Source organism: Herbaspirillum sp. alder98, from assembly GCF_020179755.1.
Lineage (GTDB): Bacteria > Pseudomonadota > Gammaproteobacteria > Burkholderiales > Burkholderiaceae_D > Herbaspirillum.
The window spans coordinates 286,467-344,137 of record NZ_JAIUCY010000004.1 but is presented as its reverse complement, the minus strand read 5'-3'; the positions used below and the strand labels follow the sequence as shown (position 1 = coordinate 344,137).

Genomic DNA, 57,671 nt, shown 5'->3' with positions numbered 1-57,671 from the left:
TGGCCCCGGGTTTGCCGGGGAGCGCATCTGCACGCTGCAGCAGGCGCTGGATTTCTGTACTGCCAACGGCATCTGGATGAACGTCGAGATCAAGCCCGGCGCGCCGGCCCAGGCGCGGCGCACGGGCGAGCTCACCGCGCTGGCCGTGGCGCGGCACGTGGCGACGACGATCAAAGAACCCGATCGCGCGGCGCAACTGCCGGTGCTCTCATCGTTCTCGTTCGAGGCGCTGCTGGCGGCCAGGGACGCGGCACCAGAACTGCCGCGTGGTTTCCTGGTGGACGTGATTCCTGCCGACTGGGAGTCGCGGCTGGCGCAATTGGGCGCGGTGGCGCTGCATACCAATCACAAGCACCTGAGCCAGGCGCAGGCGCAAGCGGTCAAGGCGGCCGGCTTCGGATTGTTTTGTTATACCGTCAATGATCCCGGGCGGGCGGTCGAGATCGCCGGCTGGGGCGTCGATGGCTTTTGCACCGATCGCATCGATCTTGTTAGTGCCGCCGACTGGGCGCGCGGATAAGTCGAATTACGTGTCAACGCCCCGGCGCGAGCTGGCGTTAAGGAAGCACAAGGTCGGGGATTTGCCAAGGGGGGGCGCCGACAGACTTGTGAAGCACATAACATGTACCGTATTAGTTAGTGAGGAAAATGATGAAGATCAACAAACTGCTGGCCGCCGTGCTCGTCGCCGCTTTCGCCCTGCCGGTCATGGCTCAGCCTGCCCCGGCGCCTGGTGCACCTGCCGCTGCCTCCAAGCCAGCTGCCAAGCACAAGCACGTCAAGAAGCATAAAAAGCACAAGAAGCACGCTCACCGCAAGGCCAAGCCGGCACTGCCCATCAACAAGGGCGCCTGATTGCGCTGACCCGGTCGCTTGCCCGCAAGGGCGAATGATGCAGGCGTCTGAACGCACGGCCGTGCCAAGGCCCGCAACCCGTCCGGAGCGATCCCGACGGGTTTTTTCTTGCCTGCAAGCGGGGCGTCAAGGCGCTTGGGGGCGGGCTTGCGATCCCATATGGCTTCGCGCGCGGATCACGTATAATCGCTGATTCGCAATCACTTTTGCACCGTCTTTTACCAGCCTTCGAACATGAACTCAGCCGAAATTCGCGATAAGTTTCTGAAATTCTTTGAATCCAAAGGACACACCATCGTCCGGTCATCCAGCCTGGTCCCGGGTAACGACCCGACCCTGCTGTTTACCAATTCCGGGATGGTTCAGTTCAAGGATGTGTTCCTCGGAACCGACAAGCGCAACTATGTGCGCGCCACCTCGGTGCAGCGCTGCCTGCGCGCCGGCGGCAAGCACAACGACCTGGAGAACGTCGGCTACACGGCGCGTCACCATACTTTCTTCGAAATGCTGGGCAACTGGTCCTTCGGCGACTACTTCAAGCGCGATTCGCTGAAGTGGGCCTGGGAACTGCTGACCAATGTCTATGGCCTGCCGGCCGACAAGCTGTGGGCCACGGTCTACCAGACCGACGACGAGGCCTATGACATCTGGACCAAGGAAATCGGCTTGCCGCCGGAGCGCGTGGTGCGCATCGGCGACAACAAGGGCGCGCCTTATGCCTCCGACAACTTCTGGCAGATGGCCGAAACCGGCCCGTGCGGCCCCTGTTCCGAGATCTTCTTCGATCACGGCCCTGACGTCTTCGGCGGTCCTCCGGGCAGCCCCGACCAGGACGGCGACCGCTACATCGAGATCTGGAACAACGTGTTCATGCAGTTTGATCGCCAGCTCGACGCCAAGACCGGCGAATACACGCTCACGCCACTGCCGGCGCCTTGCGTCGATACCGGTATGGGCCTGGAGCGCCTGGCTGCGATCCTGCAACACGTGCACAGCAATTATGAAATCGACCTGTTCCAGCACCTGATCAAGGCCGCCGCGCGCGAAACCAACACCGCTGACCTGGGCAATGCCTCGCTGCGCGTGATCGCCGACCATATCCGCGCGACTTCCTTCCTGATCGTCGATGGCGTCATCCCGGGCAACGAAGGTCGCGGTTACGTCCTGCGTCGCATCATCCGCCGCGCGCTGCGTCATGGTCACAAGCTGGGTCAGACCAAGCCTTTCTTCTACAAGCTGGTGGCCGACCTGGTGACCCAGATGGGCGCGGCCTATCCCGAGTTGCCGGAAGCCGCAGCGCGGGTCGAGATGGTCTTGAAGCAGGAAGAAGAACGTTTCGGCGAGACCCTTGAACACGGCATGAAGATTCTCGAAGCGGCGCTGGCAGGCAACACCGGCAAGCTCGACGGCGAGACCGCCTTCACCCTCTATGACACCTACGGCTTCCCGCTCGACCTGACGGCCGACATCTGCCGCGAGCGCAATGTCGAACTGGACGAGGCTGGCTTCGACGCCGCCATGGAACGCCAGAAGACCACCGCGCGTGCCGGCGGCAAGTTCAAGATGGCCGCCGCCATTTCTTATACCGGCGACAAGACCCGTTTCGTCGGCTACGAGTCGCTGGCGCAGGCGGCCAAGGTCGTGGCGCTGTACGTGGGCGGTAGCCCGGTGCAGAAGATCGATGCCGGCCAGGATGCCATCGTGGTGCTCGACACCACGCCGTTCTATGCCGAATCGGGTGGCCAGAGCGGGGACGCCGGCGTGCTCGAAGCCGCCGGTGGCCTGTTTGCGGTCTCCGATACCCTCAAGATCCAGGCCGATGTGCCGGGTCATCACGGCCAGTTGATCAATGGCAGCCTGGCGGTGGGCGATGCCGTGCAGGCCAAGGTCGATGCCGACCAGCGCGGCCGCACCGTGCGCAACCACTCGGCGACTCACCTGATGCACAAGGCCTTGCGCGAAGTGCTGGGCTCGCACGTGTCGCAGAAGGGGTCGCTGGTCGATGCCGACAAGACCCGTTTCGACTTCAGTCACAATGCGCCGCTGAGCGCCGACGAGATCCGTCGGGTCGAAGAGATCGTCAACCGTGAAATCCTGGCCAACGTCGCCACCGGCGCCAAGTTGATGGGCTATGACGATGCCATCGCCGCGGGCGCCATGGCGCTGTTCGGCGAGAAGTACGGCGACGAGGTACGCGTGCTGTCGATCGGCACCTCGACCGAATTGTGCGGCGGTACGCACGTCACGCGCACCGGCGACATCGGTCTGTTCAAGATCGTCTCCGAAGGTGGCGTTGCCGCCGGTATTCGCCGGGTCGAGGCAGTGACCGGCGAAGGCGCGCTGGCGCTGGTGCAGTCGCTGTCGAACCGGGTGGCCGAAGCGGCCGCCGCGCTCAAGGTCCAGCCCGAAGAGCTGACCCAGCGCATCGGCCAGGTGCAGGACCAGGTCAAGGCGCTCGAGAAGGAGCTGGCCGGACTGAAGTCCAAGCTGGCCTCCAGCCAGGGTGACGAGCTGGTCAACCAGGCGCTCGATATCAAGGGCGTCAAGGTGTTGGCGGCAACCCTGGAAGGCGCCGACGTGGCGACCCTGCGCGAGACCATGGACAAGTTGAAGGACAAGCTCAAGAGCGCCGCCATCGTGCTGGCGGCGGTCAACGATGGCAAGGTCAGCCTGATCGCCGGCGTCACCGCTGACGCTACCGGCCGCGTCAAGGCCGGCGAACTGGTCAATTTCGTGGCGCAGCAGGTCGGCGGCAAGGGGGGCGGTCGTCCCGACATGGCCCAGGCGGGCGGTACCGATCCGTCGGGCTTGCCGGGTGCGTTGCAAGGTGTGGCCGAGTGGGTCGGCGCCAAGCTGTGATTTGAACGGGTCCCGATGAGCGACTTCAAATTCTGTCCGGTGTGCGCTGCCTCGCTGGTGCTGCGCACCGACGAGGACGAAGGCGGCAAGGTCCGCCTGGCTTGCCCTGACGGGCACTGGACCCATTGGGATAACCCGTTGCCGGTGCTGGCCGCCCTGGTCGAGATCGACGGCAAGTTGCTGACGGCCCGCAATGCGGCCTGGGCCGAGGGGCGCTTCGCGTTGATCACCGGCTTCATGGAGCGCGGCGAGACGCCTGAAGAGGGCATCGCCCGCGAGATCAAGGAAGAAACCGATCTCGACGCGCAGCAGATCAGCCTCATCGGGGTCTATGAATTCATTCGCAAGAATGAGTTGATCATCGCTTACCACGTGCGGGCGACCGGCGTCATCCGGCTGTCACCCGAGTTGCTGGAGTATCGCCTGAGCGATCCGGCCGACATGCGACCCTGGCCGGCCGGGACCGGTCATGCCGTCGCCGACTGGATGCGCGCCCGCGACTTGCCGGTGCAATATGTCGAATTCGCCGGCTCCAGCACGCCGTTGGCAGAGTTGCCGGCGGCCTTGAACAGCTTTCCCAGGATCGCTCCCTGAACCGTTCCGAGTTGCTGATGCACAAGCTTAGTGCGTCGAAAACAACAATTCTTGTGCAATGCATCAACTCGGCGCATCTTTGCAGTAAAATCGATTTCGTTGTATTCCATTTAGAGTCGCAGTATGACCATTGAATTTCACCGGGAATTGGATGCGCGCGGGTTGAACTGTCCGTTGCCGATCCTCAAGACCAAGAAGGCGCTGGCCGACATGAGCAGCGGGCAGGTATTGAGGGTAACGGCCACCGATACGGGTTCCGTGCGCGATTTCCAGGCGTTCGCCAAGCAGACTGGCAATGACCTGCTGTCGCAATGCAAGAACGATGACCAGGAGTTCATCTTCTTCATGAAGCGCAAATAAGCTGTCGCCAAAACGAAAAAGCCCGCATCGCGGGCTTTTTTCATTGGTGCACCAGAACGGTTCTCAGAAGCTGGGATGAAAGCTCTCGGCCCGTGCGATGGGCCAGAACTGTTCATAGACCTGGTAGCGGTAATTGCCATCCAGCAAATCGTTCGGTTGCAGGTATTTCAGTACGGTCGACATCAGCTGGATCTCGTTGTCGTTGATGCGCCTGACGATGTGGTGCGGCCGCAGCGCCGACGTATGCGGCAGCCCGGCCGCCTGCACCAGTTCCTGCAGCGCATGCAGCGTGCTCTGGTGGAAACGGTATACCCGTTCGGCCTTGTCAGGCACCACCAGCGCCCGCGCCCGGCTCTGGTTCTGGGTGGCGACCCCGGTCGGGCAGCGGTCGGTATGGCAGCTCTGCGACTGGATGCAGCCCAGTGCAAACATGAAGCCACGCGCCGAATTGCACCAGTCGGCACCCAGCGCCAGCGTGCGCGCCAGGTCGAAGGCGGTGATGATCTTGCCGCTGGCGCCGATCTTGACCTGGTCGCGCAGGCCGATGCCGACCAGTGTGTTGTGCACCATCAGCAAGCCTTCCTGCAGCGGCATGCCGACGTGGTCGACGAATTCCAGGGGCGCCGCGCCGGTGCCGCCTTCGGCACCATCGACGGTAATGAAGTCGGGCACGATCCCGGTCTTGAGCATGGCCTTGGCGATGCCGAAGAATTCCCATGGATGGCCCACGCACAGCTTGATGCCGACCGGTTTGCCCCCCGACAGCAAGCGCAGCTTCTCGATGAATTCGAGCAGGCCGACGGGTGTCGAGAACGATGAATGCACCGCCGGCGAGATGCAGTCGACTCCCATCGGGATGCCGCGCGTGGCCGCAATCTCGGGCGTGATCTTGGCTGCCGGCAGCACGCCGCCGTGGCCCGGCTTGGCGCCCTGCGACAGCTTGACCTCGATCATCTTGATTTGCGGCGCCTGTGCCTGCAGGCTGAACTTGTCGTCGTCGAAACTGCCGTCGGCATGGCGGCAGCCGAAATAGCCGGAGGCGATCTGCCACACCAGGTCGCCATCGAATTCACGGTGATAGGCCGATACCGAGCCTTCGCCCGTGTCATGCGCAAAATTCCCCTTCTTGGCGCCATGATTGAGCGCACGGATGGCATTGGCCGACAGCGAGCCAAAGCTCATGGCCGAGACGTTGAAGACCGACATCGAATAAGGCTGGGCGCGCCCGGCCCCGACCGTGACCCGAAAGTCGTGGCTGGCGATGCGGGTCGGCGAGAGCGAATGCCCGATCCACTCGTGGCCATGCTGCTGCACGTCGAGCTCGGTGCCGAACGGGCGGCTGTCGACTTCGCCCTTGGCGCGCTGGTAGACGATGCTGCGCTTCTTGCGCGAGAAGGGAGTGCCATCCATCTCGCCTTCGAAGAAATACTGGCGCAGTTCCGGGCGCACCGACTCGAACAGGAAGCGGAAGTGGCCGATCAGCGGGTAATTGCGCAGCACGGCATGCCGGCGCTGGACCACGTCGCGTACCCCGAGGGCGCATAACGCCAACGGCACCAGCACCCATCCCCAACTGATGAATTGCCCGCCGGCCAGCAGCGCCAGGGTCACGGTCAGGAGCGTGACCAGCCAGAACGCCAGATATCGATTTGCCCACATATGAGATTTGCTTGTCGTTGTGATTGTAAGAGTCAGCATGTGCTGCCAGCGCCGATGATTCTACCGCTCCCACTGCCCGGCTGAGTGAGCCGAACTGAGGGGTATTTCTTGTCGATTTGCATTCATCTGGCCAGACCGGGTGGCTGCGATACGTAGCGGATCGACTTGGTGCGTGGCATCGTTATTGCTTGGCAACAGCAAAGCAGACTGCTATCGATGGCGGCGATCTCAACCACACCATATCCGCATCAGGGCGGGGGACACGCGATGGTTTTATGAAAACAGCGGCTTTGAGTATTTCTCCGGAGGAATTATTTCATCCGGGGGCGATTCCGCGTTCTCCGCGGTTGTTGGAAACCCTGCTGGCCAACCTGGATGGCATGGTGTATCGCTGTCGCGATGACGCGCAGCGCACCATGGAATTTGTCAGCGAAGGCTGCCTGCCGCTGACGGGACATCTGCCCGAGGACCTGCTGCTGAACCAGCAACTCTCATTCGAGCAGCTGATCCACGAGGACGACCGCGAACTGGTGCGTTGGCACATCGGTGAATGCCTGCGCCAGCGGCGCCGTTTCGATGTCGAATGCCGTATCGTCTGCGCCGACGGCTCGGTGCGCTGGGTATGGGATCGGGGTGTGGCGATCTACAACGCGGCCGGCGAAGTGGAGGCGGTCGAGGGGTTCATGCAGGATGTCACCGAGCGCAAGGAAGCCGCGCAAGCCCTGCAGGAAGCCGAGCGGCGCTACCGCAGCATCTTCGAAAATGCCATCGAAGGGGTGTTCCAGACGACGCCCGACGGCACCTATATTGCGGTCAACCCGGCGCTGGCCCGGATCTACGGCTACCGCTCACCGGAAGACCTGATCGTCAGCCTGCGCGACATCCGTCACCAGTTGTATGTGGAATCCGAACGCCGCAGCGAATTCATGCGCATGATGGCGCAGCACGGATCGGTGTCGAACTTCGAGTCGCGCGTCTACCGGCGCGACGGCGACATCATCTGGATTTCGGAAAATGCCCGCGCGGTCCACGACGAAGCCGGCACGCTGATGTTCTACGAGGGCACGGTCGAGGCGATTACCGAGCGCAAGCTCTATGAGGCCGAAATTCGCCACCAGGCGACCCATGATGCGCTCACCGGATTGCCCAATCGCAACATGCTGCATGATCACTTGCAGCGTGCGATCCAGGGGCGCCAGAAGGGCAGCATGACGGCGGTCGCCTTCGTCGACCTCGACCAGTTCAAGTACATCAACGATAGCCTGGGGCACCAGGTGGGCGATGAATTGCTCAAGACGGTGGCGCAGCGGCTGATGTCCTGCCTGCGCGATTCCGACATGGTGGCGCGCCAGGGCGGCGACGAATTCGTGCTGGTGTTGCAGAACCAGAGTGGCGAGGCCGCCATTGCCGAGGTGATGCAGCGGATCCTGGCGGCGGTGGCCAAGCCTTGGCCGGTGGGCGAGCGCGAGTTTCACATCACGTCCAGTATCGGGGTGAGTCGCTATCCGGACGACGGCAAGGATGTCGAAACCTTGCTCAAGAAGGCCGATTCCGCGATGTACAAGGCCAAGGAGCAGGGGCGCAACAACTTCCAGTTCTTCGCACCCTGGATGGATACCCAGGTCAGCAATCGCCTGGATATGCTGATCAGCCTGCGCCGCGCGCTGGATCACGACGAATTCCGCCTGTTCTATCAGCCCAAGTTGAGTCTGAGCAATGGCCGCATCATCGGCGCCGAGGCGCTGATCCGGTGGCAGTCGCCGGAGCAGGGCATGGTGGCGCCGGACCGCTTCATCCCGTTTGCCGAGGAGGCTGGCCTGATCGTGCCGATCGGCGAATGGGTGTTGCGTACGGCCTGCCGCCAGAACCGGGCATGGCAGGACGCCGGATTGCTGCCGATTCCGGTGGCGGTGAACATTTCGCCGCGGCAGATGAATCAGTCGCTGATCGAGTTCGTGGCCAATGTGCTGGCCGAGAGCGGGCTGGACGCCTCCTGGCTGGAGCTCGAGATCACCGAGAACGTGGTCATGAAGGATGCCGAAAAGACGGTGGCGACGCTGCATGCCCTGAAGAACCTGGGCCTGAAGATATCGGTGGACGACTTTGGCACTGGCTATTCGAGCCTGTCCTACCTGCGGCGTTTTCCGGTCGATGCGCTCAAGATCGACAAGTCTTTCGTGCGCGACATCGCGCGCGATGCCGACAGCGCGGCCATCGTGAAGGCGGTCATTTCCCTGGCCCACATCCTGAACCTGCGGGTCATCGCCGAAGGGGTCGAAGATGAGCAACAGCATGATTTTCTGCGCGAAAACGGCTGTGACGAGGTGCAGGGGTACTATTTTGGCAAGCCGATGAGTGTCGAGGACTTCACGCTGCGCCTGCGCGATGAGGCAATTCGGGGTGCTGAAGGCAAATAGTTGTGTAGGGCGCGCAACAGCACCCAAGTAGCGAAATCTTTGTGCTACACTTTCGCGCAGTACATTTTACTCTGCGCCCGACCGCCGCGACCTGCGCGGCATCATGGCTCCATGGCGCAGAGCGATGGTTGAAATGGCACAGCACAAGCCAGTTGTCAGCATCCTGCCGCTACCAAGGCGTTTGCAGTGGCGTGATATCCAGCAATGCCTGCTCGGACCAAGTCTTGCCAAGTCTTGATTTTCCAGCTCAGTCTATCTCCTAAAAATCGGGCACCGGAAAGCAGTACCTACAGCATCTCGCGTACGCGGTAATTTTGTGACCGATATCCTCATGGGCGCTGCCGTCAGCGGCACAGTCGTCTGGCCGGGCCTAGTACAAACCAACGTTTGTTTAATCAACAAGACGCACAAGAGTCGTACATGAATATTGCAGAGGCGAAGAAAGTCCTCGAAACAGCACTGCTATGCACGCATGAACCGTTATCGATCAACGACCTGAAGAAGCTGTACGCCGATCCAGAACACGACCAGCCGAGCGAGATCACTGCCGAACACATCAAGCAGATGATCGAAGAGCTGCGTGCCGATTGGGAGGGGCGCGGGGTGGAAGTGGTGCACCTGTCGACCGGGTGGCGCTTCCAGAGTCGTCCCGAGATGAAGGTTTATCTGGAGCGCCTGAATCCGGAAAAGCCGCCGAAATATACGCGCGCCACGCTCGAAACGCTGGCCATCATCGCGTACCGGCAGCCGGTGACACGGGGGGATATTGAAGAAATTCGGGGTGTTGCAGTCAATTCGCAGACGATCAGGATGCTGGAGGACCGTGGTTGGATAGAATCCATCGGTCACCGTGACGTACCTGGCCGGCCGGCATTGTTTGCCACCACGCGCAAGTTCCTTGATGACCTGGGTCTGACCTCGCTCGAACAATTGCCGGCGTTGCAGAACGTGGGTGGCGACGCTGCCGTACAGGGCGCATTGCTCGAACTGCAGGCGCTCGAAGGCGCCGCCGAGATGTTGGGCGCTGAAGAGCCGGCGCAGGATGCTGATCAGCTGGATCTGGAAGTCGCTGGGCAGCAAGCGCTGCCGGTGGCCTCCGAAGACCAGGCAATGACGGTAGAGGCAAGTGAAGTGCAGGACGATACGGCAGTCGATGCCGGTTCGGATGTTGAACAGGGTGTTGATGTCGATGCGCCGCAGGTGGAAGCGCCTGCGACCGATGTGACGCCGGATCCGACCGAACCATCGAATGACGAAGAGCAAGAACCTTTTGGGCAGGCAGTTGCCGTAACAGGCGACGAGGCCCGCGCGACCGACGAGGATACGGACGGCGCAGAGATCGATTCCCATGACCAGGCCGACGAGCGCGACAATCAAGCCGAGCCGGGCCCGCATACTCAAGATTTGAAGAATGAAACCAACTAGTTCCCAAGACGAGCAAGCCGTCGACGCTGCTGCCAACGCAGCCGATAAGCCGATCAAGAAGCGCACCCGCAAGGTGACTGCCGCTGCCGACGCCGCACCTGTGGTCGCCGAGAGCGTTGCCGAGGCTGCGCCCAAAAAGCGCGCCCCGCGTGCCAAGAAGGCAGATGATCAGGCTGCGCCCCAGCCCGAGGCAGTCGAGGCGACTGCTGCGCCGGAGAAGAAGGCGCGCGTGACCAAGCCTCGCGTCAAGAAGGCCGAGTCGGCGGAGCCCGTCGCCAGCGCCGAGCAGTCCGCGCCGGTGGTCGATGATGCTGCCAAGCCTGCCCGCGCGCCGCGCGGCAAGCCGCGTGCATCGCGTTCGCAGGAAGACAATGCAGGGCAATCCGCTGCTTCGGCGGGCGCCGACCAGCTCAGCTTCGACATGGCGCCTCCGCTACGCGTGACGGTGGCTGCTGTCGCGCCCCCTGAATCGCACAAGGTGACCGTTACCGTTGGCGACGAAGTGTCGGCGCCGCCGGTGCTGCTGGATGCGCCGGTCGATCCCAATCGCGCCAAGCCGGCGCGCCGTGGTGTGCGCGGTCCGCGCGCGCTGCGCAACAACCGTGCCGCGCAGCGTGCCGCTACCGGTGCCGAAGGTGGCGTGCAGCAACAGCGTCCGGCCGCCGTCGAAGGTGGTGCGCCGCAAGAACAGCAGCCGCGCCAGCAGTTCAACAAGAACCAGCAGCCCGGCAAGAAGCCATTCGACAAGGGGCACAAGAAGCCCAAGGCCCCTCAGTTGGGACTGCGTTCCGGCGAGCAGGGCGACGACATCTTCTCGTTCGTCACGTCCGAAGCCTACGACCGCGAGGACAAGGGCGGCCGTGGCCAGCAACAGCATCAGATGCGCGGCAAGAACGGTCGCCGCGACCTGACCGCTGAGGACGATGCGCCCAAGCTGCACAAGGTGCTGGCCGATGTCGGCCTGGGTTCGCGCCGCGACATGGAAGAGCTGATCGTTGCCGGCCGCGTGTCGGTCAACGGCGAGCCTGCCCACATCGGTCAGCGCATTCTGCCGACCGACCAGGTCCGGATCAACGGCAAGCTGTTGCAGCGCAAGGTGACCAAGCGTCCGCCGCGCGTGCTGGTGTATCACAAGCCGGCCGGCGAAATCGTCAGTCATGCCGACCCCGAGGGCCGCAATTCGGTGTTTGATCGTTTGCCGACCATGAAGGCGGGCAAGTGGCTTGCTGTCGGTCGTCTCGACTTCAATACCGAGGGTTTGCTGTTGTTCACCACCTCCGGTGACCTGGCCAATCGCCTGATGCATCCGCGCTACAACATCGAGCGTGAGTATGCAGTGCGTACCCTGGGTGAGCTCGAGGAAGGCATGCGTCAGCGCCTGCTCAACGGCGTTGAGCTCGATGATGGTACGGCGCAGTTTTCGCGCATCGCCGATGGCGGTGGCGAAGGCGTCAACAAATGGTATCGCGTGACCATCGGCGAAGGCCGCAATCGTGAAGTGCGTCGCATGTTCGAAGCGGTCGGCCTGACTGTTTCGCGTCTGATTCGTACGCGTTACGGCGCCATGGCACTGCCGCAGACGCTGCGCCGCGGCCGCTGGGAAGAGCTCGAGGAAAATGCCGTGCGTGGTTTGCTGGCAGCCTGCGGCATGGAAAAAGCCGGTGGCGAGCAACAGAAGTCGGCCGGTGGCAATGGCCGTCCTGGCCAGGGGCAGGGCGCACAAGGTGGGCAGAACAATGGTCCGCGTGGCCCCCGTGGCAATCAGGCACAGGGAAATGGCGGTCCATCGCAGCGTGGTCGTGGCGGTAATGGTGGTGGTTACGGCAACGGCGGTGGCAATGGCGGCGGTTACGGTAATGGTAACGGCGGTGGTGGTGGTTATGGAAATGGCAACGGCGGCGGCAACAAGGGTGGCCAGCAGAAGAGCCGGCAACCGGATCCGCTGCAGACTGCACTGGGCTTCCCGGATGCCGGTCAGCGCCGTCACAACCGCCCGCAGCGTGGCGGCCAGGCTGCCTCGTTCGGCTTGCCGGGTCTGCCAAACATCGTTCGCCGCGGCGGCGGTGGTGGCGGTGGCGGGCGCGGTCGTTAAGTCCCCGGGTATCGGCGTCTGCACCGCCTGGCGTGGCGCAGACGCACGTTGATCCAATCTCGAATTGCTGCTCATACCGTAATCGAGTATAATGCGCAAGTTAAACGCAACCCGTCGCGAATCGCATATGTGAAAAATCACCGTAGATCCGCCTGCACCATGCTCCGAGTAGGAAATGAGTGGCAAGTGGATTGGTTCGCGAGCTCTCTGAAGGTTGCGTGAGAGATAACAAAAGATGGGCGGATGCCCATTTTTTTTTTGCTGATGGATTTCGATGCAGGCGTGTCACGCCGGCGTCTATACGGAGAAATAGTCTTGCAATTGCTGGAGCTGATTGAGTCCACCCTGTCGGGTATGGGCTACGAACTGGTCGAAATGGAGAAGGCCTCGCGAGGTCTGGTGCGCGTCTTCATCGATTTCCCGTTCGATCCCGCGGCCGAAGAGGAGCGCTCGATCACTGTCGAGGATTGCGAGAAGGTGACGCATCAGTTGCTCCACGTGTTCACGGTTGAAAACGTGGCGTATGAGCGTCTCGAGGTTTCTTCGCCCGGTCTGGACCGGCCTCTCAGGAAGTTTGCCCATTTCGTGCGTTTCGTCGATTGCGAAGCGCTGATCAAGCTGAGAGTGCCGCTGCCCGATACGGCCAATCGCAAGACCTATCAAGGCATCTTGCGTGAGGCGGAGGGTGAGAACCTGGTATTGGAATTTGAAGCAAACGATGGGTCGTCGGCGGTACTGAGTTTTACCCCGGCTGACGTGGAGAAGGCACAACTGGTGCCGCAGGTCGATTTTAGGAGTCGCAAAGCATGAGTCGCGAAGTTTTGTTGTTGGTCGATGCGCTGGCGCGCGAAAAGAACGTCGATAAGGATGTGGTCTTCGGGGCGCTCGAACATGCCCTGGCGCAAGCCACGAAGAAGCGCTATGAAGGCGAAGTCGACATTCGCGTCTCGATCGACCGTGAAAGTGGTGAGTTCGAGTCGTTCCGCCGCTGGCACGTGGTGCCCGACGAGGCCGGCCTGCAATTGCCCGATCAGGAAATCCTGCTGTTCGAAGCCAAGGAACAGTATCCCGACATGGAAGTCGACGAGTACATCGAAGAAGCCATCGAGTCGGTCGAATTCGGTCGTCGCTTTGCCCAGGACACCAAGCAGGTCGTGCTGCAGCGCATCCGTGATGCCGAGCGCGAACAGATCCTGGCGGACTTCCTGGCGCGTGGTGATGCACTGGTCACCGGCACCATCAAGCGCATGGAGCGTGGCGACGCCATCATCGAATCGGGCAAGATCGAAGCGCGCCTGCCGCGCGACCAGATGATCCCGAAGGAAAACCTGCGTATCGGCGATCGCGTGCGTGCGTTCATCCTGCGTATCGACCGCGGTGCACGCGGTCCGCAAGTGATCCTGTCGCGTACTGCGCCTGAATTCATCATGAAGCTGTTCGAACTCGAAGTGCCTGAGATCGAACAAGGTTCGCTGGAAATCAAGTCGGCTGCCCGTGACTCGGGTGTGCGCGCCAAGATCGCCGTGTTTACCGCCGACAAGCGTATCGATCCTATCGGTACCTGCGTGGGCATGCGCGGTTCGCGCGTGCAGGCAGTCACCGGTGAACTGGGTGGCGAACGTGTCGATATCGTGCTGTGGTCCGAAGACCCGGCGCAATTCGTCATCGGCGCGCTGGCACCGGCCAACGTCAGCTCGATCGTGGTGGACGAAGAAAAGCATGCCATGGACGTGGTGGTCGATGAAGAGAACCTGGCCATCGCCATCGGTCGCGGCGGCCAGAACGTGCGCCTGGCGGCTGAACTGACCGGTTGGCAGATCAACATCATGACCGCCGAGGAATCGGCCGACAAGTCGGCGCTCGAAACCGCGGCGATCCGTACGTTGTTCATGGAAAAGCTGGATGTGGACCAGGAAGTGGCCGACATCCTGGTGGAAGAAGGTTTCTCGACGCTGGAAGAGATCGCCTACGTGCCGATCACTGAAATGCTCGAGATCGAGTCGTTCGATGAAGAAACCGTCAACGAGCTGCGCAACCGCGCACGCGATGCGCTGGTGACCGAGGCGATTGCGTCCGAAGAAGGCCTGGAAGGCATGGAAGATGATCTGATCAACTTCGAAGGCCTCGACCGCGTACTGGCGGGCAAGCTGGGTCTGGCGGGCGTGAAGACGCTGGCCGGTTTTGCCGGCCTGGCCTATGACGAGTTCGGCGCGATCCTGGCACTGCCTTCCGAACGCGCACGTGAACTGATTGAAAATGCATTTGAAAATGTGACCGACGATGAAATGAAGCTCATCGACGCCAAATACGATGAACGCGCCAAGGCATTGCAAGCCCGCGCATGGAGTGCGACCGAAGCCGTCAAGGGCTGAGCGCATCTCCACATCATCTGTCGAGCCACATAGAAAAGAGGACTGAATGGCGAGTACCAACGTTGCCCAATTTGCCACCGAGCTGAAAATGCCGGCTGATCTGCTGCTTACCCAGTTGCGTTCGGCTGGCGTCGAAAAAAGCTCTGCATCCGATTCCCTGTCGAAAGAAGACAAGGATCGCCTGCTCGAACACCTGCGTCGTTCGCGTGGCGCCGCGCCTGAAGGCGAGAAGAAGAAGATCACGCTGACCCGCAAGGAAACGACCGAGATCAAGCAGGCCGATGCGACCGGCAAATCGCGCACGATCCAGGTGGAAGTGCGCAAGAAGCGCACCTTCATCAAGCGTGACGAACCGACTGCCGATGAAGCCGCTCCGCGTGCTGCAGTGGTTGAGAACGACCCCGCTGAAGAGCAGGCTCGTCACGAGGAAGAAGCTCGTCGTCAGGCTGAATTGAAGGCCCAGGAAGAACGCCTGGCGCAACTGGAAGCTGAACGTGCTGCCCAGGCGCAGGCTGCCGAGCTGGAGCAGAAGCGTGCTCGCGAAGCCGCTGAAGCCGAAGCCGCGCGTGCTGCTGCCGAAGCGGCCGAGGCCGAAAAGGCCAAGGCCAAGGCGGGTGCCCAGGCGGCACCGGTTGCCGCTGATCCGGCGGAAGAAGAAAAGAAGCGCGCAGTCGCCGAGGAAGCCAAGAAGAAGGCAGCCGAAGCGGCCAAGGAAGCAGCCGATCGTGCTGCTGCCAACGACCGTGCGCGCAAGGCGGTGGAAGACGAAGTGGCCCAGATCAAGGCCATGATGAATGCTCCGCGTCGTGTGATCAAGGCGCCCGAGCCGGCGCCTGCCGCCAAGGCACCTGAAGGTACGCTGCACAAGCCTGCCGACAAGAAGCCGGGCGAGAAGAAGGACGACAAGAAGCCGGCGGTGGCCACTGCCGACAAGAAGTCGATCAAGTCGGCCAATGTGTCGTCGACCTGGCAAGACGAAGCCAAGAAGCGTCCGGGCGGCCTCAAGTCGCGCGGCGCCACTGGCGGCGGCGGTCGCGATGGCGGCTGGCGTGCAGGTGGTAAGGGCGGTCGTCGTCATTCCAATAGCGACGATTCGCGCGAAAGCAACTTCCAGGTGCCGACCGAAGCCGTGGTGCATGACGTCTATGTGCCTGAAACCATCACCGTGTCCGAAGTGGCGCACAAGATGGCGGTCAAGGCTTCTGAAGTCATCAAGCACATGATGAAGCTGGGCCAGATGGTCACCATCAACCAGGTGCTGGATCAAGAGACCGCGATGATCGTGGTCGAGGAAATGGGCCATCGCGCCCATCCGGCCAAGGAAGACGATCCGGAAGCGCTGCTGGTCGAAGGCGAAGAACACGCCGACGCCGAATTGCTGCCGCGCGCACCGGTGGTCACCGTCATGGGTCACGTCGACCACGGCAAGACCTCGCTGCTGGATTACATCCGTCGCGCCAAGGTTGCTTCCGGCGAAGCCGGTGGCATTACCCAGCACATCGGTGCTTACCACGTGGAAACCCCGCGCGGCATGATCACCTTCCTGGATACCCCGGGTCACGAGGCGTTCACCGCCATGCGTGCCCGTGGTGCCAAGGCGACCGACATCGTGATTCTGGTGGTGGCAGCCGACGACGGCGTGATGCCGCAGACCAAGGAAGCGATTGCCCACGCCAAGGCCGGCGGCGTGCCGCTGGTGGTGGCGATCAACAAGATCGACAAGCCGGGCGCCAATCCTGATCGCGTCAAGCAGGAACTGATCGCTGAACAGGTCGTGCCTGAAGAATACGGCGGCGATTCGCCGTTCATCGAAGTATCGGCCAAGACCGGCGCCGGTATCGACTCGCTGCTGGAAAACGTCCTGCTGCAAGCCGAAGTGCTGGAACTGACTGCCCCGATCAACGTCCCGGCCCGAGGCCTGGTGATCGAAGCCAAGCTGGACAAGGGCCGCGGCCCGGTGGCAACGATCCTGGTGCAATCCGGTACCTTGAAGCGCGGCGACGTGGTGCTGGCCGGTTCGTCCTACGGTCGTGTGCGTGCCATGGTCGACGAGACCGGCAAGAGCATCACCGAAGCGGGTCCATCGATTCCGGTCGAAATCCAGGGTCTGACGGAAGTGCCGTCGGCCGGCGAAGAAACACTGGTCATGACCGACGAACGCAAGGCCCGCGAAATCGGCCTGTTCCGTCAGGGCAAGTTCCGCGACGTCAAGCTGGCCAAGCAACAGGCCGCGAAGCTGGAAAACATGTTCGAACAGATGGGCGAGGGCGAGGTCAAGAACCTGCCGCTGATCATCAAGACCGACGTGCAGGGTTCGCAGGAAGCACTGGTGCATTCGCTGCAGAAGTTGTCCACAGGCGAAGTGCGCGTGCAGGTCGTGCATGCTGCCGTGGGCGGCATCAGCGAATCCGACGTCAACCTGGCGGTGGCGTCGAAGGCTGTCATCATCGGCTTCAACACCCGTGCCGACGCGTCGGCGCGCAAGCTGGCCGAGAGCTCGGGCGTGGATATCCGTTACTACAACATCATCTATGATGCGGTGGATGACGTGAAGGCTGCGATGTCGGGCATGCTGGCGCCGGAAAAGCGCGAGCAGTCGCTGGGCCTGGTCGAGATTCGCCAGGTGTTCCTGGTCAGCAAGGTTGGCGCCATCGCCGGCTGTTACGTGCTCGAAGGTCTGGTCAAGCGTGGTTCTTCGGTACGCCTGCTGCGCAACAACGTGGTGGTGTGGACCGGCGAACTCGACTCGCTCAAGCGCTTCAAGGACGACGCCAAGGAAGTCAAGTCGGGCTTCGAGTGCGGTCTCTCGCTCAAGGGCTACAACGACATCCAGGTGGGCGACCACCTCGAGATCTTCGAAGTCCAGGAAGTGGCGCGGTCACTGTAAGCGGACGACGACCGGTGGCGCATTGCCTCCGGTCGTCGCTGCTTGCGACGGCGTCGTAACGGCATCAGGCAGGTTTCGTCGCGGGAATGGTCCCGCGATTGTTTTTTTAGAGTAATGGCAAAACATAGCAAATCCATTCCCGGACGCGGCTTGCGCGTCGCCGACCAGATCCAGCGCGACCTGGCGGAACTGATCGCCTTCGAAGTGAAGGATCCGCGCGTGGGAATGGTTACCCTGACAGAAGTGCAGATCACCCCCGATTACGCGCACGCCAAGGTCTTCTTCACGACCCTGGTCGATAGCGAGGACGCGGTGCGCGATACCCTCACCGGTCTGCGCAAGGCATCGGGTTACCTGCGCAGCCAGTTGGGTCGTCGCTTGAGCATCCATACGTTGCCGGAACTGCATTTCGTGCACGATAACTCGACGGTGCGCGGTATCGAAATGTCGCGCCTGATCGACGAAGCCAACGCGACCCGCGCCAAGGATGCCGACGACGACGCCTGAGTCGCCGTCCACGGGGCCGGGCCGCATGACATGGCCGCCGGCGCCTCATCTTTCGATTGTTCAGCACTACAGATAAGCATTGACCTGCGCGGCGCCCGTCGTCGCAATCGGTCGTTGTCACCCATGACGGATATTCAGACGGCAGCCCAGTTGCCCCCTATCGACGACGCTGCGCCGCAAGGCGCCAAGCGACGCCATGCCGGCGCCCAGCGGCCGGCCCGCCCGCCGCGCGTGCCGGTACACGGCGTGCTGCTGCTGGACAAGCCGGTCGGTTTGTCCAGCAACGATGCGCTGGTACGCGCCAAGCGCATGCTCAATGCGCCCAAGGCGGGTCACACCGGCACGCTCGATCCCTTCGCGACCGGCTTGTTGCCGTTGTGTTTTGGTGAGGCGACCAAGTTTTCGCAAGACCTGCTCGAAGCCGACAAGACCTACGAAGCCGTGGTCCACCTGGGCATCACGACCGACACCGGCGACACCGAAGGCCAGGTCACGGCGCAGCAGCCCGTGCAGTGCACGGTGGAGCAGATCGAACAGGTGCTGGCGCAGTTTCGCGGCCCCATCAGCCAGGTGCCGCCGATGCACTCGGCGCTCAAGCGCGACGGTCGGCCGCTGTACGAATATGCGCGCGCCGGCATTACGCTGGAGCGCGAAGCGCGCGACGTCACCATCCATCACCTGGAGTTGCTGGCGTTTGCGCCACCGATGCTGAGTATTCGCGTCACCTGCAGCAAGGGCACCTACATCCGCGTGCTGGGTGAAGACATCGGCGCCGCGCTCGGTTGCGGCGCGCACCTCAATGCCTTGCGTCGCACCGGCGCCGGGAGCTTGACGCTGCAGGGGGCGGTGACGCTCGAGCAGCTGGAGCAGGCCGGCGAAGTCGCCGATCGTCGTGCGTTGTTGTTGCCAGTAGACGGCCTGTTGCAGAGTTTCGCGGCGGTCCATCTCACCGATGAACTGGCGCGCCGTTTCCTGCAGGGGCAACGACTGGCGCTTGGCAAGGAATCGGTGGCATTGCCGCCAGAACCCGGACGGGTGCGGGTGTATCGCGCTTCCGACCTGGCCTTGCTGGGTACCGCCCTGCTGCAACCGTATGACGTACTCGCGCCCGAGCGACTGGTGTCGACTGCCTGAGCGAGGGTACGAAAAGAATCAACCAGTGTGTTCAACGCAATCGTTAATGGATAGCAAGCCGTTGAAAACACAGGGTTTTTAAAGTTAATGCGGCGCTGCATGGTATAATGCGCGCCTTCTCGAAGGCCTCCACCTACATTCAACATGTCAAACAATATCCGCGCAATCCGCAACATCGCCATCATTGCTCACGTTGACCACGGCAAGACCACCCTGGTCGACCAGCTGCTGCGTCAGTCGGGCACCTTCCGCGAAAACCAGCAAGTCGATAACCGCGTGATGGACTCCAACGACATCGAAAAGGAACGTGGCATCACGATCCTGTCGAAGAACTGTGCGGTGGAGTACAAGGGTACTCACATCAACATCGTCGATACCCCGGGCCACGCCGACTTCGGCGGTGAAGTCGAGCGCGTGCTGTCGATGGTCGACAGCGTGCTGCTGCTGGTCGATGCGCAGGAAGGCCCGATGCCACAGACGCGCTTCGTGACCCGCAAGGCACTGGCGCTGGGCCTGAAGCCGATCGTCGTGCTCAACAAGGTCGATCGTCCTGGTGCACGCGTGGAGTGGGCCATCAACGCCACTTTCGAATTGTTCGACAAGCTGGGCGCCACCGAAGAGCAACTGGACTTCCCGGTGATCTACGCGTCGGGCCTGAACGGCTATGCCGGCAAGAGCCCTGACGTGCGCGAAGGCAACATGGAGCCGCTGTTCGACGCGATCCTCGAATACGTGCCTGCCCGTGAAGATGACCCGGACGCACCGCTGCAACTGCAAATCACCTCGCTGGAATACTCGTCCTACGTCGGCAAGATCGGCGTTGGCCGTATCCTGGCTGGCCGCATCAAGGGCGGTCAGGACGTGGTCTGGATGAACGGTCCCGATGACAAGCCGACCAAGGCGCGCATCAATCAGGTGCTGACCTTCAAGGGCCTGGAGCGTGTGCTGGCCGAAGAGGCACTGGCAGGCGACATCGTGCTGATCAACGGTATCGAAGAAATCGGTATCGGCTCCACCATCTGTGCACCGGATGCGCCAAACGGCCTGCCGATGCTGAAGGTCGATGAACCGACCCTGACCATGAACTTCATGGTCAACACATCGCCGCTGGCTGGCCGCGAAGGCAAGTTCGTCACCACCCGTCAGATCCGTGACCGCCTGGAGCGCGAACTGAAGTCGAACATGGCGCTGCGCGTGGTGCAAAAGGAAGACGACGACTCGACCTACGAAGTGTCGGGCCGTGGCGAGTTGCACCTGACCATCCTGATCGAAAACATGCGTCGCGAAGGTTTCGAGTTGGCCGTGTCGCGTCCGCGCGTGGTGTTCAAGATGGTCGATGGCGTGCGCCAGGAGCCGTATGAAAACCTGACCGTCGATGTCGAAGAAGGTCACCAGGGCGGCGTGATGGAAGAACTGGGCCGTCGTCGTGGCGACCTGCAGAACATGGAACCGGACGGCAAGGGTCGTGTTCGCCTCGAGTACCACATCCCGGCCCGTGGCCTGATCGGCTTCCAGGGTGAATTCATGACCCTGACCCGCGGCACCGGCCTGATGAGCCACGTGTTCGACGACTACAAGACGATCGACACCTCCAAGGGCGAAATGGCCGGCCGTCGCAACGGCGTGCTGATTTCGCAGGATGACGGCGCCGCCGTGGCCTACGCACTGTGGAAGCTGCAGGATCGCGGCCGCATGTTCGTCAGCCACAACGATCCGGTCTACGAAGGCATGATCATCGGTATCCACTCGCGCGACAACGACTTGGTGGTCAACCCGATCAAGGGCAAGCAGCTGACCAACGTGCGCGCTTCCGGTACCGACGAAGCAGTGCGCCTGGTGCCACCAATCGAATTGTCGCTGGAATACGCGGTTGAATTCATCGAGGACGACGAGCTGGTCGAAGTCACCCCGAAGAGCATCCGCCTGCGCAAGCGTTACCTGAAGGAACATGAGCGCAAGAAGGCATCGCGCGGCGAGTAATCTGGTTCAGTGCAGGAAAACGGCGGCCAGCAGTATGAAGGTCGTCGGGAGGGCTGCTGCAAAAGGTTGATATCTGATTCGTGAATATCAGATATCAGCACAATAAAGCAGACAGTCATGATGCGGTGCCATATAGTTACACCTGTCTCCTCCAATTTCCTCCTAAAGAATTGGATTCAAACCCACAACCAAGGTTGTGGGTTTTTTTTTGCCTTTTCCGACGTGGCTGATGTGCCGGGAATTCCGGTGCAGGGAGGGTGGCCTGGAAAATAGAAAATCCCAATCAGTTTTGCCAATCGCATTGAAGGCACCTTTTTTGTGCAATGCGAAATGACGTTTGCCGGTTTGTGGTGCAGAATCGTGTCCGTAGTATAAAAATCCTATCTCACAGAGGATAGAGGGGACACCAGCCCGCAATGCGCAAGCTTTGCGGGCTTTCTATTTGCCGGTTGGCGGCCTGGCGGGGTTCTGCGGCGTCTGCGATGAGGTGCCGAGCGCGTATAATGCGCAGACCCTGAAATCTCGGCCTGCGCCTGCGTGGCAGCCTGCCGCCGGGCCTGTTCATGGAAGCACAGCATCGAATTGCCCGCTCGGCGGGACCACCTTTTCTCGCAGGCTGCTTGGCCGATGCGATGAAGTTGCCACGGCGATGATCTCCAGTGGCCAACGACAACCAATGATTGATAGAACTACCGTGAAGTCAGACATGCCCACCACCGCCGGTCACGGCTTGTCCAACGGCGCCAAGCCGGCTGGATTGCCGCCGCGTACCTTGAGCGTCGCCCCCATGATGGACTGGACCGACCGCCACTGCCGGCTGTTTCACCGCCAGATCACCCGCCATACCTGGCTCTACACCGAGATGGTCACCACCGGTGCGCTGTTGCATGGCGATGTGCCACGGCATCTCGACTTCAATGAAGAAGAGCACCCTGTCGCGCTGCAGTTGGGGGGCAGCGAGCCATCCGACCTGGCGCAGGCGGCGCGGCTGGGCGAGCAGTGGGGCTATGACGAGATCAACCTGAATTGCGGCTGCCCCTCCGAACGGGTGCAGAAGGGCGCTTTTGGCGCCTGCCTGATGGGCGAGCCCGATCTGGTCGCCGATTGCGTCAAGGCCATGCGCGATGCCGTCAGCATCGATGTGACGGTTAAGCACCGCATCGGCATCGATAGCGTCGAGTCGTATGACTTCGTGCGCGATTTCGTCGGGCGCATCGCCGATGCCGGTTGCCATACCTTCATCGTGCATGCGCGCAACGCCATCCTTAAAGGCCTGAGCCCGAAGGAAAACCGCGAAATCCCGCCGCTCAAGTATGACTACGCCTACCAGCTCAAGCGCGACTTCCCGCAGCTCGAAATACTGATCAACGGCGGCATCAAGACCGTCGCCGAGATCGATCTCCACCTGCAGCATGTGGATGGCGTCATGCTGGGGCGCGAGGCCTATCACAATCCGTTCCTGATGGCCGGGTTCGACGCCCGTTATTACGGCGACCTGCCGGATGGGCGCGACGCCACCCGCGAGCAGGTCATTGCCGCGATGCTGCCCTACATCCGTCGCCAGCTGGAGTTGCATGGCGACAACGGTCGCGGCGGCGGCCTGCGCCTCAACAGCATCACCCGCCATATGCTGGGCCTGCTGGCGGGCATGCCGGGGGCGCGCAGTTTCCGGCAGACCCTGTCGGACTCCAAGCGGCTGGCCGAGGGCGATCCGGAACTGCTGCGTGAAGCGCTGGCGCGTACCCAGCGGGTGGCGCATCAATAAGGCCGCAATTAGTCTGGCCGCACACGGCAGCACATGCCGGGAGCACCCGCAAATCCTTTAGAATAGCGGGTCCAACAGGGAACATAGAAAAAGCCATGCCACTCGCAACAACCGAAGAAATCGTCGCCGAATTGCGCGCCGGCCGGATGGTCATTCTGGTCGACGAAGAAGATCGCGAAAACGAAGGCGATCTGATCCTGGCGACCGATTTCGTCACGCCCGAAGCCATCAATTTCATGGTCACGCACGCGCGCGGCCTGGTCTGCCTGACGCTGACCGAAGAGCATTGCGACCAGCTCGACCTGCCCATGATGGCGTCGCGCAACGGTACCGCCTTCGGTACCAATTTCACGGTGTCGATCGAAGCCGCCGAAGGCGTCACCACCGGCATTTCGGCCGCCGACCGCGCGCGCACCATCCAGGTGGCCTCGGCGCGCAACGCCAAGCCGTCGGACCTGGTCAATCCCGGTCACATCTTTCCGCTGCGGGCCCAGAAGGGGGGCGTGCTGATGCGTGCCGGCCATACCGAAGCCGGATGCGACCTGACCGAGATGGCTGGCCTGACACCGGCTGCCGTGATCTGCGAAATCCTCAAGGAAGACGGCACCATGGCGCGCCTGCCCGACTTGATGGAGTTTGCCGAGAAGCACACGCTCAAGATCGGCACCATCGCCGACCTGATCCATTACCGCAGCCGCAACGAAAGCATCATCGAGCGTCTGGCCGAGCGCGAGATGCAGACCGTGCACGGGACCTTCAAGGCGGTCGCCTATCGCGATACCCCCAGCGGCGGCGCCCACCTGGCGCTGGTGCACGGTGACATCCAGCCGGGCAGCGAAACCCTGGTGCGGGTGCACCAGCCGGTATCGATCCTCGACCTGCTGGAGTCCGAGGTGACCACCCACTCGTGGAACCTGGCGGCGGCAATGAAAGCCATCAAGGCATCGCCCGGCGGCGTGGTGGTATTGCTCAATTGCGAAGAGTCTGCGCAGCAGATGTTCGACCAGTTCGGCGCGCTCAACCAGGTCGGCAGCCCCGCGGCGACCAAGCCCGCGCGCGCCGACCGGATGGACCTGCGCACCTACGGGATCGGCGCCCAGATCCTCAAGGATCTCGGCGTATGCAAGATGAAATTGCTGGCCAGCCCGCGCAAGATGCCATCGATGACCGGTTTCAAGCTCGAAGTCACAGGCTACCAGGCGCGTGAGGTGCTGTAGGCACACCCCGTATTGCCCGTACTACCCGTACCGACCAAGACGGATCAACAACATACCAAAGGAAACTTCATGACCATCGGAACCTACGACCCCAATCTGGACGGCGAAGACCTGCGCATCGGCATCGTCCAGGCGCGCTTCAACGAAGACGTCTGCCACGGATTGCTGGCCGCTTGCCTGGCCGAGCTGAAGCACCTCAACGTGGCCGATGAAGACATCCTGCACGTGACCGTGCCGGGCGCGCTCGAAATCCCGCTGGCGCTGCAGAAGATGGCCGAGACCGAACAGTTCGATGCGTTGATCGCATTGGGCGCGGTGATTCGTGGCGAGACCTATCACTTCGAGCTGGTCTCCAACGAGTCCGGCGCCGGCATCAGCCAGGTCGCTCTCGATTTCGGCGTGCCCATCGCCAATGCGGTGCTGACCACCGAGAACGACGAGCAAGCCGAGGCACGCATGGCCGAAAAGGGCGCCGACGCGGCTCGCGTGGCCGTCGAGATGGCCAACCTGGCCATCGTCCTGGAAGAACTCGGCCAGGCCACCGAAGAAGAGTAAGTCAGGTGCCGGCGCGCCGCCCGGGTGGTGCGCCGACGCTGCTGTTTAAGTCATTCCCGCTAGCAATCATGGCTCTGAGCCGAAATCATCATGTCCAACAAATCTGAACACGCCAATTCGAACAAGAACCGTACTCCGCGTCACCGCGCACGCGAGTTCGCGTTGCAGGGCTTGTACCAGTGGCTGCTCAATTTCGAGTACACCGGTGTCATCGAAGCCAACATCCGTGAAGCCCACGGTTTCGACAAGGCCGATGCAGAGCATTTCGACACCCTGCTGACGGGCGCCATCCGCGATGCGGACCTCCTGCGCGCCGACCTCGCGCCACTGATCGATCGCCCCATCAAGGAGCTCTCGCCCGTCGAGCACGCAGCCCTGCTGATCGGCGCCTTCGAGCTGAAGAACCAGCCCGAGATCCCGTACAAGGTGGTGATCAACGAAGCCGTCGAATTGACCAAGTCCTTCGGCGGCGTCGATGGTCACAAGTACGTCAACGGCGTGCTGGACCGTTTTGCCGCGCAGGTGCGCCCCACTGAAGTAGGCGCCGGTCGCCGTTGATGGTCCTGACGGGGCGAGCGCTGCCGCTCGCCGCCGTTGCCTTTCCTGTTGTGCCTGTCGTGCCTCCCACGTCCTACCGAGCTGCCTCATGAACTTGAATCAAGTCGCCTCGCGCGTGCATAACATCGCGCCCTTCCACGTCATGGAGCTTTCGAAGAAAGCTGCGCTGTTGGAGCAACAGGGCCGCGACATCATCCACATGGGCATCGGCGAGCCCGATTTCACGGCGCCGCCGGCGGTGGTGGCCGCCGCCACCCGCGCCATGACCGAGGGCCAGATGCAATACACCTCGGCGGTCGGATTGCCGGCATTGCGCCAGGCTATCTCCAGCCACTACCGTGATGTCTACGACCTCGATGTCGGCCCCGAGCGCATCGTCATTACTGCCGGCGCCTCGGCGGCGTTGTTGCTGGCCTGTGCGGCGCTGGTCGAGAAGGGCGCGCAGGTGTTGATGCCGGATCCCTGCTATCCGTGCAATCGGCATTTTGTCGCCGCCTTCGAGGGCCAGGCGCAATTGGTGCAAAGCGGTCCGGAGCAGCGTTTTCAGCTGACCGCGCAGGCAGTGCGCGAGCATTGGGCCGAGTCTACCCGCGGTGTCTTGCTGGCGTCGCCGTCGAACCCGACCGGGACCTCGATCCTGCCCGACGAATTGCGCGCCATCGTCGGCGAGGTGCGGGCACGCGGCGGGTTCACCATCGTCGACGAGATCTATCAGGGACTGTCGTATGAAGGCGCGCCATTTTCAGCGCTTTCGCTGGGCGAAGACGTAGTGGTGATCAACAGTTTTTCCAAGTATTTCAATATGACCGGCTGGCGCCTGGGATGGCTTGTGTTGCCGCCGTCACTGGTGCCGCAGGTCGAGAAGCTGGCGCAGAACCTGTTCATCTGCGCCTCGTCGATTGCCCAGCACGCAGGCGTGGCCTGTTTCTCGCCCGAATCGATCGCCATCTATGAAGAGCGCAAGGCCGAGTTCAAGCGGCGTCGCGACTACATCGTGCCGGCGCTGGAGAGCCTGGGTTTCAAGGTGCCGGTGGTGCCGGACGGCGCCTTCTATGTCTATGCCGATTGCAGCGCGCTGTCTGACGATGCCGACCAGTTGAGCCTGGAGATGTTGAACGAGGCCGGCGTGGTGCTGGTGCCGGGCCTCGATTTCGGGCCATTCACGGCGCGTCGTTATATTCGTCTGTCGTATGCGACGTCGATGGAAAACCTGCAGCGGGCCGTGGCGCGACTGCGCGAATTCTTCGATCGTCGCAAGCTCGCCTGATCCATCCGGAAGGTGCAAAAAAAAAAGGAGCCCGAGGGCTCCTTTTTTGCGTGTTGAATACCGGTAATATTCAATCGCAACACGCTCATAACGCAGCGAGTTGTTCTTCTGCCTTGGGCTTGTCTGCCGCCACTGCGGCAGCGATCTTGCCCATCGGCGGCTTGACTGGGACGGCCACCGGCAAGGGGTCGGCGCTGGCCGACACGCTAGGCGTCGCCGGTGGCAACTTGACGGTAGCGGTGGTGTAGATGGACACGTTCTTGCCCATCGCCACCTGTTTCAGGTTCTGGTATTCCGACAGCACCTTGATGCCATAACCGCCATCGTTGGCCATCTCGGCCGCACCCACATACGTCTTCAGGCCGGCTTCGATGGAGCCGCCACGGGTGACGTACTCTTTCAGGATCTGCGAACCCACGCGGATGTTGGCCACCGGGTTGAGCGCCGCCTTGATACCGCCGAGCTCCTGGAACTTGTCATGGTGCACCTTGGACATCACCTGCATCAGCCCCTGCGCGCCCATCGGGCTTTCGGCAAACGGATTGAAGCGCGACTCGATGGCGATCACCGACAGGATCAGCAAAGGATCGAGCTTGATGTCGCGTGCGGTCAGATATGTGGCCGAGACCAGCATGTCTGCTGCATCGCTGGCCACGCGGTAGCGTTTTGCCAGCCAGTTGGTCACCAGTTTCTGCTGGCGCGGATTGCCCAGGAACTGGTGGTCTTCGGGCGACACTGCCGGCTTCACCGCAGCCGATGCATTGGCGGAGGCCGCTGCGCTGGCAATGGCGCTCACAGTGGCCACCGGTGTTGCTGGCGCCATCAATTCGGCCAACGGCGGCGTCACCGGTGTTTCGGCAGTTTGCACCTCGTCGGCATCATCCGAAAAGGGCGACATGCTGATCAACCGGTCTGCCAGGTCTGGATTGAAGAACATCAGACCCAGAACAAACAGGGCGGCCACGCCGAGTATCGTGACTACTCGGTGGGCGGCGCTGAAAAACTGGCCGATACGCGCACTCAGGGATGAATGTGCGAAACCGGCGCGCTGAACCATCTGCGGGGTGCCTGCTAAAGGCGCCTCGGTAGCTTGGTTGGACATTGAACCTCCTGCGTTATTGCGGCAAATACAGGGCTCCCCGGCCAAGAAGTGGAGACCGGACAACTGAACTGGACATGCTGCAATCTAATTACGTTACCGTCGCAAGGCGTTACGGCAAGTCGCCATCCGCGAGGCCTGCTGGCCATGCCGTCGGATGACGTGTTTCGGGGAGTAAGGCTGACGCCTTGGATGACACTTCTTAGTTGCTGGGACCCCGGTCCCTGAATACCTTGCAGCTTGTTATGGTTATTTCAAGCCTCGTTTTTGAGCTTCAAGCTCTTACCCTTCGGTGTAGGGTGCGCGCATTGTAGAAGCCACTTTATATCGAGTCAATACTATGGGATCGTTTCTTTATAACTTTTGAATCTCATATTGCGCGTGGCCTTCCTTCAAAAATCAATAGAATCAAGCGTTTGCCGGCGAAACCTGCTCTGGCTGTTATGACAAAAGAAATTTGTGAAAAAGTATGAAATACATTGATTTGCGCGATTTTATTTCTAAGTTGCAACAAATTGGCGAGCTCAAACGCATTTCAACCCCGGTTTCCTCCCATCTGGAGATGACCGAGATCTGTGACCGCACGCTGCGAGCCGAGGGCCCAGCGCTCCTTTTTGAGCATGTCGATGGAAAAAATATCCCGGTTCTAGCGAATCTTTTTGGTACCCCCCGTCGGGTTGCGCTGGGCATGGGGGCGGACGACACCAGTGAATTGCGCCGTATCGGTCACCTGCTGGCGCGCCTGAAGGAGCCAGAGCCGCCCAAGGGCCTCAAGGATGTATTGGGCCTGGGCACGCTGGTCAAGTCGCTGTGGGACATGGCGCCGAAGGAGCGTTCGTCGGCGCCTTGCCAGGAAGTGGTGTGGGAAGGGGCGGATGTTGATCTTGCGCGGCTTCCGATCCAGCATTGCTGGCCGGGCGATATTGCCCCGTTGATCACCTGGGGCCTGGTGGTGACCAAGGGTCCCAACAAGAAGCGGCAGAACCTGGGCATCTATCGCCAGCAGGTGCTCGGTCCCAACAAGGTGATCATGCGCTGGCTGGCGCATCGCGGCGGCGCGCTGGATTTTCGCGAGCACTGCATTGCCAATCCGGGCAAACCCTATCCTGTCGCGGTGGCGCTGGGTGCCGACCCGGCTACTATATTAGGTGCGGTCACGCCGGTGCCGGACAGCTTGTCCGAATATCAGTTTGCAGGCCTGCTGCGCGGCAGCCGTACCGAACTGGTCAAGGCCATCGGCAGCGAATTGCGGGTGCCGGCGTCGGCCGAGATCGTGCTGGAAGGGCATATCTATCCCGATGCCAGCCATGGTTCGGGCTACGAGCATGCGCTGGAAGGTCCTTATGGCGACCACACTGGTTATTACAACGAGCAGGACTGGTTTCCAGTCTTCACCATCGATCGCATCACCATGCGCCGCGAGCCGATCTATCACTCGACCTATACCGGCAAGCCGCCTGACGAGCCGGCCGTGCTGGGCGTGGCACTGAACGAGGTATTCGTGCCGCTGCTGCAGAAGCAGTTTTCCGAGATCACCGATTTCTACCTGCCGCCCGAGGGCTGCAGCTATCGGATGGCGGTGGTGCAGATGCGTAAATCCTATGCCGGGCACTCCAAGCGGGTGATGTTCGGGGTGTGGAGTTTCCTGCGGCAGTTCATGTACACCAAATTCATCGTGGTGGTAGACGAGGATGTCGATATCCGCGACTGGAAGGAAGTGATCTGGGCCATCACCACCCGGGTCGACCCGGTGCGCGATACGGTGCTGGTCGATAACACGCCGATCGATTACCTCGATTTCGCCTCGCCCATCAGCGGCCTCGGCAGCAAGATGGGCATCGACGCCACCAACAAGTGGCCCGGTGAAACCAACCGCGAATGGGGCACGCCTATCGTCATGAGCGATGACGTCAAGAAGCGCGTCGATGACATCTGGCAGACGTTGGGTATCTAACAAAATCAGGCAGGCCCGCCGGCAATGCATCAATTCGCTGGCGGGATGTTGTCAAAATGAAGTACAATTCGACCTGGCGGGCCCCTGCGCATTGTGGCATGGTCAACCTGGTCAGGTCGGGAACGAAGCAGCCACAGCCATTTCCTGCAAGTGCCGCAGACAAGGCTCGCCTCTTATTACTCTCCCGCAGTTTTTGCAAATCCCTTTGCAAGTCTCCCGGCAAGTTCTTCGCACTGCCTCCACGCTACATTCCACTTACTGCTGTTTTCAGTTTTCGCGCGTCCGCGTGCCTGCGTGCGCCAGCTTGTCGGCGAGGATCGCCGAGACGCCGACGAAGGCCGGATATTCTGCCGTGATGACGTAGGTCGGAATGGCGGCGGTATAGGCCGAAAAACGTCCCTTGTTCTCGAAGCGCGCACGAAACGGCGACTGCGCAAAATACTGGCCCATATGTGGCACGACGCCGCCGCCGATATAGATGCCGCCCAGCGAGCCGAGCGTGACCGCCAGGTTGGCGGCCACGGTGCCGAGCATGCCGCAGAACAGATCGACGGTTTCGCGCGCCAGTGCGTCGTGCTGCTGCAGTGCGCGCTTGACGATGTCGCCTGCCTTCAGTTCTTCCGGCGCATGCTGGTCGATCGAGCGCAATGCCCGATAGATCAGTTCCAGCCCCGGACCCGAGACCAGGCGCTCGGCCGAGACATGCTCGAAGTCGTTCCAGCAATAGGCCAGGATCGCCGCCTCGCGCGGCGTGAATGGCGAGAATGCGACATGCCCGCCTTCGCTGGCCAGCGGCATCCAGCGATGCTCGCCACGCACCAGCCCACCCACGCCCAGGCCGGTGCCGGCACCGACCACGCCGATCGGCAATCCGGCCTTGGCCTGACCGCCGCCGATCTGCCACAGGTCGGCAGGCTGCAGTTGGGGCACGGCCATCGACAGTGCCGTGAAATCATTGACCACCAACAGCGTGTCCAGGCCCAGCGACTGACGCGCCGCTTCGATCGAAAATGCCCAGTCGTGGTTGGTCATCTTGATCTGGTCGCCATGGACCGGGTTGGCAATGGCCACCACGGCATGCCGCACCGGCGCATTGCCGCACTGCTGCAGATAAGCTTTTACGGCATCGGTGAATTCGCGGTAATCGGCCGCCGGCAGGGTGGCGATCTGCTCGGTCTGTCCGGGGGCGGGCTCCAGCGCGAAGCGCGCATTGGTGCCGCCGATATCGGCCAGCAGGCGTGGGCCGTCGGCATATTGATGAGGTTTGGAGGTGAGCACGCTCTGCATGGCCGTTTCCTTGTGGGGCCCCGGCAGTGGCGTGCCGCAGGCAATCATGATCGGATGACGGGCCAGCGTGCGCTGCGCCCGTCACTCCTAAGAGGCGCCCGCGGCCATCAGGTTCCAGCATGGCCGTCGGGGCAGGGTCTTGCGGGGGGGAGATCAGCGCTCGGACATATGTTGCGCCAGCGCTTCACGCATCTGCTCGATCACGTCGCTCCAGTCGCCACGGGCGGTCTGGCGGAAAATGGTGAAGTTCTGGTACCAGGGCGTGTCGGTACGATCCATCTGCCAGCGCCAGCAGGTGTTGGTGCGATTAAGCAGCCAGACCGGCTTGCCCAGCGCGCCGGCCAGGTGGCAGGCTGCGGTGTCGACAGAAATGATCAGGTCGAGGTTGGACACGAGCGCGGCGGTATCGCCGAAGTCGTGCAATTCAGACGAAAAATCCTTGACCAGATCGGCCAGCGGGTGCGCCTTCAATTGAACGACGGCGGCTCGGTCGACCTGTAGCGAATAGAATTCCAGTCCGGCATATTCACGGGCCAGTTCCACGATGGGTGCCAGCGTATCGAACGGCACTGAGCGCAGGTTGTCGATGCGAACGGCCGACGGGTTGGTGGTGGCCGAGCTGCCGAACCAGACCAGTCCCACCCGCAGGGCACGGGTTTGCGGCAGGCGCTGGTACCACGCGGCCCACTTGCGGGGATCGGCTGTGAGGTAGGGCGCACGGGGAATATCGTCATCGGACTGCATGCCGCAGGCCAGCGGCAGGCTCATCAGCGGGCAGTGGAAGTCGAACGGTCGCTTTGGTTTTTCGGCGCTGCTGAGCACTTCGACCACGCCCGGCAGGTTGGCCAGCAGATTGCGTAGCGGTCCTTGTACTTGCAGGATCACCGACGCACCGCGTGCTGCGACTTGCGTTACATAACGGGAGAATTGCAATGTGTCGCCGTAACCCTGCTCCGCGTGCAGCAGGATGGTCTTGCCCCGCAAGGATTCTTCACCCAGCCACAGCGGAACGTCCAACTCGAGCTGGCGCTGGCTCATTTGCTCCGTGCGCCAGCGCCATTCATATTTTTTCCAGCCGGATGAATAGTCGCCCTGCAGCAGCCGTACCAGGCTCTCGTTCCAGTGCGCCGATGCGCCTTCGGGATCAAGCGATTGCGCACGCTGATAGCTGCCCAGCGCTTCGTCGTAGCGGCGCAGGTCTTCCATCGTGGCGCCACGGTTGAACCACAACTCGGGCAGGGTATCGTCGATTTCGGCGGCGCGCTCGTAACTCTCGAGCGCTTCTTCAGTGCGGTCCAGCAAGGACAGGACATATCCCCGGTTGACCAGCGCAATGGCAAATTCGGGGGCTGCCTTGATGGCGCGATCATAGGTCTGCAGCGCCGTCTCCAGTTGTGCCGTGTCTTTCTGGGTATTGGCCAGGTTGAACAGCGCCTCGACGAAATCGGGTCGCAATTCGACGGCGCGCTCATAACTCTGCGCCGCGTCACGCAGGCGCTTCAGATCGTACTGCGCATTGCCCCGCTGGAACCAGGCGTCGGCGTTATCGTTGTCGCCTTTCAATACGCGCTCAAAAGCATCAAGGGCCGCTCTGGCGCGACCGCTCTGACGCAGGCTGTCACCTTGAGACAGGCGCGCCTCGGTGAAATCGGGATTGAGCGCGAGTGCATGATCGAGTGACTTCAGGGCTTCATCATGTCGATCCAGATGCTGCAGGGCGGTGGCGTGATCAAGATAGGTGCCCACATGCGCCGGATTGAGATTAATGGCCAGGGCCAACTGTTGCTGCGCACCTTCCCAATCCTGCTGGTGCAGCTTCAGCATGCCGTACAGGTAATTCGCCTCGAAGTGACGGGGCGCTTTCTTGAGCACCTTCTTGTACAGTTCTTCGGCAGCGCGATACTGTTGCTTCTGGTGCAGGGCCAGCGCTTGTTGCAACTCAGGCGTGGCGGCGTTTGCTGGCTGGGGCATAGGGTCGATCGGTAAGGTTTATTCGGTCGAAAAACGAGTGTTGCGACAAGCAGTCGCAGGCAATCTCGCCAGTGTCCCAAATTAACGTCGAATTTTCCAGTGAATTGAGGTGGTAATTTGTCGATGTGCCTGCGCGTCGCGGGACGGTGGCGCACGCCTGCAGAGTCGCCGGATTTCTCTTACACTTGCCGACTGCATCGAACAATAAAAGGGCCGGGCGACCGGCATCATCCACCTCGGAGTTTTCCTGATGAGTTTCGCCATTCCTGCGCCAGCCACGACCACCATCCCCGTATTGGGCGGTGACCCGTTCCCGGTCCGCCGTATTTACTGCGTGGGTCGCAACTACGCTGCCCACGCCCGCGAGATGGGCCACGATCCCGACCGCGAGCCGCCATTCTTCTTCATGAAGCCGTCCGACGCGATCGTGCCGACCGACTCGGTAGTGCCGTATCCGGCAGCCACCGCCGACTATCACCACGAAATCGAAATGGTGGTGGCATTGGGCCAGGGTGGGCGTGATATCCCGGTCGAAAAGGCATTGGATCTGGTGTTCGGCTATGCCGTGGGCCTGGACATGACCCGTCGCGACATCCAGGCCGTCGCCAAGAAAATGGGCCGTCCCTGGGATATGGCAAAGGGCTTCGACCAGTCGGCGCCGTGCGGCCCGCTGTTGCCGGTGTCCCAGGTCGGGCATCCGGCCAAGGGCGCTGTCTGGCTCAGGGTCAATGGCGAAGTGCGCCAGCAGGGCGATCTGTCGGACCTGATCTGGAGCGTGGCCGAAACCATTTCGTATCTGTCGGGCCTGGTCGAGCTGGCGCCGGGCGACCTGATCTTCAGCGGCACGCCCGAGGGCGTCGGCGCAGTGGTCAAGGGTGACCGCCTGCAGGGCCATGTCGATGGACTGCCGGACATCAATATCACCATCGGCTGATATTTTTAAAATGACAACTCTATTGTCATTTTTGCCACTCCCGGGGCCCATGCAAGCAAACTGTCATGAAGCTCCGGGCGATGCGGCGTATAATAGCGGTCTTCCAGGCGCTGGCTGCAGCTGGCCTGGTCGGGGTCCAAGGACTTCTTGCAGCATCCGCAGCGAGCGATCGGCGATCGGTCCGGTCTCGCGTAATACTTCAACACTGAAAGCAATCGAACCCGTGCGCATGCACTCCATGCATCGGAGCCGGAGCCTGATGACCGGCTGCCGCGGCGCTGTCGCACCGTTCGCAAATCACCATGTCCGACACTACGTCCGCGTCCGCAGCACCGGCTGCACCAGCAGTCCGCTTTGAAGATTTCGGCCTTTCGCCAGATATCCTGAGGGCTCTCACCGAGCAAGGCTACGTCCATCCCACCCCGATCCAGGCCCAGGCCATTCCGGTGGTGTTGCAGGGGCGTGATGTCATGGGCGCCGCCCAGACGGGTACCGGCAAGACGGCCGGTTTCTCGTTGCCGATCATCCAGCTGCTGCTGGCGCATGCCAGCACCAGCGCTTCGCCGGCACGTCATCCGGTGCGCGCACTGATCCTGACGCCTACCCGTGAGCTGGCCGACCAGGTCGCCGACAACGTCAAGGCCTATTCCCGCTTTACGCCCTTGCGCTCGACGGTGGTCTTCGGTGGCGTCGACATGGCGCCGCAAACGGCGACGCTGCGTGCTGGCGTCGAGATCGTCATTGCCACGCCGGGCCGCCTGCTGGACCACGTACAGCAGAAGACGGTCAATCTCTCGCAGACCCAGATCCTGGTGATGGACGAGGCTGATCGCATGCTCGACATGGGCTTCCTGCCGGACCTGCAGCGCATCATCAACCTGCTGCCCAAGAAGCGCCAGAACCTGATGTTCTCGGCCACTTTCTCGCCAGAGATCAAGAAGCTGGCCGGCAGCTTCCAGAACAACCCGGTGACCATCGAAGTGGCGCGCAGCAACGCCACGGCCGAAAAGGTCACCCAGACCATCTACCGCGTCGACGAAAGCGCCAAGGCCGATGCGGTCTCGTTCATCATTCGCGAGCGCAACCTGAAGCAGGTGATCGTTTTCTCGAACACCAAGATCGGCGCCTCGCGCCTGTCGCGCCAGCTTGAGAACGAAGGCGTCAAGGCTTCGGCCATCCACGGCGACAAGACCCAGAACGAGCGCATGGCCGCGCTCGAAGCCTTCAAGCAGGGGCAGATCGAAGTGCTGGTGGCCACCGACGTGGCCGCCCGTGGGCTGGACATTACCGATCTCCCCTGTGTGATCAATTACGACATGCCCTACAACGCCGAAGACTACGTGCACCGCATCGGTCGTACCGGTCGCGCTGGCGCATCGGGCGATGCCATCTCGCTGTTCTGCGACAAGGACGAGCGCCTGCTCACCGACATCGAGAAGCTGATCAAGAAGAAGTTCGAACGCGCCGAGCTGGTCGGATTTGCACCGCGTGCGCGCCACGAGCGCGCCGAGCGTAGCGAGCGGGGTGAACGTGCCGAGCGTGGCGAGCGCCATGAACGCAGCGAACGTCCGGTTCGCGCCGAGCGTAGCGACCGTCATCGCGAAGGCGGCGCGCCGTCGGGACGTCGCGAGAAAACCGATCCATGGTTCCTGAAGCCTTATGAGCCTGCGGCCGAAGAGGTCGTCTCGACCAAGCCCGACCTGGCCAAGTCCAATCGTCCCAAGCCCAAGGTGGCGGCGTTGCTGGGCGGGATGCCCAAGCGCTGATCACAGTCGGTCTGCTGCACCTGAAATGCCGCCCGGATAGCGATATCCGCGCGGCATTTTTCATGGTAGCGCTCAGCGTGGCCCGAAGCGCGCAGCCCACGCGGACAAGGCCAGGCTCCAGAAGTGTTCGCGGGTCGTGGCCGCCGCGGTATCGAGGCCAAGAAAGCCCGCTGCGCGTTGCAGCTCCTGCAGCGGGCGCGACAGGTCCAGCGCCTGGGCGCCATTCTGCTTGGAAAACTTCTCGCCTTGCGCATTGGCCAGCAAGGGAACGTGCAGGTAGCTTGGCGTCGGATAGCCGAGCAGGCCTTGCAGGTAGATCTGGCGTGCGGTCGAATCGAGCAGGTCGGCGCCGCGCACCACGTCGGTGACGCCTTGTTCGGCGTCGTCCACCACCACCGCCAGCTGATAGGCCCAGAAACCATCGGCGCGTTGCAGCACGAAGTCACCCACCTCACTGGCCAGATGCTGTTGCTGTGCACCTAGCCAACGATCGTCGAAGCGCACCAGTTCGCCCGGCGCCCCCACGTCCGGCACACGCAGGCGTTGCGTGCGGGCGAGCTTGCCTGGTGCCAGCCCGGCGCGGCAAGTACCGGGGTAGATGGCGGCGCCATCACTGGCCAGGCCCAGGCGCGAATCGGCAATCTCCTTGCGGCTGCAACCGCAGGGGTAGACGGCTGCCCCCAGTCGCTCACGCGCGGCGGCATAACGCGCGCGCCGCTGGCTTTGCACCAGCACCGGGCCATCGGCGTGCATATCCAGCGCCGACAGCGTGGCCACGATGTCTTCTGCCGCTCCCGCTACCGTGCGCGTCTCATCGATATCTTCGATGCGCAATAACCATATTCCATCATGCACCCGCGCATCGAGCAGGCTGGCCAACGCCGCCACCAGCGAGCCGGCGTGCAGCGGGCCCGAAGGCGAGGGGGCAAAGCGTCCGATATAGCGGCCGCTCATGCGCCGCCTCGCGCAGCAACCGGCCCCAATAAGGATTCGCGTACTTCCGGGCGGGCCAGGTGGTTGATGAACCACTTCAACGATTTACCCTGTTCGGTCTTGGGCCAGGCCACCATGAAATTGTCGTTCGGCTTGGCGGCCTGGGTCTGTTTTTCGACCAGGGCGCCACTGGCCAGGTAGGGCGCGGCCCAGATGCGTGGCAGGTGGCCGCAGCCCAGGCCGGCCAGTTGGGCTTCCAGCTTGTCTGCCACGCTGGCCACGGTCAGGGTTTCCTGGCCCGACAGCAGGCCCATGGTCAGGGTCGGCAATGACTGGCTGTTGTCGCCCACGGCAATGGCCCGGTGACTGCGGACCAGTTCGGCCGACAGCGGTTCGGCCGCCGTGGCCAGCGGATGATCGGGGGCGACCGCAAAGACCCAGTCGACCGCGCCCAGTTCCTGCATCTGGAAGCGGCCGCTGGTGCGCACCACCTCCGGCCCGTCCAGGGTCACGCCGATGACCAGGTTGGCGCGGCCCTCGATCAGCTTTTCCCAGGCGCCGGTGAGCACCCCGGGCGTGAAGCGCAATCGGGTGCCGGACTGTTCCTGGTCGAAGGCTTCGATGATTGGTCGCATCTTGGCAAACGGCACCAGGCTGTTGAGCACGATGTGCAATTCGGTCTCGCGACCGGTGGCGGTACGCTTGACGCGCTGCTCCAGGTCGTTGGCCGCCAGCAGCAGGTGGCGGCCTTCGTGCAGCAGCTGCTGGCCGGCCGGGGTCAGCTGGGCCCGATGGCCGCGGCGGTCGAACAGCAGCACGTCGAGGTCATCTTCCAGCTTGCGTACGCTATAGGTCAGTGCCGACGGCACGCGGTCCAGCACCACGGCGGCTGCGGCAAAGCTGCCCTTGCGGTCGATCATGTCGAGGATCAGCAACGATTCCAGGGTCAGGTTCACACCAGCTCCACTTGTTTAAAATATTTGAATGAACCGTATGAATTTAAGGCCTTATACCGAAAAAAGATAGTGATTATAGTGTGCACATCGACAAACAATTTGTACGAATCAATTCCGAAGCGTACAGAATTCACCGAAAAGGAGTGTTGTCATGATGCAACTTCGTAAATCCACTGAGCGCGGCCACGGCAACCACGGCTGGCTGGATTCGTACCATAGCTTTTCGTTCGCCGACTACCATGATCCAAAGCACATGGGCTTCGGTCCGCTGCGGGTGATCAACGAAGACCGCGTGGCCGCAGGCCAGGGCTTCGGCACCCACGGTCACCGCGACATGGAAATCATCTCGTATGTGCTCGACGGCGAACTGGCCCACAAGGACAGCATGGGTAACGGCAGCGTGATCCGCCCCGGTGATGTGCAACGCATGAGCGCCGGCACCGGCGTGCGTCACTCGGAGTACAACCATTCGCAAACCGGCACCACGCACTTCCTGCAGATCTGGATCATGCCCGACCGCGCCGGCGCCGAGCCGGGTTACCAGGAGGCCCATTTCTCGGCCGCCGACAAGCAGGGCCGGCTGCGTCTGGTAGCGTCCAGCGATGGCCGCGATGGTTCGGTCAGCATGAACCAGGACGCGTCGCTGTTTGCCGGCCTGTTCGACGGCGATGAAGCCGCCAGCTATACACTGGCAGCCGGTCGCCTGGGTTATGTGCATGTGGCCCGCGGCAAGGTCAGCGTCAACGGCCAGGCGCTGGAAGCCGGCGACGCCGTCAAGCTCACCGATGTCGACAAGCTCGACATCACCGGCGGCGACAATGCCGAAGTGCTGGTGTTCGACCTGCCACACTAAGTCAGCAGTTTTTTTACCGCAGCACCCGCCGGACCCGATCACCCGGCGGTTTTTTTGATCTACTCAAACTCCCACTCGAGAAGGAAACATCATGAGCAAAGTCGCCATCGTCTACCACTCCGGCTACGGCCACACCAAGAAACAGGCTGAAGCCGTGCAAGCCGGTGCTGCCTCGGTCGCCGGCGCCAGCGTCGAGCTGATCGCCATCAATGCCGAAGGCAACATCACGGACGCCGACTGGGCCACGCTGGATGCGGCCGACGCCATCATCTTCGGCTCGCCCACCTACATGGGCACGGTGTCGTGGCAGTTCAAGAAATTCGCCGACGCCTCGTCCAAGCCCTGGTTCAGCCAGAAGTGGAAAGACAAGATCGGCGCCGCCTTCACCAATTCGGCGACCATGAATGGCGACAAGCTGTCGACGCTGCACTATCTCTTTACGCTGTCGATGCAGCACAGCATGATCTGGGTCGGTACCGGCCTGATGCCTGCCAACAGCAAGGCGGCGCAGCGTAACGACATCAATTTCGTCGGTTCCTTCTCGGGCCTGATGGCGCAAAGCCCGTCGGACTCCTCGCCTGAAGAAGGCCCGCTGCCAGGCGACCTGGAAACCGCCAAGTTGTTTGGCGCACGCGTGGCCGAGACCGCAGCCAAGTTCGGCAAGTAAGCAGCATCGAAGCAAGCAGCGCCGTAAAATGAAAAAAGCCGCGTGGTCATCGACCGCGCGGCTTTTTGCATGGTGGAGCAGGGCTGGCCGGCGTTCTCAAGCCTGCAGCGGCGACTCCGAACCTGAATCAGCGCCAGCGCCGGCCTGCTGTGCGGAAGCGCAATGCGGGCAGGACTTGCCCGGCACGTAGTACGGCGACAGCTGTTCGCGCGGGGTGACCACGGCGCGGCAGGCAAAGCACTGCGCGGTCGCCGATTCCTTCAGGTCGGGGCTCAGGGCGGTACGGTAGTCGAACACGAAGCAGTCGCCCGAGTAATGCGCGCCGCCGACTTCTTCGAAGTAGCGCAGGATGCCACCCTCAAGCTGGTACACGCTGTCGTAGCCGATGTTCTGCATATGGATCGCCGCCTTTTCGCAACGGATGCCGCCGGTGCAGAAGGTCACCACGGTCTTGCCTTCGAAATCGGCCTTGTGCTCTTCGATCACCTGCGGGAACTCGGTGAACTTGTTGATACGGTAATCGACCGTGTTGTCGAAGGTGCCGACATCGACTTCGAAGGCGTTGCGGGTCTCGACCATCACCACGGGCTTGCCATTGTCGTCATGGCCCTGGTCCAGCCAGCGCTTGAGGTCCTGCGGTTGCACGAACGGCGCGCGGCCTTCTTCCGGCTTGATCAGCGGATGCTTCATCGTGATGATCTCGGCCTTGAGCTTGACCAGCATGCGGGTGAAGGGTTGCTTCTCGGAAAAACTTTCCTTGACGACGATGTCGGCAAAGCGCGCATCGGCGCGCAGCCAGGCCAGGAAGGCATCGATGTCGGGGCGCAGGCCGGCCAGGAACAGGTTGATGCCTTCCGGCGTGAGCAGCACGGTGCCGCGCAGGTTGTGCTTCTGGCAAAACGCCAGGAACTGCGGGCGCTTCTCGACCGTGTCGTTGAAGGTAACGAACTTGTAGGCGGCAATATTGACGTATGGGGTATCCGGGGACTGCATGGTTCTTTGCTCTAAGTCTTTGAATTGGCAGCATTATACGCCCGCGTGCCGGGTCTTCGCAGGGTCTTCGTCGCTATTGCGCACTAGCCTGACCCAGATCAAACCAGCGCTGCGGCCAATGGCGGGCGGTCTGCCGCGTTGCATAAAATCCCTTTGCCACCAGGGCGAGGGACGCCCCCGGGTCCGGTAGAATGTGGCCCCATGACTACACCGCATTTTGTACACCTCCGACTGCACTCGGAGTATTCCATCGTCGACGGCCTGGTGCGTATCGACGACGTCGTCAAGGCTGCCGCCAAGGATGGCCAGGCAGCCATGGCCGTGACCGACCTCGCCAACCTGTTCGGCATGGTCAAGTTCTACAAGGCTGCGCGCGGCAAGGGTGTCAAGCCCATTGCCGGCTGCGATATCTGGATCACCAACGAGCGCGACCGCGAGAAGCCGTCGCGCCTGCTGCTGCTGGTCAAGAACCACAGGGGTTACCTGCAGCTGTGCGAACTGCTGTCCCGGGCCTGGCTGGAAAACATCTACAAGGGCCGTGCCGAAGTCCGCGTCGAGTGGCTCGACGCCTTGCGCCACCAGGAAGGCGGAAACGGCCTCATCGCGCTGTCGGGTGCGCACGGCGGCGATATCGGCCAGGCCATCGATAACGGCAACCTGGCGCAGGCCGAGCAGGCCGCGCAACGCTGGTCGGAGATCTTCCCCGGCAGTTTCTATTTGGAGATCCAGCGTTCCGGTCAGCCCAACGCCGAGGTGCAGGTGCGCCAGAGCGTGGCGCTGGGCGCGCGGCTGGGGCTGCCGGTGGTGGCCACCCATCCGGTCCAGTTCCAGTCGACCGAGGAATTCATCGCCCACGAGGCGCGCACCTGTATCGCCGAAGGCGAGATCCTGGCCAATGCGCGGCGCGTGCGACGCTTCAACGATCAACAGTATTTCAAGTCGCAGGCCGAGATGGTCGCGTTGTTCGCCGACCTGCCGGGCGCCATCGCCAATACGCTGCACATCGCGCGACGCTGCAACCTGGTGCTGGAACTGGGCAAGCCGCAACTGCCCGACTTCCCGACGCCGGACGGCATGACCATCGATGATTTCCTGGTGGCGCAGACCCAGGCCGGGCTCGAGAGCCGCCTGCTGCACCTGTTCCCGAACGAGGCCGATCGCGAGAAAGAGCGTCCGCGCTACGAGGCGCGCCTGAAGTTCGAGAACGATACGATCATCAAGATGAAGTTTCCCGGTTACTTCCTGATCGTGGCCGACTTCATCCAGTGGGCTAAGAACAATGGCGTGCCGGTGGGGCCGGGACGGGGCTCGGGCGCCGGTTCGCTGGTGGCCTACAGCCTGTCGATTACCGACCTCGATCCGTTGCGCTACAACCTGCTGTTCGAACGCTTCCTCAATCCCGAGCGGGTTTCGATGCCCGACTTCGATATCGACTTCTGCCAGGAAGGGCGCGATCGCGTCATCCAGTACGTCAAGGATCGCTACGGCAAGGAAGCGGTGTCGCAGATTGCCACCTTCGGCACCATGGCGGCCAAGGGCGCGGTGCGCGACGTCGGCCGCGTGCTCGATCTGGGCTATAACTTCTGCGACGGCATCTCCAAGCTGATCCCGTTCAAGCCGGGCAAGCTGGTGACGCTGGCCGACGCCATCGAAGAAGAGCCGATGCTCAAGGAGCGGCTCGACAACGAAGAAGAGGTCAAGCAGCTGATGGGCCTGGCGCAGCAGGTCGAAGGCATTGCCCGCAACATCGGCATGCACGCCGGCGGCGTGTTGATCGCCCCCGGCAAGCTGACCGACTTCTGCCCGCTCTACACCCAAGGCGGCGACGCCGGCGTGGTGTCGCAGTACGACAAGGACGACGTCGAGGCCGTTGGCCTGGTGAAGTTCGACTTCCTGGGCCTGACCACGCTGACCATCCTCGATCGTGCCGAGCGCTACATTCGCCTGCTCGATCCGGCCATGGCCGATTTCGACCTGGCCAAGCTGCCGCTGAACGACCGGGCCTCGTACGACCTGCTGACCAAGGCCAAGACGGTCGCGGTGTTCCAGCTGGAAAGCCGCGGCATGCAGGGCATGCTCAAGGATGCGCGGCCCGACCGCTTCGAGGACATCATCGCGCTGGTGGCGCTGTACCGTCCGGGCCCGATGGACCTGATCCCGGACTTCTGCAAGCGCAAGCACGGCGAAGCCTTCGACTATCCCGATCCGCGCACCGAGGGCATCCTCTCCGAGACCTACGGCATCATGGTCTATCAGGAGCAGGTGATGCAGATGGCGCAGGTGATCGGCGGCTACTCGCTGGGCGGCGCCGACTTGCTGCGGCGTGCGATGGGCAAGAAGAAGGCCGAGGAAATGGCCAAGCACCGCGAGTTGTTCCGCGAGGGTGCCGGCAAGAATGGACTGTCCACCGAAAAGGCCGACGAAATCTTCGACCTGATGGAAAAGTTCGCCGGCTACGGCTTCAACAAGTCGCACGCGGCCGCTTATGCGCTGTTGTCGTATTACACCGCCTACCTCAAGGCGCACCATCCGGCCGCGTTCATGGCAGCCAACTTGTCGCTGGCCATGGAAGACACCGACAAGGTCAAGATCCTGATCGAGGATTCGCTCGATATCTGCAAGCTGACCATCCTGCCGCCCGATATCAACCAGTCGGATTACCGCTTCATGCCGGTCGGCGAGCCGGGCAAGAAGGCGACCCAGATCCGTTACGGCCTGGGCGCGGTCAAGGGCGCCGGCCAGAATGCCATCGAATCGATCATCGAAGCGCGCAAGGCCGGCCCTTTCAAGGACCTGTTCGACTTCGCCAAGCGGGTCGACAAGAAGCAGATCAACCGCCGCACCATCGACTCGCTGATCCGCGCGGGCGCATTCGACTGCTTCAAGGTCGATCGCGCCGTGTTGCAGGCGACCGTCCCGCTGGCCTGGGAGAGCGCCGAACAGGCCGAGAAGTCGGCCAACCAGGTCAGTCTGTTCGGTGGCGACGACAGCGATCTCGAAGCGCCGCTCGAGTACATCAGCGTGCAGCCCTGGAGCGACAAGCAGCGCCTGACCGAAGAGAAGGGCGCGCTGGGCTTCTATTTGTCGGGCCATCTGTTCTCGGCCTACGAAAAGGAAGTGCGACGCTTCGTGCGCACCAAGATATCGAGCCTGGAGCCGTCGCGCGAGCCGCGCAGCCTGGCCGGCATCATCACCGGCGTGCGGGTGCAGATGACCCAGCGCGGCAAGCTGGTGATCTGCACGCTTGACGATGGCACCGGCGTGATCGAGGCCAGCATCTACAGCGAAGTCTTCGAACCCATCAAGCACCTGATCAAGGAAGACGAGTTGCTGGTGCTGCAAGGACGGGTCTCGGAAGACCGCTTCAATGGCGGCCTGCGGGTGTCGGCCGAAAAGGTCATGGACCTCGGCGCCGCGCGGATCCAGTATGGCGTGCGCATGGTGGTGCAGCTCAAGCAGGCGGTCGACCCCGCCATGCTGCGCGATACCCTGTCGGCGCACCGTCAGGACCAGGGGCTGCCGTTCGTCATGCGCTACCTGCGCGACGATGCCGGCTGCGAAGTGATGCTGGGCGACAACTGGCGCATCAATCCGAGTGACAGCCTGCAGACGACGTTGGTGGCGTCGTTCGGCAAGGAAGCGGTAGTTGTTGAGTATTAAGAGGGATTTAGAATGGGCTTACGTGTAAATGTTTTTCCAGGTCAACTGGTGGCTTTTTTGCTGTTGCTGTTTCCGGTAGTAACGTTATCGATTCATAACGCAGGCAATTCAATTCTCCTCTTGCTGATATTGATTGCCCTCGCCAGCATGGCAATGCGTGTTCGGCCAGACGGGATTGGTTTTTCTGATCTGTTTCGCCAATATTGGCCAGTTGCGCTGGCCATGTCCATGGGGGTGATCGCTGTTCTGGCCAATCAGGCGTGGTCGGGCGATTTCGCCTTTAAATATTATGATCGGGCATTCAGGCTGGCAGTATTTCCGCTGGTGCTCTGGTCAATTATGTTTGTCCCGCGAAAATATTTCAGGCTTCTGCTCTGGAGCCTTTTCCTGGCTGCTGTGGTTCTGGCCGTCAAGGCGTTCGTTTTTTTCGAGGGCGGGAATGTCCGAGTCGGCAATATCGGGTTCTTGTCCATCATTGCCTATTCGGACATCGCACTGTTGTTCGGCGTGTTGTGCCTGACGATGGCGGCCAGTCTGTCGACAGGTAAAGTAACCATCGCTTGCGGGATTATCGCCGCTGCAGCAGGGGCTTATACGGGCGTGTTGACGCAGACCCGCGGCGGATGGCTGGCTGTGGTGTTGTTTGTGATATTTTTCTTCCACGTATCAAGCCTGTCGTTGCGACGTAAATGGCTTGTCTTGTTCTCATTCGTGGTGCTGGTCGCGGCGATGTTCGCAGTCAACGAGCCCGGGCGTACCCGGCTGTTCAATACCACTTCCGAGGTAATCAATTACACGCAGGGTGAGGGGAAAACCACGGCCGTCGGTATCCGCCTCCAACTCTGGGATGCTGCATTGAAACTGTTCGCACGACAACCCGTCTTTGGCATTGGACGGGAAAACTACGAACCGAGCATCAAGGAAATGGCCGCGCAGGGTGAAGTAACCAATGAGTTGACCACGTTGGCGCATTCCCACAACGAGATACTGTTCAACATGGTCATCTCCGGCATTTTCGGCCTTGTAGCGGTTTTGTCTGTCTACCTTGTCCCGGGATGGTATTTTTTCCGCGAACTGCATCACGCCTCTTCTGAGGTCAGGGCAGCTGCGCGCTGCGGCTGTTTGCTGGTGCTAGGTTTCTTCGCTTTTGGATTGACCGACCTGATGTTCTTTTGGCCAGCAGTCGCCGGGCTGTACACGATCATGATTGCAGCGTTTCTGGCGCAGGTCCATAAGGCGCGCTATGCAGCAGCGGCCTCTGTGGGGTAAGTTGACCTGAATGGAGCTGCTGCTTCTGCTGCGCTAATGATTGCCTCAGGACTGATTTGCCTGACTGAGGCTTTTCTGGTCGGCTTCCCAGCTCAGGACGATTTGCAACACCGTCGCTGGTGTTATTTGCCGCATGCAATCGCACGTGGGGGTGGTGATGCGCCGGCAGTCCTCACAGCTCTTCTCTGCAGTGAGATTGATCGCACGTCTGCCCAATGCGGCCCAGCGTCCAGGATGCATGGGGCGGGTCGGGGGGAACAGTCCGAGAGTGCGCTGCCCGATGGCAGCCGACATATGCAATGGTCCGGTACCGCTGGCGATCAGGCCATCCGCCTGCTTGATGAAGCTGGACAGCTGCTGCAAGCTCAGCATGCCGCAGATATTGGTGACGTTGGGTAGCGCGAGAATGGCTTGCCCATGTTCTTCGATCCACGCGCCCTCTGCCGCACTGCCTGTGAGCCAGATGTGAATGGCGGGATTGTCCTGCAATGAATGGGCCAGAGAAACGAAATGTTCGATGGGCCATTCACGGCCGTGGCCGTTGGACTTCATATGCAGGATAAGATTGAAGGCGTGTCCCGCCAGCTTTGCTGTGCATACTGGATCGTCGGGAATCTCGAGATGATATAGGGCCGGAATGTCCTCTCTCGGAGGAATATTGGTTTCGCCATAAGGTCGCAGGAACTCGAAATTGATTTGCGCTTCGTGATCTTCTGACAGGCCCTTGCTGAAACGTACCCGGCGATTGCAATAAAACAGTTGATATAGTTTTTGGCGTGCATTGCCAATGCGATTGCGAACACGCGCCAGAAAAGCAGCGTAGGCCAGGGCGCGGTCCGGTTGCGCAAGTATTACGGTGTCGACGCGCGTGCGCTTCAAGTAGCCGATCAGGTCATCCTCAATGGATTCTATGTCGATGACGTCGTCTACGTCAGCACACAAGCGCACGACCGGCACGGTATAGCCGCGGCACAGCATCGTGATTTTCGCCGTCGGGTTCAACTCTCGGAGTCGGGCAATCATTGGCAGGGTCAGAATGACGTCCCCGATGTTGTCCTGGCGGCTAACTAGGATATGGGAGCTGGAAATTGGCATATTGTAAAAATAATATTCAAAGCATCATGCTGCTGCGCGCTTGCGCAGATACCGTACATACCATTTGAAGCTCTCCAGCGGCCGCCCCTGCCGATACATGAACCGCGAATGCATGCGCAGTTCCTTGGTATTGCGGGGTTCCTGATCCAGCTCCATGTCGGCCCACGGCGAGATCGCCAGGTAGCCCGCCAACAGCGCACATACCTCGTGACGACTCCATGCCGCCCAGGGTTTGACGGCGCCTGCAAAGTGCACGAAGATCGCGCGCCCCACCGGCTTCAAGGCAAACTTGTTGACGTTGAGGTCGTGGATCAAGTCGTAGAGGTAGTTCCACTTGGGCGACAGGTAGCGGGCGCGGCCGTTGAGCACGATGTTGAGTGCATCCTGGTCGTTGAAGCGCATGTCGGTCTTGCTGTTGAGCAAGGCATCGAGTGTCTGCGCAGTAATGTCCTCGGCCAGCCATTTCTCGATGTTGATGAACAGCACGCCACCGTTGAAGTATTCGTTATGCGCCAGGCCCAGCGCGGCGACGCGGCGCTGCAATGTCACCGGCGCATCCGGGACCACCACGGCGATGTCGCCGCTGATGTCCATATCGACCATCTCGTCGATACGATTGAAGCAGAGGATGTCTGCGTCCAGGTACAGCACCCGGTCGGTCACGCCGCGCAGCACGGTCGGAATCACCAGCCGCGTGAAGATCGACAGCGAATAGTGCGAGTGCCCGATGAAATGCGAGAACTGGGTGAACGACGACAAATCCAGCAGGTGCAGTTCGGTCTTGACCCGATACATCTGCTCCAGCTGTTTCAGGCGCCGCTGATGATCCTCGGATACCTCGAAGGCCAGCACATGGAACGTGAAATGCTGCGTCGGGTTGTTGGCGATGATCGACGCAATGGTCGCACCCATGGCCCGAAAATAATTATTGTCGACGCAAAAGGCGATATGGAAGCTGGGCTTGCCATTGCCAGGTTGCGCCTGGATTTCTTCAATCGTGGGGAGTTTCATCAGAGTGCTTTCATGACTTGTTCGACAGCGATTGCCTTGACCCAGTCGCGGCGTCCGGGTGCGGTAATGACGGTGCTGTTGGCATGGTCCAGCGGTACCCATTCGGGATTCTTCTGGCGCATTAGGGCCACTACCGGAACGTGCACGGCGTTGGCCAGGTGCATGACCGCGGTCTCGACCGACACGATCAGGTCGCAGCGCTCGAGCAATGCCGGCAGCTGGAAGAAATTGTCTTCGGCACTGAAGAGCACGGTGCGCGGCAGCGCGTGGCCACCGATCACGGCGCGCGCCTCGGCCAGTTCCTGCGGCACGGCGTTGACGACGAAGCAGGCGTCGCGCCAGCCCTCGGTGGCCTGCATGGCGCGGATCAACTCGACCACATGGCCCAGCGGCCAGCAGCGCTTCTTGGTCTTGGCGTAGGGATTGATCAGCACCAGCTTGCCGGCGCGCGGCGAGAAGCTCCAGGCCTGCAAGGTCCGTTCGGCATCCTGGCGCCAGTTCTGCGGAATATCGACGAACGGAAAACGCTCCTGGGCGCTCAGTTCGAGTCCGCTCAACTGCCGGAACCAATGCGCGTAGACATCGCTGATGTGGTGTTCGCCCTCGGCCCGGTAGGCCGGCATGGCGGTGTCGAGCTTGCGGTAGGCCAGCAGGTGATGCGGCTGCAGCAGGCCGACCTTCTTGGTCATGCCGATGACCAGCCCGCGCGGGGCGATCTCGCGCGCCAGGCTGGCGTACAGGTGCGGACGCAGCGTGGCCAGCGAGACGACGATGGGATAGTCCTCGCGACGGGCCTCTTCGATCGATTCGCGATACAGCGCCGGGCTGTAGGTGCGGTCATAGACCTTGGTAAAGAAGGGGCAGGCCCCGACCCAGTCGTAGAGCGAGTATTTTTTCAGGTGCGGCCATTGTGCCGTATCGGCAGTGCGTCGCACTTCGTCCACCCACAGGTGCACCTTCAGGTGCGGATTCTGCGCCGCAAAGGCCTTGAAGAAGCTTTGTAGATAGGTGAAGTCGCCCAAGGCCAGATGGGCGATGAAGAGAATCTTGTCCGAACGCTTGAGCAGGTCGGCGGGGATCAGTGTGGATGACATGGTGCGGGCAGATTATTGCTGGGAAAACTGCAGGCGATACAGGTTGGCGTAGACACCTTCGCGGCTCAGCAGCTGCTGGTGGCTGCCGATTTCGGCGACCTGTCCATGTGACAGCACCACGATCCGGTCGGCGCGTTCGATAGTCGACAGGCGGTGTGCGATGACGAAGGTGGTGCGGCCCTGCATCAATCGGTCCAGCGCTGCCTGCACGGCGCGTTCGGATTCGGTATCGAGCGCCGAGGTGGCTTCGTCCAGGATCAGGATCGGCGCATCCTTGTAGATGGCGCGGGCGATCGCCACCCGCTGGCGCTGGCCGCCCGACAGGCGTGAACCGTTATCGCCGATGCGCGTGGCCAGGCCATCCGGCAGCCCTTGCACCACATCGCCCAGGTGCGCTGCTTCCAGCGCGGCGGTAATGCGTGCCGGGTCGGGATGTTCGTCGCCATAGGCGATATTGGCGGCCAGGGTATCGTCGAACAGCACGGTGTTCTGGCTCACCATGGCGATCTGCTGGCGCAGGCTGAGCAGCGAAATGGATTCGATGTCCTGGCCGTCCAGCAGGATCTGGCCGGAGGTGACCGAGTGGAAGCCGGGAATCAGGCTCACCAGCGTCGACTTGCCGCCGCCCGACATGCCCACGAAGGCGATGGTTTCGCCGGCCTGCACGTTGAGGTTGATTCCCTGCAAGGCCAGTTGCTCATGGCCGGGATAGGCGAAACCGACATCGACGAAATCGACATTGCCACGGGCCCGGCTAGCGAGTGTGGCGCCACCGATGCGCTCGATCGGTTTATCGATCAGCTTGTAGACCTCTTCGGCGGCAGCCATGCCGCGTTGCAGCGGGCCATTGACTTCGGCCAATTGCTTCAGCGGCGTCAGCAGCATCAGCATGGCCGTGATGAACGACACGAAGCCGCCGACGGTGATCTGGCCGTTGCCGGACTGGATCAGCGCCATCACGATCACCACCGCCACCGCGCATGCGGTCATCAGCTGGGTAATCGGCACGGTCGAGGCAAAGGCTGCGGTCATGCGCATGGTGTAGCGACGCAGGTTCTCGGCACGCAGGTGGAAGCGCTGTTTTTCGTACGACTGGCCGCCGAAGATCTTGATGACCTGTTGGGCGCGGGTAGTCTCCTCGACCAACTGGGTCAACTCCGCATTGACGGCCAGCGAGTCGCGATTCAGTTTCTTCAGGCGCTTGCCGGTGCTGCGGACCACGATGGCCACCAGCGGCAGCAGTATCAGCGTGACGATGGTCAACTGCCAGTTCAGGTACAGCAGCCAGGCCAGCAAACCAAGCACGGTCAGTGCAGAACGAACGATCGAGGTAAATACCTTGGTCACCATGTCGATGATCTGCTGTACCTCGAACATCATGGAGTTGATGACCTTGCCCACTGTATTGCTGGCATAGAAGTGCACCGGCAGATCAAGCATTCGCGCAAACATCTGGCGGCGCAGTTCGTTGAGAATGCGGGTCGAGACCCAGGTCATCATGTATGAGCTGGTGAAGGTGGAGATGCCGCGAATGAAGAAGATGCCGATCACCGCTGCCGGCACCAGCCACAATGAAAATTCCGGCTTGCCGACAAAGCCCTTGTCCAGCAGGACCTTGAAGATATAGGGCACCACCGGCTCGGTGGCGGCAGTCACGATCATGCCGAGGAAGGCGAGCGCCAGGCGCTTCTTGTAGGGCCGGTGCAGGGCGGCCAGCCTTTTTATATTGGAGGGCAACATTTAATCATCCTTGTAAAGCAATTGACGCTGAAGACAACGTCGGTATTCGACATCATGGGGCTGCTGCCAGTGGCGGCCGGCGCACCAGCCCCCACAAAATGGCGATCAGGAAGGCCAGGATCATGACACCGTTGTTATGGGTCAGGAAAGCCTGGGTCATCCCGAACGCAAGGTAGCTGAGCAGCAGCATTGTTGCGGCGATTGCATAGGGGCGGGCAGTAGTGCCGTTGCGGGTTCCGGCCTGCACAAACGCGACCAGCGGCATCAGATAGAGCAGCACCAAAGCCAGCAGACCCGGTATGCCGCGCTTGACCAGCGCATCCAGGTATTCATTGTGCAAGTGAGTATGTTCACGGATCGAGGCAGCGGCCAGGCCCTGATCGACCAGGCTGGCCTTGTAGTTGAACATGCCTTGCTTGCCCCAGCCGATGAGCAAGTGACCGGGCGCCATCATCAACCCTGTGCGCAGCATGTCGAGCCGTGCGCCAATCGAAGAATCTGCCTCGCGGCGTTGCTGGTACTGTCCCGCTTCGCTGAACGCAACTTCCGTGCGCGCTCGCAGGCCGCTTTGCGGCAGCGCCCATAGCAGCGCCATGCCGACGCCGGTTCCGGCAAGGATCTTGACGACCAGCCGCGGCCGGTCGGCGCGCATCAGCAGATAGATGGCCACAGCCAGGCAGACCGGCAATGCCAGCCAACTGCCGCGGCTGCCGCTGAGCAACGAAGCCAGGCCGGCCAGTACGGCACCAGCCGTCAGCAGGATGAGCCAGCCCTTGCCGCGTCGTTCACCGATTGCCCATGTCAGGCCGGACAGGCACAACACGGCCAGCACCAGGCTGATGTTGCCGTATTGAATCGGATTGGTACTGCCTGACGGGCGCTCGACCTGGTGCGCCAACACCAGCCACAGACTCAGCAAGCCGGCGCCGATGCCGCCCAGCGCCGCCCCCGACCATAGCGCCCAGCTGCGCGGGGGATAGGCGCGCAGCAGTAGCAGCGCCGGCACAGCCAGCGCAAAGCGCAGCGGCGCATCATATTCGGCTGGTTGGGCATGGTGGATCAGGTTATTGATCACATTGACGGCGAAATACAGCAGGAAGGCACTGATGACCAGCCAGTCGGTCCGATCCGGCCGGATCCGCCGGGCGGCCGGATGAACCAGCGCCAATGCCCCCAGTAGCAATAGCAATGCCCCCAGCGAAAAGCCGCTTGGCACCACCAGCGCGATCGCTGAGAAGAGGAACACGGCAATGGAGGTGTAAGCAATCATCTGGGGAAGACAAAGGGCGGGCAAAAGATCGCAGGCGAGGGCGATCAGCTCCGAATTTTGTTAAACCCGCCATTGTAATGCATGGCTGAGGCTGCGTCGCCGGTCCCGATGGCGGTCATTGGGTGCTGCGGTTGAGCTATCCACCTACACCATCTAGCGTCATTTACCGACTGTGCGCGCGACAGCGCTTGCATACACTGCGCAGGCTGGTCCCGGTCGGTGCGCGCAAAGTTGTCAATCTGATGATGGATGACGTCGCTCCCGTTCGCCTTTTTACCTCCTTTTATTCGCCCCGATCATGAAAGACGACGTCAAGCAAGCCATCTCCGGTGCGCCGGCCAATTCCGACTACCTGCAGCGGGTCCGCGAAGGGTCGCCGTTCCCTCGTGGCGCCAGCTGTCGGGAGGATGGCGTCAACTTTGCCCTGTTCTCGGCCAATGCCACCGGGGTCGATCTGTGTCTGTTCGATGAAAAGGGCGAAACCGAAATCGCCCGCATCTCCATGCCCGAGTACACCGACGAGGTCTGGCACGTGTTCGTGGAAGGGCTCAAGCCGGGCACCGTCTATGGTTACCGGGTGCACGGCCCGTATGACCCGCAGAACGGCCATCGCTTCAATCCCAACAAGCTGTTGATGGACCCCTATGCCAAGCGGCATCTGGGCGAACTGAAATGGGCGCCCGAAATCTTCGCCTACGATCTCGACAGTCCCGACAAGGACTTGAGCTTCGACAGCCGCGACAGCGCACCCTTCGTTCCCAAGTGCGTCGTGGTCGAGCCGACCGCCGACATCAATGTGCCGACCGGCCACCGCGTGCCCTGGGACCGGACAGTCTTCTATGAGGCCCACGTCAAGGGCCTGACCAAGTGCCATCCGCAGGTGCCCGAAGCGCAGCGCGGCACATTTGCCGGGCTGTCCTCGCCGGCCATCATCGATCATCTGCGGCAACTGGGCGTCAGTTCGCTGGAGCTGCTGCCGGTGCATTCCTTCGTCAACGATGCCCATCTGCTCGAAAAAGGGCTGACCAATTACTGGGGCTATAACAGCATCGGCTTTTTTGCCGCTGATCCCAGGTATTTTTCCGGCGCGCAATCGGGCGAATTCAGGAGCACGGTCGATGCGTTGCACGAGGCCGGCATCGAAGTCATCCTCGACGTGGTCTACAACCACACCGCCGAAGGCAACGAGCTGGGGCCCACGCTTAGTTTCAAGGGGATCGACAATGCCTCGTACTATCGCTTGATGCCGGATGAGCGGCGCTACTACATCAACGACACCGGCACCGGCAATACACTTAACCTGTCGCATCCACGGGTCATGCAGATGGTTGCCGACAGCCTGCGCTACTGGGTGCTGGAGCAACATGTCGACGGCTTCCGTTTCGACCTCGCCACCATCCTGGGGCGTGAGAACCATGGTTTCGACCTGAGTAGCGGTTTCCTCAATGCCTGCCTGCAAGACCCGGTGCTGGCGGCGGTCAAGCTGATCGCCGAGCCATGGGATTGTGGCCCAGGCGGTTACCAGGTCGGCGAGTTTCCGCCGGGATGGGCCGAATGGAACGACAAGTTCCGCGATCAGGTGCGGGCCTTCTGGAAAGGCGACGAAGGCATGGCGGCCGACTTCGCCACCCGCTTTGCCGGATCGGCCGACCTGTTCGACAAGCGTGGACGCCGCGCCTGGTCGAGCGTCAATTTCATCACCGCCCACGACGGCTTCACGCTGCACGACCTAGTCAGCTACAACGACAAGCACAACGAGGCCAATGGCGAAGACAATCGCGACGGTCATTCCGACAATCGCTCGTGGAACTGCGGTGCGGAGGGTGCCACCGATGATGAATCCATCATCGAATTGCGCGAGCGCCAGAAGCGCAACCTGCTGGCGACGTTGCTGCTGGCCCAGGGCACGCCGATGCTGCTGGCGGGCGACGAATTCGGCCGCAGCCAGGGCGGCAACAACAACGCCTATTGCCAGGACAACGACATCAGCTGGCTGCAATGGGACCAGATCGATGAGCGCGGTCGCGCGCAACTGCGGTTCACCGCCGAATTGCTCAAGCTGCGCGGCAAGATGCCGGTGCTGCGCCGCAGCCGATTCATGAATGGCGAGCTCAATGAAGACCTGGATACGGTGGATGCCGACTGGATTTCGCCGGCCGGCGTGACCTTGAGCGAGGAGCAATGGCAGGATGGGGCGATGAAGTGCTTCGGCCTGGTGCTCGATGGTCGGGCGCGCATCAGCAACCTGCGGCGGGCGGCGGCTGACCAGACCCTGCTGCTGGTCTTCAATAGCCATCATGACGTCGTCAACTTCACCTTGCCAAAGGGGCCGAACGGGCAGCGCTGGAAAGGGCTGATCGATACCAACGTGCCGGCCCGCGACGAACAGCCGGTATTCGATGCCGGCCACGAGTATGTCGTGTCAGCGCATTCGATGCTGCTGTTCGTGCTGGGCTGACCTCACTTTTGCTTGAGGGTAAGCGCAATGCAGAACGGGCCTGGGGTTATCCCCAGGCCCGTTTTAATCGCCATACCAATGATTTGTTATGCCGTGCGCCACGTCACATCAGGATGATGTCGTACTGCTCCTGCTGGTAATCACTCTGCACCTGCAACGAAATCGGCTTGCCAATGAAGTCGCCCAGCATCGCCAGGTGCTGCGATTCTTCTTCCAGGAACAGGTCTACCACCAGTTGCGAGGCGAGGATGCGGAATTCGCGCGGGTTGAACTGCTTGGCTTCGCGCATCACCTCGCGCAGGATCTCGTAGCACACCGTGCGCGAGGTCTTGACCTGGCCGCGTCCCTTGCAGGCCGGACAGGTCTCGCACAGGATGTGGGCCAGCGATTCGCGGGTGCGCTTGCGGGTCATCTCCACCAGGCCCAGCGTCGAGAAGCCCGACACCGAGATCTTGGTGCGGTCGCGCTGCAACGCCTTGCCCAGTTCGGCCAGCACCGCGTGGCGATGCTCGGTGTTTTCCATATCGATGAAGTCGAGGATGATGATGCCGCCCAGGTTGCGCAAGCGCAACTGGCGGGCAATCGCATGCGCGGCCTCGAGGTTGGTCTTGAAGATGGTGTCGTCGAAGTTGCGGCCGTTGACGAAACTGCCGGTGTTGACGTCGATGGTGGTCATCGCCTCGGTCTGGTCGACGATCAGGTAGCCACCCGACTTCAGGTCGACCCGCCGACCCAGCGCGCGTTCGATCTCTTCTTCCACGCCGTACAGGTCGAACAGCGGCCGCTCGCCCCGGTAATGGGTGAGCTTGGTCAGCACCGAGGGCGTATAGATGGTGCCGAACTCCTGCAGCTTGTTGAAGTTCTCGCGCGAATCGACCTGTATCGTCGCCGTGTCGTCGCCGACGAAGTCGCGCAGCACGCGCTGGGCCAGCGACAGGTCTTGATGCAGCAGGGCCGGGGCAGGCCGGGTCTTGCTCTGCTTGACGATGGTGGCCCAGGTCTTGCGCAGGTATTCGACATCCATCTGCAAATCGGCGTCGGAGGCATCCTCGGCCATGGTGCGGATGATGAAGCCGCCTTTTTCCTCGGGCGGCAGCAGCGCCTGCACCTTGCCGCGCAACAGTTCGCGCTCGGCTTCGTTCTCGATCCGCTGCGATATGCCGATGTGCTTGTCTTGCGGCAGGTACACCAGCATGCGACCGGCGATCGAGATCTGCGTCGACAGCCGCGCGCCCTTGGTGCCGATCGGGTCCTTGATCACCTGCACGGTCACGGTCTGGCCATCGTGCAGCAGTTTTTCGATAGGAATGGCGGGGCTGTTCTGGCCATCGTGGGAACGCGCTTCCCAGATATCGGCCACGTGCAGGAACGCGGCACGCTCCAGGCCGATGTCGATGAAGGCCGATTGCATGCCCGGCAGCACCCGTACCACCTTGCCCAGATAGATGTTGCCCGCCAGCCCGCGCGACAGCGTGCGCTCGATGTGCAACTCTTGTACTGCGCCCTGCAGGATCAACGCTACGCGTGTTTCCTGCGGGGTGATGTTGATCAGAATGTCTTCGCTCATAGGATGCGGACGCCCGCTTTTTCTAGTAGTTGAGCCGTCTCGAATAGCGGCAGTCCCATGATACCGGAATGGCTGCCCACAATATTGCTGATGAACAGAGATGCCAGTCCCTGGATGCCATAGGCGCCCGCCTTGTCGTACGGCTCCAGCGTGTCGCAGTAGGCGGCGATGGCGGCGTCGCTCAGTTCGGCGAAGCTGACGTCGGATTGCTGCGTGATCTGCCAGACCTCGGTTTCCACGCCCATGGTCAGCGCCACGGCAACGCTGGTGAGCACCTGATGGGTGCGACCCGACAGGCGCTGGATCATCTGCAGCGCTTCGTCGCGGTCTACCGGCTTGCCCAGGATCAGCTGGTCGATCACCACCGTCGTATCGGCCGCCAGGATAGGGCGATGCGGCAGTTGCCGCAGCAGCATGGTCTGCTGGGCGCTGTCGAGCTTGGCGCGGGTCACGCGGGCGACGTAGTCCAGCGCGCCTTCATCGGGCAGCACGCTTTCGTCGACTTCCTTTTCCGATAGCAGCAACTCGAATTCGATGCCGATCTGGCGCAGCAGCTCACGCCGGCGCGGGCTCTTCGATGCGAGGTAGATGGTGCGATCCACTGGTTTCATGTTGATCTCGTTTCATCGTTGGGCAGGACTGGGGCGCAGTCGAGAATGCCGGGCGCAGATGCCTCAGGCGCGATGGTACGGATGATTCTGGGTGATCGACCAGGCCCGATACAGCTGCTCGGCCAGCAATACACGCACCATGCCGTGCGGCAAGGTCATGCTGGAGATGCGTATCAGGGTGTCGGCGCCGGCCTTGAAGCCAGGATCGAGGCCATCGGCGCCGCCGATGATGAAGGCCACGTCGCGACCATCCTGCTGCCATTGCTGCAGCTGTTGTGACAACTGCATGGTGGTCCAGTCGCGGCCACGCTCATCGAGGGCGATGATGCGCGCCCCCTTGGGCAGGGCGGCTTCGATGCGGGTGCGTTCCTGCGCCATGACGGTCTCGGCGGTACGGCTGCCGGAACGGTCGACGGGTTTGATTTCCTTGAGCTGAATCCGGCAATCAGGAGGCATGCGCTTGGCATACTCCTGAAAGCCGGTTTCGATCCACGCGGGCATCTTGTGCCCGACGGCCGCGATGACCAGTTGCATCAGGCCTTGCTGACGCGCTTGGAAGCAGGCTTCTTGGCGCTGGCGCTCTTGGATGGCGCCACGCGCACCGTCTTGCCCACGGCAGTCTTGGGTGCGGCGGTCTTGCTGCGGGTCGTGGTGGTCTTCGCCACGCCGGTCTTGGTGCCGGTAGTAGTACGGGTAGTGCCCGTCTTGGTACCGGTGGTGGTGCGAGTGGTGCCGGCGGCGCTACGCGTAGCGCGCGGTGCTGCTGCCTTGGCGCCGGTGTCGGCCTTGCCGGCCGCGCTGCGCGGGGCACGGGTGGTGGCGGTGGCGCGTGGGGTCTTGGTTGCAGCCGTGCCGGTCGCCGTGGTGGCGCGTGGCTTGCGGGCTGGTTTCTTGACCTCGTCGTCGTCCAGCGCCTGGCTGGCCTCGACCGCTTCGGCTTGCGCACGGGTGCGGCGAATCTTGGGTGCCGGAGCGTCGGCGGCTTCGCGCTTGGCGCCGGCGGAGGTGCCGGTGCGCTTGGCGGCGCCCATCTTGACTTCCTTGTCGCCCCAGATTTCTTCCAGGCGATAGTAGGTGCGGATGGCCGGTTGCATGATGTGGACGATCATGTCGCCCAGATCGACCAGCACCCATTCGCCGGTGTCTTCGCCTTCGACGCTCACCACGTGGCCGCCCTTGGACTTGACCTTGTCACGCACGGAAGCGGCCAGCGCCTTGGTCTGGCGGTTGGAGGTGCCCGAGGCGATCGCCACGCGGTCGAACAGGCTCGTCAGATGGGTCGTGTCGAAGACACGGATCTCTTGAGCCTTGACGTCTTCCAGAGCGTCGACGACCAGAGTTTGCAGTTTTTTGATATCCATTAGTTAGAACTCATTTCATAAATAAACGTGTGTGCGAGCTTATCCCGTTTGGGAGCAAGTGCAAGGCGCGACGTGAGCTCAAGACTGGCCGTCTTGAGCTCACGTCGTAACGCAGCAATTCGCCCAAACGGGTCGCTCTCTTCGGGACGCATCTCACGTTTAATCGTGAAATGAGTCCTGGTACAGATGTTGCTGTTCGATATAGTCTAGCACCCCGGTCGGAATCAGCGAATCGGGGCGTTCGCCGCGTTGTAGCGCGGCACGGATTGCGGTCGATGAAATATCGACCGCCAGACCTGGCGCCAGGCAGCCAAGCCCGTGCGAGGTAGTACGGATAGCCTCGGGAGTGCCCGCGCGTTGCGCGAATTCATGCACTACCGCAGGCGGCACGTCGCCGGCTTGCAGGCCGAAGCCCGGGCGCGACGCTGCGCACAGATGAGCATGATCGAACAGCTCGCGCCAGTTCTGCCAGGTATCCAGGTGTTGCAACTGGTCCGCGCCCATCAGGAACACGATGGACACCGCCGGACCAAGTTCTGCACGCAACGCGCGCAGTGTGTCGATGGTGTAGGTGGCGCTGGGACGACGGATTTCCTGCTCATCGATCTCGACCGGTACC

44 protein-coding genes and 1 other RNA gene (2 of these 45 cut by a window edge) are annotated in these 57,671 nt (G+C 61.7%); 28 read left to right on the top strand and 17 right to left on the bottom strand.

The window, feature by feature from the left end; all coding sequences use genetic code 11:
- The 5 genes from ugpQ to LBW87_RS11975 form a co-directional block, all read left to right on the top strand.
- Nucleotides 1-520, top strand: the 3' portion of a protein-coding gene (gene ugpQ, locus LBW87_RS11995) for a glycerophosphodiester phosphodiesterase (protein WP_225201698.1). The gene continues 248 nt to the left of window position 1, outside the view; 520 of the gene's 768 nt are visible here — the last part of the coding sequence; its start codon lies off the left edge, out of view; it ends in the stop codon at nt 518-520.
- A 131-nt stretch (nt 521-651) separates the two neighbouring features.
- A complete protein-coding gene (locus tag LBW87_RS11990) occupies nt 652-855 on the top strand; it encodes a hypothetical protein (RefSeq protein ID WP_225201697.1) in 204 nt (67 codons plus the stop codon).
- A 234-nt stretch (nt 856-1,089) separates the two neighbouring features.
- On the top strand, nt 1,090-3,714 hold the full coding sequence (gene alaS / locus LBW87_RS11985) for an alanine--tRNA ligase (protein ID WP_225201696.1): 2,625 nt from the start codon (nt 1,090-1,092) through the stop codon (nt 3,712-3,714).
- Between the two features lie 15 nt (nt 3,715-3,729).
- Nucleotides 3,730-4,308 (top strand): NUDIX domain-containing protein, encoded by a 579-nt coding sequence (locus LBW87_RS11980; RefSeq protein WP_225201695.1) that lies wholly within the window; start codon nt 3,730-3,732, stop codon nt 4,306-4,308.
- A 123-nt stretch (nt 4,309-4,431) separates the two neighbouring features.
- Nucleotides 4,432-4,668 (top strand): sulfurtransferase TusA family protein, encoded by a 237-nt coding sequence (locus LBW87_RS11975; RefSeq protein ID WP_225201694.1) that lies wholly within the window; start codon nt 4,432-4,434, stop codon nt 4,666-4,668.
- Between the two features lie 63 nt (nt 4,669-4,731).
- On the opposite strand, the gene LBW87_RS11970 is transcribed toward LBW87_RS11975, so the two are convergent.
- Complete coding sequence (locus LBW87_RS11970; RefSeq protein WP_225201693.1) at nt 4,732-6,327, bottom strand: FMN-binding glutamate synthase family protein; 1,596 nt, start codon at nt 6,325-6,327, stop codon at nt 4,732-4,734.
- A gap of 275 nt (nt 6,328-6,602) precedes the next feature.
- On the opposite strand from LBW87_RS11970, the gene LBW87_RS11965 reads away from it, so the two are divergent.
- The 14 genes from LBW87_RS11965 (at nt 6,603) to LBW87_RS11900 (ending at nt 26,503) form a co-directional block, all read left to right on the top strand.
- Nucleotides 6,603-8,744: a putative bifunctional diguanylate cyclase/phosphodiesterase gene (locus LBW87_RS11965; protein WP_225201692.1), complete on the top strand. Its 2,142-nt coding sequence runs from the start codon at nt 6,603-6,605 to the stop codon at nt 8,742-8,744.
- 420 nt (nt 8,745-9,164) lie between these two features.
- Nucleotides 9,165-10,169 (top strand): SMC-Scp complex subunit ScpB, encoded by a 1,005-nt coding sequence (gene scpB, locus LBW87_RS11960; protein ID WP_225201691.1) that lies wholly within the window; start codon nt 9,165-9,167, stop codon nt 10,167-10,169.
- Complete coding sequence (locus LBW87_RS11955; RefSeq protein ID WP_225201690.1) at nt 10,156-12,261, top strand: pseudouridine synthase; 2,106 nt, start codon at nt 10,156-10,158, stop codon at nt 12,259-12,261. Before scpB ends, LBW87_RS11955 begins: the two co-directional genes overlap by 14 nt.
- 315 nt (nt 12,262-12,576) lie before the next feature.
- Nucleotides 12,577-13,071, top strand: a complete 495-nt coding sequence (gene rimP, locus LBW87_RS11950) for a ribosome maturation factor RimP (protein WP_225201689.1) — start codon at nt 12,577-12,579, stop codon at nt 13,069-13,071.
- Entirely contained in the window at nt 13,068-14,633 is a 1,566-nt protein-coding gene (nusA, locus tag LBW87_RS11945; RefSeq protein ID WP_225201688.1) for a transcription termination factor NusA, read from the top strand. The genes rimP and nusA overlap by 4 nt, the downstream gene beginning before the upstream one ends.
- A 46-nt stretch (nt 14,634-14,679) precedes the next feature.
- Nucleotides 14,680-17,520, top strand: a complete 2,841-nt coding sequence (gene infB / locus LBW87_RS11940; RefSeq protein ID WP_225201687.1) for a translation initiation factor IF-2 — start codon at nt 14,680-14,682, stop codon at nt 17,518-17,520.
- A 114-nt stretch (nt 17,521-17,634) separates the two neighbouring features.
- The gene (gene rbfA / locus LBW87_RS11935) at nt 17,635-18,027 is read left to right on the top strand and encodes a 30S ribosome-binding factor RbfA (RefSeq protein WP_225201686.1); all 393 of its coding nucleotides are present in this window, start codon (nt 17,635-17,637) and stop codon (nt 18,025-18,027) included.
- Between the two features lie 123 nt (nt 18,028-18,150).
- Nucleotides 18,151-19,161, top strand: coding sequence for a tRNA pseudouridine(55) synthase TruB (truB, locus tag LBW87_RS11930; RefSeq protein WP_225201685.1), 1,011 nt, complete (start codon nt 18,151-18,153; stop codon nt 19,159-19,161).
- A gap of 144 nt (nt 19,162-19,305) precedes the next feature.
- Entirely contained in the window at nt 19,306-21,141 is a 1,836-nt protein-coding gene (typA, locus tag LBW87_RS11925; protein ID WP_225201684.1) for a translational GTPase TypA, read from the top strand.
- Between the two features lie 706 nt (nt 21,142-21,847).
- Nucleotides 21,848-22,906: a tRNA dihydrouridine(20/20a) synthase DusA gene (dusA, locus tag LBW87_RS11920; RefSeq protein ID WP_413927642.1), complete on the top strand. Its 1,059-nt coding sequence runs from the start codon at nt 21,848-21,850 to the stop codon at nt 22,904-22,906.
- Nucleotides 22,907-23,001: 95 nt separating this feature from the next.
- Nucleotides 23,002-24,123 carry a bifunctional 3,4-dihydroxy-2-butanone-4-phosphate synthase/GTP cyclohydrolase II gene (gene ribBA, locus LBW87_RS11915; RefSeq protein WP_225201682.1) on the top strand — a complete coding sequence of 374 codons (1,122 nt, stop codon included), beginning with the start codon at nt 23,002-23,004 and terminating at the stop codon, nt 24,121-24,123.
- A gap of 69 nt (nt 24,124-24,192) precedes the next feature.
- On the top strand, nt 24,193-24,678 hold the full coding sequence (gene ribH, locus LBW87_RS11910; RefSeq protein ID WP_225201681.1) for a 6,7-dimethyl-8-ribityllumazine synthase: 486 nt from the start codon (nt 24,193-24,195) through the stop codon (nt 24,676-24,678).
- A 90-nt stretch (nt 24,679-24,768) separates the two neighbouring features.
- The gene (gene nusB, locus LBW87_RS11905; RefSeq protein WP_225201680.1) at nt 24,769-25,236 is read left to right on the top strand and encodes a transcription antitermination factor NusB; all 468 of its coding nucleotides are present in this window, start codon (nt 24,769-24,771) and stop codon (nt 25,234-25,236) included.
- 88 nt (nt 25,237-25,324) lie between these two features.
- The gene (locus LBW87_RS11900) at nt 25,325-26,503 is read left to right on the top strand and encodes a pyridoxal phosphate-dependent aminotransferase (protein ID WP_225201679.1); all 1,179 of its coding nucleotides are present in this window, start codon (nt 25,325-25,327) and stop codon (nt 26,501-26,503) included.
- Nucleotides 26,504-26,588: 85 nt separating this feature from the next.
- On the opposite strand, the gene LBW87_RS11895 is transcribed toward LBW87_RS11900, so the two are convergent.
- A complete protein-coding gene (locus tag LBW87_RS11895; protein WP_225201678.1) occupies nt 26,589-27,605 on the bottom strand; it encodes a transglycosylase SLT domain-containing protein in 1,017 nt (338 codons plus the stop codon).
- Between the two features lie 466 nt (nt 27,606-28,071).
- Between LBW87_RS11895 and ubiD the strand changes: the two genes are divergently transcribed.
- Entirely contained in the window at nt 28,072-29,556 is a 1,485-nt protein-coding gene (gene ubiD / locus LBW87_RS11890; protein ID WP_225201677.1) for a 4-hydroxy-3-polyprenylbenzoate decarboxylase, read from the top strand.
- A 75-nt stretch (nt 29,557-29,631) separates the two neighbouring features.
- An RNA gene (gene ffs, locus LBW87_RS11885) (signal recognition particle sRNA small type) lies at nt 29,632-29,730 on the top strand.
- 93 nt (nt 29,731-29,823) lie between these two features.
- On the opposite strand, the gene LBW87_RS11880 is transcribed toward ffs, so the two are convergent.
- The gene (locus LBW87_RS11880; protein ID WP_225201676.1) at nt 29,824-30,843 is read right to left on the bottom strand and encodes a glucokinase; all 1,020 of its coding nucleotides are present in this window, start codon (nt 30,841-30,843) and stop codon (nt 29,824-29,826) included.
- 153 nt (nt 30,844-30,996) lie between these two features.
- Entirely contained in the window at nt 30,997-32,814 is a 1,818-nt protein-coding gene (locus LBW87_RS11875) for a tetratricopeptide repeat protein (RefSeq protein ID WP_225201675.1), read from the bottom strand.
- Nucleotides 32,815-33,064: 250 nt separating this feature from the next.
- On the opposite strand from LBW87_RS11875, the gene LBW87_RS11870 reads away from it, so the two are divergent.
- Both LBW87_RS11870 and LBW87_RS11865 read left to right on the top strand, forming a co-directional pair.
- Complete coding sequence (locus LBW87_RS11870) at nt 33,065-33,748, top strand: fumarylacetoacetate hydrolase family protein (protein WP_225201674.1); 684 nt, start codon at nt 33,065-33,067, stop codon at nt 33,746-33,748.
- A gap of 302 nt (nt 33,749-34,050) precedes the next feature.
- Nucleotides 34,051-35,514, top strand: a complete 1,464-nt coding sequence (locus LBW87_RS11865) for a DEAD/DEAH box helicase (RefSeq protein ID WP_225201673.1) — start codon at nt 34,051-34,053, stop codon at nt 35,512-35,514.
- Nucleotides 35,515-35,586: 72 nt separating this feature from the next.
- On the opposite strand, the gene gluQRS is transcribed toward LBW87_RS11865, so the two are convergent.
- Complete coding sequence (gene gluQRS / locus LBW87_RS11860; protein WP_225201672.1) at nt 35,587-36,468, bottom strand: tRNA glutamyl-Q(34) synthetase GluQRS; 882 nt, start codon at nt 36,466-36,468, stop codon at nt 35,587-35,589.
- Nucleotides 36,465-37,403, bottom strand: a complete 939-nt coding sequence (locus LBW87_RS11855; RefSeq protein ID WP_225201671.1) for a LysR family transcriptional regulator — start codon at nt 37,401-37,403, stop codon at nt 36,465-36,467. Before LBW87_RS11855 ends, gluQRS begins: the two co-directional genes overlap by 4 nt.
- 151 nt (nt 37,404-37,554) lie before the next feature.
- Between LBW87_RS11855 and LBW87_RS11850 the strand changes: the two genes are divergently transcribed.
- Together LBW87_RS11850 and LBW87_RS11845 are read left to right on the top strand one after the other, a co-directional pair.
- Complete coding sequence (locus LBW87_RS11850) at nt 37,555-38,256, top strand: pirin family protein (protein WP_225201670.1); 702 nt, start codon at nt 37,555-37,557, stop codon at nt 38,254-38,256.
- 91 nt (nt 38,257-38,347) lie between these two features.
- Nucleotides 38,348-38,923 (top strand): flavodoxin family protein, encoded by a 576-nt coding sequence (locus tag LBW87_RS11845; protein WP_225201669.1) that lies wholly within the window; start codon nt 38,348-38,350, stop codon nt 38,921-38,923.
- 96 nt (nt 38,924-39,019) lie between these two features.
- Here LBW87_RS11845 and LBW87_RS11840 read toward each other — a convergent pair whose 3' ends face one another.
- Nucleotides 39,020-39,916 carry a sulfurtransferase gene (locus tag LBW87_RS11840; RefSeq protein ID WP_225201668.1) on the bottom strand — a complete coding sequence of 299 codons (897 nt, stop codon included), beginning with the start codon at nt 39,914-39,916 and terminating at the stop codon, nt 39,020-39,022.
- 201 nt (nt 39,917-40,117) lie between these two features.
- Here LBW87_RS11840 and dnaE point away from each other — a divergent pair, with 201 nt between their 5' ends.
- Both dnaE and LBW87_RS11830 read left to right on the top strand, forming a co-directional pair.
- Entirely contained in the window at nt 40,118-43,576 is a 3,459-nt protein-coding gene (dnaE, locus tag LBW87_RS11835) for a DNA polymerase III subunit alpha (RefSeq protein ID WP_225201667.1), read from the top strand.
- A 12-nt stretch (nt 43,577-43,588) separates the two neighbouring features.
- Complete coding sequence (locus LBW87_RS11830; protein ID WP_225201666.1) at nt 43,589-44,845, top strand: O-antigen ligase family protein; 1,257 nt, start codon at nt 43,589-43,591, stop codon at nt 44,843-44,845.
- Nucleotides 44,846-44,890: 45 nt separating this feature from the next.
- Here LBW87_RS11830 and LBW87_RS11825 read toward each other — a convergent pair whose 3' ends face one another.
- From LBW87_RS11825 to LBW87_RS11805, 5 genes are all read right to left on the bottom strand, one after another.
- Nucleotides 44,891-45,868 carry a glycosyltransferase family 9 protein gene (locus LBW87_RS11825; RefSeq protein ID WP_320442726.1) on the bottom strand — a complete coding sequence of 326 codons (978 nt, stop codon included), beginning with the start codon at nt 45,866-45,868 and terminating at the stop codon, nt 44,891-44,893.
- A 96-nt stretch (nt 45,869-45,964) separates the two neighbouring features.
- Nucleotides 45,965-46,951, bottom strand: a complete 987-nt coding sequence (locus LBW87_RS11820; protein ID WP_225201664.1) for a glycosyltransferase family 8 protein — start codon at nt 46,949-46,951, stop codon at nt 45,965-45,967.
- Nucleotides 46,951-48,045: a glycosyltransferase family 9 protein gene (locus LBW87_RS11815; protein ID WP_225201663.1), complete on the bottom strand. Its 1,095-nt coding sequence runs from the start codon at nt 48,043-48,045 to the stop codon at nt 46,951-46,953. The genes LBW87_RS11820 and LBW87_RS11815 overlap by 1 nt, the downstream gene beginning before the upstream one ends.
- Before the next feature lie 12 nt (nt 48,046-48,057).
- Nucleotides 48,058-49,785, bottom strand: a complete 1,728-nt coding sequence (gene msbA / locus LBW87_RS11810) for a lipid A export permease/ATP-binding protein MsbA (protein ID WP_225201662.1) — start codon at nt 49,783-49,785, stop codon at nt 48,058-48,060.
- Nucleotides 49,786-49,837: 52 nt separating this feature from the next.
- Nucleotides 49,838-51,031 (bottom strand): O-antigen ligase family protein, encoded by a 1,194-nt coding sequence (locus tag LBW87_RS11805; protein WP_225201661.1) that lies wholly within the window; start codon nt 51,029-51,031, stop codon nt 49,838-49,840.
- Nucleotides 51,032-51,353: 322 nt separating this feature from the next.
- On the opposite strand from LBW87_RS11805, the gene glgX reads away from it, so the two are divergent.
- A complete protein-coding gene (gene glgX / locus LBW87_RS11800) occupies nt 51,354-53,513 on the top strand; it encodes a glycogen debranching protein GlgX (protein ID WP_225201660.1) in 2,160 nt (719 codons plus the stop codon).
- A gap of 103 nt (nt 53,514-53,616) precedes the next feature.
- Here glgX and rng read toward each other — a convergent pair whose 3' ends face one another.
- The 5 genes from rng to nadD all read right to left on the bottom strand — a co-directional run.
- Complete coding sequence (gene rng, locus LBW87_RS11795) at nt 53,617-55,080, bottom strand: ribonuclease G (protein WP_225201659.1); 1,464 nt, start codon at nt 55,078-55,080, stop codon at nt 53,617-53,619.
- Nucleotides 55,077-55,691, bottom strand: a complete 615-nt coding sequence (locus LBW87_RS11790; RefSeq protein ID WP_225201658.1) for a Maf family protein — start codon at nt 55,689-55,691, stop codon at nt 55,077-55,079. Before LBW87_RS11790 ends, rng begins: the two co-directional genes overlap by 4 nt.
- Before the next feature lie 63 nt (nt 55,692-55,754).
- On the bottom strand, nt 55,755-56,225 hold the full coding sequence (gene rlmH / locus LBW87_RS11785; protein ID WP_225201657.1) for a 23S rRNA (pseudouridine(1915)-N(3))-methyltransferase RlmH: 471 nt from the start codon (nt 56,223-56,225) through the stop codon (nt 55,755-55,757).
- Complete coding sequence (gene rsfS / locus LBW87_RS11780) at nt 56,225-57,052, bottom strand: ribosome silencing factor (RefSeq protein ID WP_225201656.1); 828 nt, start codon at nt 57,050-57,052, stop codon at nt 56,225-56,227. The genes rlmH and rsfS overlap by 1 nt, the downstream gene beginning before the upstream one ends.
- Before the next feature lie 159 nt (nt 57,053-57,211).
- Nucleotides 57,212-57,671, bottom strand: the 3' portion of a protein-coding gene (nadD, locus tag LBW87_RS11775) for a nicotinate (nicotinamide) nucleotide adenylyltransferase (RefSeq protein ID WP_225201655.1). It continues 215 nt past the right edge of the window; 460 of the gene's 675 nt are visible here — the last part of the coding sequence; its start codon lies off the right edge, out of view — the gene reads right to left on this strand; it ends in the stop codon at nt 57,212-57,214.

What these genes read in the sequence shown, in the direction of transcription:
- truB (WP_225201685.1), top strand. Translation starts at nt 18,151, where the DNA reads ATGACGGATATTCAGACGGCAGCCCAGTTGCCCCCTATCGACGACGCT.
- LBW87_RS11895 (WP_225201678.1), bottom strand. Translation starts at nt 27,605, where the DNA reads ATGTCCAACCAAGCTACCGAGGCGCCTTTAGCAGGCACCCCGCAGATG.
- LBW87_RS11880 (WP_225201676.1), bottom strand. Translation starts at nt 30,843, where the DNA reads ATGCAGAGCGTGCTCACCTCCAAACCTCATCAATATGCCGACGGCCCA.
- LBW87_RS11820 (WP_225201664.1), bottom strand. Translation starts at nt 46,951, where the DNA reads ATGAAACTCCCCACGATTGAAGAAATCCAGGCGCAACCTGGCAATGGC.
- msbA (WP_225201662.1), bottom strand. Translation starts at nt 49,785, where the DNA reads ATGTTGCCCTCCAATATAAAAAGGCTGGCCGCCCTGCACCGGCCCTAC.
- LBW87_RS11840 (WP_225201668.1), bottom strand. Translation starts at nt 39,916, where the DNA reads ATGCAGTCCCCGGATACCCCATACGTCAATATTGCCGCCTACAAGTTC.
- LBW87_RS11975 (WP_225201694.1), top strand. Translation starts at nt 4,432, where the DNA reads ATGACCATTGAATTTCACCGGGAATTGGATGCGCGCGGGTTGAACTGT.
- dnaE (WP_225201667.1), top strand. Translation starts at nt 40,118, where the DNA reads ATGACTACACCGCATTTTGTACACCTCCGACTGCACTCGGAGTATTCC.
- LBW87_RS11845 (WP_225201669.1), top strand. Translation starts at nt 38,348, where the DNA reads ATGAGCAAAGTCGCCATCGTCTACCACTCCGGCTACGGCCACACCAAG.
- LBW87_RS11830 (WP_225201666.1), top strand. Translation starts at nt 43,589, where the DNA reads ATGGGCTTACGTGTAAATGTTTTTCCAGGTCAACTGGTGGCTTTTTTG.
- nusA (WP_225201688.1), top strand. Translation starts at nt 13,068, where the DNA reads ATGAGTCGCGAAGTTTTGTTGTTGGTCGATGCGCTGGCGCGCGAAAAG.
- LBW87_RS11825 (WP_320442726.1), bottom strand. Translation starts at nt 45,868, where the DNA reads ATGATTGCCCGACTCCGAGAGTTGAACCCGACGGCGAAAATCACGATG.
- rlmH (WP_225201657.1), bottom strand. Translation starts at nt 56,225, where the DNA reads ATGCAACTGGTCATCGCGGCCGTCGGGCACAAGATGCCCGCGTGGATC.
- LBW87_RS11955 (WP_225201690.1), top strand. Translation starts at nt 10,156, where the DNA reads ATGAAACCAACTAGTTCCCAAGACGAGCAAGCCGTCGACGCTGCTGCC.
- nusB (WP_225201680.1), top strand. Translation starts at nt 24,769, where the DNA reads ATGTCCAACAAATCTGAACACGCCAATTCGAACAAGAACCGTACTCCG.
- dusA (WP_413927642.1), top strand. Translation starts at nt 21,848, where the DNA reads ATGCCCACCACCGCCGGTCACGGCTTGTCCAACGGCGCCAAGCCGGCT.
- infB (WP_225201687.1), top strand. Translation starts at nt 14,680, where the DNA reads ATGGCGAGTACCAACGTTGCCCAATTTGCCACCGAGCTGAAAATGCCG.
- rbfA (WP_225201686.1), top strand. Translation starts at nt 17,635, where the DNA reads ATGGCAAAACATAGCAAATCCATTCCCGGACGCGGCTTGCGCGTCGCC.
- typA (WP_225201684.1), top strand. Translation starts at nt 19,306, where the DNA reads ATGTCAAACAATATCCGCGCAATCCGCAACATCGCCATCATTGCTCAC.
- gluQRS (WP_225201672.1), bottom strand. Translation starts at nt 36,468, where the DNA reads ATGAGCGGCCGCTATATCGGACGCTTTGCCCCCTCGCCTTCGGGCCCG.
- ribH (WP_225201681.1), top strand. Translation starts at nt 24,193, where the DNA reads ATGACCATCGGAACCTACGACCCCAATCTGGACGGCGAAGACCTGCGC.
- LBW87_RS11790 (WP_225201658.1), bottom strand. Translation starts at nt 55,691, where the DNA reads ATGAAACCAGTGGATCGCACCATCTACCTCGCATCGAAGAGCCCGCGC.
- LBW87_RS11865 (WP_225201673.1), top strand. Translation starts at nt 34,051, where the DNA reads ATGTCCGACACTACGTCCGCGTCCGCAGCACCGGCTGCACCAGCAGTC.
- glgX (WP_225201660.1), top strand. Translation starts at nt 51,354, where the DNA reads ATGAAAGACGACGTCAAGCAAGCCATCTCCGGTGCGCCGGCCAATTCC.
- ribBA (WP_225201682.1), top strand. Translation starts at nt 23,002, where the DNA reads ATGCCACTCGCAACAACCGAAGAAATCGTCGCCGAATTGCGCGCCGGC.
- scpB (WP_225201691.1), top strand. Translation starts at nt 9,165, where the DNA reads ATGAATATTGCAGAGGCGAAGAAAGTCCTCGAAACAGCACTGCTATGC.
- rng (WP_225201659.1), bottom strand. Translation starts at nt 55,080, where the DNA reads ATGAGCGAAGACATTCTGATCAACATCACCCCGCAGGAAACACGCGTA.
- rsfS (WP_225201656.1), bottom strand. Translation starts at nt 57,052, where the DNA reads ATGGATATCAAAAAACTGCAAACTCTGGTCGTCGACGCTCTGGAAGAC.
- LBW87_RS11815 (WP_225201663.1), bottom strand. Translation starts at nt 48,045, where the DNA reads ATGTCATCCACACTGATCCCCGCCGACCTGCTCAAGCGTTCGGACAAG.
- alaS (WP_225201696.1), top strand. Translation starts at nt 1,090, where the DNA reads ATGAACTCAGCCGAAATTCGCGATAAGTTTCTGAAATTCTTTGAATCC.
- LBW87_RS11850 (WP_225201670.1), top strand. Translation starts at nt 37,555, where the DNA reads ATGATGCAACTTCGTAAATCCACTGAGCGCGGCCACGGCAACCACGGC.
- LBW87_RS11875 (WP_225201675.1), bottom strand. Translation starts at nt 32,814, where the DNA reads ATGCCCCAGCCAGCAAACGCCGCCACGCCTGAGTTGCAACAAGCGCTG.
- LBW87_RS11900 (WP_225201679.1), top strand. Translation starts at nt 25,325, where the DNA reads ATGAACTTGAATCAAGTCGCCTCGCGCGTGCATAACATCGCGCCCTTC.
- LBW87_RS11965 (WP_225201692.1), top strand. Translation starts at nt 6,603, where the DNA reads ATGAAAACAGCGGCTTTGAGTATTTCTCCGGAGGAATTATTTCATCCG.
- LBW87_RS11990 (WP_225201697.1), top strand. Translation starts at nt 652, where the DNA reads ATGAAGATCAACAAACTGCTGGCCGCCGTGCTCGTCGCCGCTTTCGCC.
- LBW87_RS11980 (WP_225201695.1), top strand. Translation starts at nt 3,730, where the DNA reads ATGAGCGACTTCAAATTCTGTCCGGTGTGCGCTGCCTCGCTGGTGCTG.
- ubiD (WP_225201677.1), top strand. Translation starts at nt 28,072, where the DNA reads ATGAAATACATTGATTTGCGCGATTTTATTTCTAAGTTGCAACAAATT.
- LBW87_RS11870 (WP_225201674.1), top strand. Translation starts at nt 33,065, where the DNA reads ATGAGTTTCGCCATTCCTGCGCCAGCCACGACCACCATCCCCGTATTG.
- LBW87_RS11970 (WP_225201693.1), bottom strand. Translation starts at nt 6,327, where the DNA reads ATGTGGGCAAATCGATATCTGGCGTTCTGGCTGGTCACGCTCCTGACC.